Source organism: Flavilitoribacter nigricans DSM 23189 = NBRC 102662, from assembly GCF_002646595.1.
Lineage (GTDB): Bacteria > Bacteroidota > Bacteroidia > Chitinophagales > Saprospiraceae > Flavilitoribacter > Flavilitoribacter nigricans.
On the sequence record NZ_PDUD01000029.1, the window covers coordinates 173015 to 221734 of the forward strand.

The 48720-nt window shown below is 52.0% G+C and carries 27 protein-coding genes (1 of these 27 running past the window's edge); 13 read left to right on the top strand and 14 right to left on the bottom strand.

All coding sequences use genetic code 11. The annotated features are described in order from the left end of the window. From CRP01_RS25110 to CRP01_RS25120, 3 genes are all read right to left on the bottom strand, one after another. Nucleotides 1-406, bottom strand: the beginning of a protein-coding gene (locus tag CRP01_RS25110; RefSeq protein WP_099152865.1) for a transglutaminase family protein. It extends 515 nt beyond the left edge of the window; the window shows 406 of its 921 coding nt (coding positions 1-406); it begins with the start codon at nt 404-406; the stop codon falls past the left edge of the window. Next, a complete protein-coding gene (locus CRP01_RS25115) occupies nt 403-2946 on the bottom strand; it encodes a circularly permuted type 2 ATP-grasp protein (protein WP_099152866.1) in 2544 nt (847 codons plus the stop codon). Before CRP01_RS25115 ends, CRP01_RS25110 begins: the two co-directional genes overlap by 4 nt. A 111-nt stretch (nt 2947-3057) precedes the next feature. Next, nucleotides 3058-6402, bottom strand: a complete 3345-nt coding sequence (locus tag CRP01_RS25120; RefSeq protein ID WP_099152867.1) for a transglutaminase family protein — start codon at nt 6400-6402, stop codon at nt 3058-3060. A gap of 737 nt (nt 6403-7139) precedes the next feature. On the opposite strand from CRP01_RS25120, the gene CRP01_RS25125 reads away from it, so the two are divergent. The 3 genes from CRP01_RS25125 (at nt 7140) to CRP01_RS25135 (ending at nt 10416) form a co-directional block, all read left to right on the top strand. Beyond that, nucleotides 7140-8573, top strand: a complete 1434-nt coding sequence (locus CRP01_RS25125) for a circularly permuted type 2 ATP-grasp protein (protein ID WP_099152868.1) — start codon at nt 7140-7142, stop codon at nt 8571-8573. Between the two features lie 101 nt (nt 8574-8674). Continuing rightward, nucleotides 8675-9652 carry an alpha-E domain-containing protein gene (locus tag CRP01_RS25130; protein WP_099152869.1) on the top strand — a complete coding sequence of 326 codons (978 nt, stop codon included), beginning with the start codon at nt 8675-8677 and terminating at the stop codon, nt 9650-9652. A 107-nt stretch (nt 9653-9759) separates the two neighbouring features. Beyond that, nucleotides 9760-10416 (top strand): hypothetical protein, encoded by a 657-nt coding sequence (locus CRP01_RS25135; protein WP_099152870.1) that lies wholly within the window; start codon nt 9760-9762, stop codon nt 10414-10416. 80 nt (nt 10417-10496) lie between these two features. Here the strand turns inward: CRP01_RS25135 and CRP01_RS25140 are convergent, their stop codons facing one another. The 9 genes from CRP01_RS25140 to CRP01_RS25180 all read right to left on the bottom strand — a co-directional run bounded on the left by CRP01_RS25140 (nt 10497) and on the right by CRP01_RS25180 (nt 33435). Further along, nucleotides 10497-13793 carry a VCBS repeat-containing protein gene (locus tag CRP01_RS25140; RefSeq protein WP_170110533.1) on the bottom strand — a complete coding sequence of 1099 codons (3297 nt, stop codon included), beginning with the start codon at nt 13791-13793 and terminating at the stop codon, nt 10497-10499. A 32-nt stretch (nt 13794-13825) separates the two neighbouring features. Next, entirely contained in the window at nt 13826-14890 is a 1065-nt protein-coding gene (locus CRP01_RS25145; protein WP_099152872.1) for a DUF4249 domain-containing protein, read from the bottom strand. 4 nt (nt 14891-14894) lie between these two features. Further along, a complete protein-coding gene (locus tag CRP01_RS25150; RefSeq protein ID WP_099152873.1) occupies nt 14895-17351 on the bottom strand; it encodes a TonB-dependent receptor in 2457 nt (818 codons plus the stop codon). Between the two features lie 193 nt (nt 17352-17544). Continuing rightward, nucleotides 17545-20952: a VCBS repeat-containing protein gene (locus tag CRP01_RS25155; protein WP_170110534.1), complete on the bottom strand. Its 3408-nt coding sequence runs from the start codon at nt 20950-20952 to the stop codon at nt 17545-17547. A 61-nt stretch (nt 20953-21013) separates the two neighbouring features. Continuing rightward, nucleotides 21014-24364, bottom strand: a complete 3351-nt coding sequence (locus CRP01_RS25160; RefSeq protein WP_233752752.1) for a VCBS repeat-containing protein — start codon at nt 24362-24364, stop codon at nt 21014-21016. A gap of 1 nt (nt 24365) precedes the next feature. Beyond that, nucleotides 24366-24944 carry a hypothetical protein gene (locus CRP01_RS25165; protein ID WP_099152875.1) on the bottom strand — a complete coding sequence of 193 codons (579 nt, stop codon included), beginning with the start codon at nt 24942-24944 and terminating at the stop codon, nt 24366-24368. Continuing rightward, nucleotides 24937-28320 (bottom strand): VCBS repeat-containing protein, encoded by a 3384-nt coding sequence (locus CRP01_RS25170; protein WP_233752753.1) that lies wholly within the window; start codon nt 28318-28320, stop codon nt 24937-24939. The genes CRP01_RS25165 and CRP01_RS25170 overlap by 8 nt, the downstream gene beginning before the upstream one ends. Before the next feature lie 565 nt (nt 28321-28885). Then, on the bottom strand, nt 28886-30454 hold the full coding sequence (locus tag CRP01_RS25175) for a RagB/SusD family nutrient uptake outer membrane protein (RefSeq protein WP_222845808.1): 1569 nt from the start codon (nt 30452-30454) through the stop codon (nt 28886-28888). Between the two features lie 23 nt (nt 30455-30477). Beyond that, a complete protein-coding gene (locus tag CRP01_RS25180; protein WP_099152876.1) occupies nt 30478-33435 on the bottom strand; it encodes a SusC/RagA family TonB-linked outer membrane protein in 2958 nt (985 codons plus the stop codon). 540 nt (nt 33436-33975) lie between these two features. Here CRP01_RS25180 and CRP01_RS25185 point away from each other — a divergent pair. After that, nucleotides 33976-35205, top strand: a complete 1230-nt coding sequence (locus tag CRP01_RS25185) for an aspartyl protease family protein (RefSeq protein ID WP_099152877.1) — start codon at nt 33976-33978, stop codon at nt 35203-35205. A 180-nt stretch (nt 35206-35385) separates the two neighbouring features. Here CRP01_RS25185 and hemN read toward each other — a convergent pair whose 3' ends face one another. Continuing rightward, nucleotides 35386-36738 (bottom strand): oxygen-independent coproporphyrinogen III oxidase, encoded by a 1353-nt coding sequence (gene hemN, locus CRP01_RS25190; protein WP_099152878.1) that lies wholly within the window; start codon nt 36736-36738, stop codon nt 35386-35388. A gap of 154 nt (nt 36739-36892) precedes the next feature. Here hemN and CRP01_RS25195 point away from each other — a divergent pair, with 154 nt between their 5' ends. The 9 genes from CRP01_RS25195 to CRP01_RS25230 all read left to right on the top strand — a co-directional run bounded on the left by CRP01_RS25195 (nt 36893) and on the right by CRP01_RS25230 (nt 47647). Next, nucleotides 36893-39316 carry a heavy metal translocating P-type ATPase gene (locus CRP01_RS25195; protein WP_222845809.1) on the top strand — a complete coding sequence of 808 codons (2424 nt, stop codon included), beginning with the start codon at nt 36893-36895 and terminating at the stop codon, nt 39314-39316. A gap of 140 nt (nt 39317-39456) precedes the next feature. Next, complete coding sequence (gene ccoS / locus CRP01_RS25200; protein ID WP_099152880.1) at nt 39457-39621, top strand: cbb3-type cytochrome oxidase assembly protein CcoS; 165 nt, start codon at nt 39457-39459, stop codon at nt 39619-39621. Nucleotides 39622-39716: 95 nt separating this feature from the next. Continuing rightward, nucleotides 39717-41849, top strand: a complete 2133-nt coding sequence (gene ccoN, locus CRP01_RS25205) for a cytochrome-c oxidase, cbb3-type subunit I (RefSeq protein ID WP_099152881.1) — start codon at nt 39717-39719, stop codon at nt 41847-41849. 95 nt (nt 41850-41944) lie between these two features. After that, nucleotides 41945-42103, top strand: coding sequence for a hypothetical protein (locus tag CRP01_RS42450; protein ID WP_170110535.1), 159 nt, complete (start codon nt 41945-41947; stop codon nt 42101-42103). Between the two features lie 109 nt (nt 42104-42212). Then, on the top strand, nt 42213-43127 hold the full coding sequence (locus tag CRP01_RS25210; RefSeq protein ID WP_099152882.1) for a cbb3-type cytochrome c oxidase N-terminal domain-containing protein: 915 nt from the start codon (nt 42213-42215) through the stop codon (nt 43125-43127). 162 nt (nt 43128-43289) lie between these two features. Beyond that, a complete protein-coding gene (gene ccoG / locus CRP01_RS25215) occupies nt 43290-44735 on the top strand; it encodes a cytochrome c oxidase accessory protein CcoG (protein ID WP_099152883.1) in 1446 nt (481 codons plus the stop codon). Nucleotides 44736-44802: 67 nt separating this feature from the next. Next, complete coding sequence (locus CRP01_RS25220; RefSeq protein ID WP_143473525.1) at nt 44803-45243, top strand: FixH family protein; 441 nt, start codon at nt 44803-44805, stop codon at nt 45241-45243. A 56-nt stretch (nt 45244-45299) separates the two neighbouring features. Beyond that, the gene (locus CRP01_RS25225) at nt 45300-45998 is read left to right on the top strand and encodes a sulfite exporter TauE/SafE family protein (protein ID WP_099152885.1); all 699 of its coding nucleotides are present in this window, start codon (nt 45300-45302) and stop codon (nt 45996-45998) included. Nucleotides 45999-46141: 143 nt separating this feature from the next. Then, complete coding sequence (locus CRP01_RS25230) at nt 46142-47647, top strand: GH3 auxin-responsive promoter family protein (protein ID WP_099152886.1); 1506 nt, start codon at nt 46142-46144, stop codon at nt 47645-47647. A 722-nt stretch (nt 47648-48369) separates the two neighbouring features. Here CRP01_RS25230 and CRP01_RS25235 read toward each other — a convergent pair. Next, a partial coding sequence (locus CRP01_RS25235) for a T9SS type A sorting domain-containing protein (protein ID WP_143473526.1) occupies nt 48370-48720 on the bottom strand: 351 nt, incomplete at its 5' end.

A 48720-nucleotide genomic window follows, 5' to 3' on the forward strand; every position in this document is an offset into this window, starting at 1 on the left:
GGGCATATTCTTTCACTCCCGGTACAAAGCGGACGATCTCCGATTCCAGGTAGAACTGCCGCGTATCATTCTTAGCGTCCGTGCTCCGCAGCCAGTCGGCAACCTGCTCCCAGGGCGGCGTGGACATCGGATCTACCGCCAGCCAGCTTGGCTTCTGCAGATCGACAATACTGGTCATCCGAACGCTCAGTTCCTGATGCGGGCGCTGAATGGAGAAATAGATCCAGTGGTTTTCAAAGAAATCCTCCCGGGTGGCCTGGTAATGCGGTTCGGGAGAAATGCGACAGTCAAAGGAGATGTTTTCCTGAAATTCATTCTTCCCGGGCCCCTGACAGATCAGGTTATGGCAGAGGGATGCCGGGGACTGGTATTCATAGAGGGTTTGATGGATGACTCGGTACTTCATATTTCCGGTAAACTCGGACTTTTTACAAAGCCATACTGGTTTTGGGTTAAACTAAAGAACTGATCGATCACTAAATTGGAGGCTTCGGTTAGCAACCCCGTTACCTGATTCAAAAACTGAAATAACTTTTCACGCGCCTGGCTTTCCTCATTGACTTCCGTCAGTTCCTCCAGATCGCAAAGACGGACCATTGTGAGCGCTTCCAGTAGCTTTTTCTCGGCCGGGCTCAGATTCTGATTAACCTTATTGAGCGGCAGTTCGCGGAGATTCCGGGCGATCTGGTCGATCTGGAATACTACCGAACGCGGATTATCTTCTTCGGTGAGCAATAACTCCAGCACACCGTCGATCTTCAGGGTGGAACGGTACCGGTAGCGGTAGGTCAGCAGACTTTCGTTGCACATCAGCAACATTTCCAGCAAATTCTTCTCCTCTTCTTCTTCGTTCTTTTCAACGAGGATCGACTGCAGGATCGAACAGGTGCGAATGGCCGATTCGATAAACCGACCGATATTCAGCAGATGCCAGCTGGACTCCCGCGTCATGTTGTCAATATTCAGACCATTAAAGGCCATCAGGCGGACGATCAGACTATCGAGATGATCGAATATCTGCTGAATACTGGGATTTCCCCGACTCAGCGCGCCCCAGGCTTCCGATATGCTTTCCATGATCCGCCAGGTATCCAGGCTCAGACGGTCCCGCACGGCGTAACCGTTATCCAGGAAAGACTGCAGAGAATGTGCAATGGTACCTACCCGCCGGGGATCCGTTGCCAGCGAAATGAGTTCCTGTTCCGGATACTGCAATTTACTGGTGCCCTCTTCGGTAAAGCCCGGATCGGTGCCCGTCACGACGGTGATGGATTTGAGCAGCGTGACCAGGGTTCGGTCCTTATGGAACTGTAGTTCTTCTTCCGTTTCGTTCAGGCGCCGGAGTACGATCCGCATCAGGCGCACGTTGATCACTACCCGCTCCAGGTATCTTCCCAGCCAAAACAGGCGTTCGCCGGTCCGACTGGGCAGTACGTTGGTCAGCCGGTTGAAATTTGCCGTTTTTCTCGCCCGGTTTTCCGGACCGGGCCCCTTCTGTTTCCCAACTACCCAGGTATCCTTGCTGATCCCTCCTTTTCGGTTGGAAAGCAGAAAAACGCCCTTAGTCGTTATACTTCGGGAAAGTCCCCCCGGCATCACCTGGTAAGATTCGGTGTCCATATTGGATACCACAAAGCTCCGGAATACCGTGTTCCTGGCTTCCAGTGCACCGTTCACCAGTGCCGGCGAAGTGGAAAAATCAACTACCTCCTGGCCAACGTACAAATGGGGATGGGCCTTGATGCGAGCCCGCCATTCAGCGATCTGGCCTGCGGTCAGGTTTCCACCGTATACCGCCTGGTGCTCCTGTGAGCGGTAGATGTGTTTAACGATCAGATTCGGCAGGTTCTCCAGCACGTATTCCAACTCGGGAGACTGCCCGCACCACCAGGTTGCCACGGAGGGCAGCTTCAGTTCCTGATCGAGCAACTCCCGGGAAAGAGCCGGTAAGAAGGCCATCAATCCCGGGTTTTCCAGGATCCGGCATCCGATCGGGTTCACCACGATCACTTTTTTCTGCCGAACGGCTTCCATCAGACCGACTACCCCAAAGGTAGAATCGCCCCGAAAGGTGAGCGGGTCACTATCGATATCTACCACTTTTCGCAGAATGACGTCTACCTTCTCCAGGCCGTTGAGGGTTTTCATCCATACGTAGCCGTCACTAACCGTCAGGTCTTCGCCGAAGGCCATGGTGAATCCTAAAACGGAAGACAGGTAGGCGTGCTCAAAATAAGAGTTGCTGCTGGCTCCCGGAGACAGCAGGACGATCCGCGGATTATCCTTATTGTGCAATGGCAAATTAGCCAGTGTATTCTTTAAGGTCTGGTAGTAGGAAAACAGCTTTCGCACGTGGTTTTCCCGTAGGAGATGGGGAAAGACCCGGGTCATGGCCGCCCGGTTTTCCAGGACGTAGCCCGCACCGGAGGGCGCATCCGTCAGGTCGCGCAATACCCACATCTTCCCGTTGGGACCCCGCGCGAGATCCGCAGAATACTGGATAAGCTGATGTTTGCCCGGCATCCGGATCTTATCCGCCTGCCGCAAAAAACCTTTATGGTTATAGATAAGTTCGAAGGGAATACTACCGCTCCGGATCAGTTTACGGGGACCGTAGAGGTCCTCCAGGATCAGATTCAGCAGCTCGGCCCGCTGGCTCAATCCGGCTTCGATATTCTCCCAATCCCTTTTGGAGAACACCATCGGCACGGCATCCAGCGACCAGGGGCGGTTGCCCTCCGGATCGGCGTAGATATTATAGGTTACTCCATTCTCCCGCAATTGACGCTCTACTTCCCGTTGTTTCTGGATGATCTCTTCCAGACTCATCTTTTCGTAAGCCCGTACAAGTTTGCGCCAATGAGATCCAACCTGGCCGTCTGAAGTGATCAGTTCGTCAAAGTAGGTAGCGTGCTTTTGGTAATATTCGGATAAGGTCGTTATCATATATTTGTTGGCATAAATCCGCCTTATAAACCAGCAAGATACTGCTATTCCTGGTTTTTCATAACACCGAATCTGAGATTCTGGGTTCGCACACGGCCCGTTTTTTTACACTTAACTTTTTCTATATCTACGTAAATCCATGGTAAACGGGTACTCGGGATTCACCAGCTCTCCCGTAGCCTCATAAACCGGCAGGATGGTCATTTGGGTGACAAACCTACCGATCTGGTTGGTGCCCACCACCGTTGGCGTGATCTCATTCACCGAATGGCCGAAGTCAAAGAATCGGGATATCCGGCGCGATTCCGCCTCGTAACTGTTGACGGGGAAGGTATCGTAATTCCGTCCTCCCGGATGCGCAACGTGGTACTTACAGGCCGCAACCGACTTGCCGGTCCAGGTATCAAAAACATCAAATACCAGCGGGGTATCGATGCCGATGGTCGGGTGCAGCGCCGAAGGAGGCTGCCAGGCCCGGTAGCGGATACCGGCAACGTATTCACCGTGGGTTCCGGTATTCTTCAGTGGAATGCGAAAGCCGTTGCACAGCAGATGGTAACGGGAATCCGTAAGGCCGCTGATCTTGACCTGTACCCGCTCCAGGGACGAATCCACAAAACGGGCCGTACCCGAACTGGACATCTCCTCTCCCAGTACATGCCAGGGCTCGATCGCCGTGTGTAGTTCCAGGTGAATATTCCCTTCCCGCAGTTCCCCGAGGAAAGGGAAACGGAAACTGAAGAATGGATCAAACCAGCTGATATCGAATTCGTAACCGCCTTCGCGCAGATCGCGAACGACTTCCTTAAGATCCTGGTAGCAATAGTGAGGCAGTAGGAAGCGATCGTGCAGGGCGGTCCCCCAGCGCACCAGCTTGTGCTTATACGGTTTCTTCCAGAACAGCATGACCAGAGAGCGGATCAGCAGAAACTGCACCATACTCATCCGGTAATGCGGCGGCATGTCGAAACCGCGGAATTCCAGAATACCCAGGCGTCCGCTGCTGGAATCCGGAGAATAGAGCTTATCAATACAAAATTCCGCGCGGTGGGTATTACCGGTAATATCCACCAGCAGATTGCGGAAGATACGATCCACCAGCCAGTAGGGCACTTTATCTTCTTCCAGGTCTTCCGGTATCTGCTGGAAAGCCAGTTCCAGTTCGTACAACATCTCATCCCGGCCTTCGTCTACCCTCGGGGCCTGACTGGTCGGTCCGATGAACTGCGTTGAGAACAGATAAGACAGTACCGGATGGTGCTGCCAGTAAGTGATCAGGCTGCGCAGCAGATCGGGCCGGCGCAGCATGGGGCTGTCCGCCGGGGTCCGTCCTCCGAGCGTGATGTGGTTACCGCCACCGGTGCCGGTATGCCGACCATCCAGGTTGAATTTTTCGGACGACAGGCGCGATTCCCGGGCCTTATCGAATAGGATCTCGAAATTCCGGGTAAGGTCCGCCCAGTTCTCCGCCGGATGGATATTAACTTCGATCACTCCGGGGTCCGGTGTGACCATCATTTTTTCAATGCGTGAATCGGAAGGAGGATCGTAGCCCTCGATCAATACCGGAATGTCCAGTACTTTCGCCGTATTTTCTACGGCTTCCGTGAGCGCCAGATAGTGTTCGATGCGGCTCAGCGGCGGAAAGAATACGAACATTTTGCCTTCCCGGACTTCCACCACGATAGCCGTTTTGAAGGTCAGTTCGGTATCGGGTACGGATACGTCAGCCCGCGCCGTTTCCACCAGTTGACCCGTATTAGGCAGGGCCTCCACTTCCGCGAACAGGCTCCTTTCGGGCAGATTATCCAGCACTTCCGGATCCGATTCTTTGATCGCATCCAGTGGGAGTCGCAGTCCGACCGGGGAATTTCCCGGTACCAGAAACATCTGCTTCCGGCGGAAACCCCAATTGCAGGATTGCCAGCTCTCGGTCCCGGCCTCCCAGCGCAGGGGCAGCACCTGCCCTACGGGCTGATCCAGTCCCTGGGACAGGAGTTCGGCCAGTTTCTGGCGCTCCAGCGGGGATTTCAGATCCAGTTCGTGCGGATCCACCTGTACCGGCACTTTGCTTTCTTCCCAGATAAAGTAAAAGGGATCTTCGAAAGCCGGCCGGATAAAGCGATGGGGCAGGCCCAGTTCGTTAGACAACTGCTGAATAAACCGTCCGGCATCCTCATTGGTCAGGCCGTAATCCTTGGAGAGGTCCGCCAGCAAATGGTCTTCCCGCCAGATGGGTTGCCCGTCCTTACGCCAGTAGCAGGCCAGTTTCCAGCGGGGCAGCGGTTCTCCCGGATACCATTTCCCCTGACCGTACTGCATCAGGGAACCGGTACCAAATTCTTCTTTTAATTTATGGAACAGCACATTGGCCAGTGCTCTTTTGTGCTGACCGTCGGCGGCCGAATTCCATTCCGGAGCTTCGGTATTATCGACCGCAACGAAGGTGGGTTCGCCCCCCATCGTAAGTCGGAGATCCGACTCCTGCATTTCGCGGTCCACCTGCTCCCCAACGGCCATGATCTGCTGCCATTGGTCCTCGGTATAGGGTTTGGTCACCCGCGGCCGCTCTTCGATGCGGGTCACCTTATTTTCAAACTTGAACTCCGTTTTACAGGATTCGGCAAATCCGCTGATCGGCGCTGCACTCTGCGGATCCGGCGTACAGGCCAGCGGGATGTGCCCTTCACCGGCGAAGAGGCCGGAGGTGGGATCCAGTCCGACCCAGCCCGCACCGGGCAGATATACTTCCGTCCAGGCGTGCAGGTCCGTAAAGTCCTCTTCCGGACCGGAAGGACCATCGAGGGATTTCTGGTCTGCAGTCAGCTGCACCAGATAACCGGAAGCAAAACGGGAGGCCAGTCCCAGATGGCGGAATATCTGCGCCAGCAACCAGGCCGAATCCCGGCAGGAGCCCGAAGACAGATTCAGGGTCTCTTCGCAGGATTGCACGCCCGGCTCCATCCGGATCCGGTAGTTGATGTCCTGGTTAAGCATCTGGTTCATGGCGACCATCAGGTCCACGGTGGTCATGTCCGGTTTGATGCGTTCCCGGGCCCTGGTGAGCCAATCCTGCAGGAGCGGGCCCGCTTCCTTGATCTCGAGATAAGGCGCGAGCTGCTTCAGCACGAGATCTTCGTATTTAAAGGGAAAGTGTTCCGCGTAGTCTTCAATGAAAAAATCGAACGGATTGATCACTACCATATCGGCGATCACTTCCACGTCAACCACAAAGCGGTCTACCTTTTCCGGAAAGACCACCCGGGCCAGATAATTCCCGAAGGGATCCTGTTGCCAGTTGAGAAAGTGGTTCTTGGGTTCGATATTCAGGGAATAAGCTTTGATCGGTGTTCGCGAGTGCGGGGCCGGTCGCAGGCGGATAACCTGCGGTGACAGTTCGATCGGACGCTCGTAATGATAACTTGTAAAATGGCGAATGGCTACCTTTATGGACATAAATTCTTTTAGTTGCTAAATGGTTAAAAGCGATGGTCTCTGCACCGGTCAACACGGTAGGATATGGTACTATTATGTTCCGGAATTTTCTGAAACTTCACCAAAGCGCAAATGCGGCGTGCCGACCTACAGCCGGTTATGCACCGCAAAGCGAAATAGATCGCTACGCAGCTCTGTCTATTTTCTTTCCTTCGGTCCGAAAATAGAACGGTGCGCGGTGCCTGACTACCGGTGCTTATACCGTAAGTTGTTAAAAGTAAGAAAAAACCCTTATTAGACCTATACTTCCCGCTATTGGAAAAAAGACAGCCGATCCGGAGAAAAAAGTGCGGGCTGGGTACTTGGTCGTTTTTTTAACAAATCAGGTTTTAATCAAAATAAAATTCCTGTATTAAAAGATCACCCCATTTTTTATAAGGTATCCCAAACTGATAAAAAAATGACCAAAATATTATTGCGCACAAAATTTGAAAAAGCTTGTTATAATAATTATATTCAAAACTTGTCTTTTTAAAAACACACGCTGCGCTGTCGGGCAGAGCGGATTCAAGGTGAAGTGACTAAGACCCTTAGTGATAAACCAGGTCGTTTTTGTCAGCGAAGATCACCGGTAATGCGCCCTTTTTCCATAATTTGCCCTTTTCATGGCGATTTGCGTGAGGGATACGCGTTTTCCGAAAACCCGTTAAACTATAGCTGTGCAGTACTAGAGCAAAATAATAAACATTCTGCACTATATGGATCTAAATTCTTTTAGCAACTATGAAGTAGGAGCTTTTTACGACGAAATGTTCAGCTCTGACCGCAGGGTCCGTGACTGGTATAAAGACTTTTGCCAGGAGATCGAGAACATGTCCCGCGATGAACTCCAGTCCAAACAACACGCCGCCGAACGCTCCCTGCACTCCATGGGCATTACCTTTAACGTCTATTCCGAAGGAGAGGGCGTAGAGCGGATCATGCCGATCGACATCATTCCCCGCATCATCATGCGCCAGGAATGGGATGAAGTGGCCCGCGGCCTGGTTCAGCGCGTGGAGGCCCTCAATCTATTTATTGACGATATTTACCACGATCAAAAAATACTGAAGGACGGTATCATTCCCGAATCCGTCATCACTTCCAGCAAAGGTTTCCTCAAACAATGTATGGGCGTCAATCCGCCGAAGGGCATCTGGTGTCATATCACCGGTACGGACCTGATCCGGGATGACAACGGTGATTTTCTGGTACTGGAGGACAACCTGCGTTGCCCTTCCGGCGTATCCTACGTGTTGGAAAACCGGGAGATCCTGAAAAAGGCCTTCCCCAACATCTTCGAAAAGATCGGCGTGCAACACGTGTCCGATTATCCGACCCGTCTGCTGGAAATGCTCCAGTTTATCTGTGACAAACCCGATCCGCAGGTGGTCGTTCTGACCCCCGGGATCTACAACTCGGCTTACTTCGAGCACTCCTATCTGGCCCAGCAAATGGGGGTCAGCCTGGTGGAAAGCTCCGATCTGGTAGTTCGCGACGGGACCGTTCAGATGCGAACGACCAAAGGCTACGAACTGGTGGATGTGATCTACCGCCGGATTGACGATACCTTCATGGATCCCAAAGCTTTCAATCCCGAGTCACTGATCGGTGTGCCCGGCATTTTTGATGTATTCAAAAATAATAAGGTCGCCATTGCCAATGCTCCCGGTACCGGAGTAGCCGACGACAAAGTGGTGTACGCTTACGTGCCGCGGATCATCAAATACTATCTGGATCAGGATCCGGCCATTCCCAATGTGCGCACCTATCTCTGCGGGGAAGATGCCGATCGCAAGTATGTGCTGGAAAACATCGAAGAGCTGGTTGTAAAGGAAGCCAACGAAGCCGGTGGATACGGCATGCTGATCGGTCCGAAATCCACGAAAGAGGAGTGCGAAGAATTCCGTAAACGCATCAAGAACAACCCGCGCAACTACATCGCCCAACCGACCATTTCCCTTTCCCGGGTACCGACCCTGGTGGGAGAAGGTTTTGAAGGCCGGCACGTGGATCTGCGCCCCTACATCCTGTACGGAGACGGCGTCAAGGTGATCCCTGGTGGTCTCACCCGCGTTGCCCTCCGGAAAGGCTCCCTTGTGGTCAATTCGTCCCAGGGAGGCGGTAGTAAAGATACGTGGGTACTTTATTGATGCCGGGAAAAAGGGGTACCGTATAGAGCTACCGCTTATCCCAATTTCACTGCACTGTAAGATCGCAAGGTCACAACATTCTAACAACACAACATCACAACATGCTAAGTAGAGTCGCCAATTCCATCTACTGGATGAACAGATATATCGAACGTGCCGAAAATCACGCCCGTTTCATCGGAGTAACCTTTAACCTGATCCTGGATATGCCCAAGCACGAAAAGGCCCAGTGGGAGCCGATGCTTTACGCTTCCGGTGATTACGACACTTTCAAAAGTTTTTATCCCCAATCCAACCGCAGCAATATCCTGCGGTTCATGAGTTTCGACGAACGCAATCCCAACGCAATTCTTTCCTGTGTGCACAAAGCCCGGGAGAACGCCCGGAGTATCCGGGAGATCATTTCCAAAGAGATGTGGGAACACATCAATCAGTTTTACCACAGCTGTAAAGAGGCTTCGCGCCGGGAAAAATGGAAGATCGACGACTGGCAGGATTTTTTCAATCAGGTGAAAATGGACAGTCAGTTGTACTACGGGATCGTCGATTCCACCTTTACGCGTAACGAAGGATACCAGTTCAGCCGCCTGGGAAGATACCTGGAGCGGGCGGATAAAACCTCCCGTTTTGTAGACGTCAAATACTTCATCCTGCTTCCGGACGTACACGAAGTAGGGAGTAACCTGGACGTACTGCAGTGGTCGGCCGTACTCAAATCGGTCAGTGCATTCAATATGTACCGCCAGGCCTATCTGACCATCAACCCGGCCCAGATCGTTGAGTACCTCATGTTGGATCGCTATTTCCCCCGCTCGCTATTCTATTGCCTCAAGGAAGTGGAAGAAGCCATCATCCAGATCACCGGCCACCAGAACAAACAACATCCGGCCGTGCGCATCATCGGCAAGCTCCGTTCGGAAATGGAATACAACGATATCAATGATATCTTCAAGATCGGATTGCACGAATCACTCGACATTTTCCAGCAAAAGCTCAATAAGGTCGGCAACGTGATCCACGAGAGCTATTTTGCGCTCAAACCGGAACCAGAAACGGAGGAGCAGGAAATGGAACAATGAATTATTCCCGGTAAACGGTGATAATGAGGGGGTTACTAGGATGATTGAAGGAAAAAACTTATATTTAAAGGGTCTTTCAAGCTACGTCATTCTCAAAACCCATAGATATGAAGCATTTTCTTTACATCAGTCTTTTTCTACTGGCTTTTGGATTTACAGCCTGTGAAAAAGAAACCTACGACTACGCATCCGCTCCGTCGCTCACTCCCGAGGAACGATTTGACCGGATGGAAAAACCGCTGATCCTCTATCAGTTTGCGCAACGCCAGCTCGAAAGCGGCCAGGAAAGCGGCTGGTTGATCGATCGGGAAGGTTGGGTAAGAACTTACCATAAAGCCTATACTCCCGGCAGCGTACCCTCCTCCGATCAGGCTGTTCTCGCTCAGTTGGAACTGGAATACCTCTACGGCGAGGCATCGGAAGGCATTTTTCAGATCGAAAAGGCGGAACTGGCAGAGTATCTCCTACAATCCGTAGGACTCAACCAAAATCAGCTTAGCGACCGGACTACCCAGGAAGGCGCTCCTTTATCTCAGGCATTTTTTGCCTACGCTCAGAAAACCACCCACGTTTCCGCCGGACAAAGCGGCGGCGGTGGTTGCAACAACGGAGGCAATGATTATATACAGGTCACTCAGATCTACCGCTCGGTAGTCGACCTGCAAGGACCGGAAAGTCGTTATAATACTTCGGCCAAAGGTCAGGCCATTCATACATGGCTATTAGCTATCCAGGAAGAATTAAACAGCAAATTGGATCAGTAATTAATGATCCTCACTTCACATGCCAGAAAGCCGCTGCGTATCCCTACCGGCGGCTTTCTGTTTTTTGCCCGTCTTTTCCCTTATTGAATTTCCCTGACCAGTAAAGATTGGTTGTTGCGGGCGATCACCAATAATCTTCGATCGCCTAGCTGCAGACTCCGGATATCCCGTACTTCCCCATCAATACGCCATCCGTCGTTCACAAAACCGTCGTTGCGGAAGCTACCCTGGCGGTTGCCGGTAAGCAACATGCCGGAGGCCGCATCGTAAAGCCCGAGGTCCGTTCTGGAACCATAAAAATTCCCGGCCAGGAATAGATCCGGTATGCCGTCTTGGTCAAAGTCGTCCACCCGGATCGCAAATACCGGGCTGAGCTGGGCCATTTTGGGTAAGGGCTCCAGTTTAAAATTGCCCTTCCCGTCTCCCAGAGCTACCGAGCTGGCCAGCTGTTCTATCTGCTTTACGGTGGCCCCTTTTAAAGTGCCTGCATCAAAGATCTCCGAAAAGCTCAATCGGGCAAACTCCGCATAAGTGCCCATAGACTGCCGCAGATCCGGCATTTGCTTCATGAGCTCGTCGATGGAAGCCAGGGTATACTCTTTCCTCTGCCGGTAATGCGTGATCAGGGGATCGGTTTTGAAATTGCCGTCAAAATCCTTGATGTACAGGCGAACCGGTTCTTCCGGACTGGCTTCGAAAAAATTATTCAGTCCCCAGTTGCCCAGCACCATATCCAGATTCCCGTCGCCGTTGGCATCCGCAAGTTGGATACAGTTCCACCAACCGCCTGATTCCGGTAATGCTTCCGCTTTCCAGGCGCCCCGACGGATGTGCAGTAACTGTACCGGCATCCACTCTCCCACCACCACCAGGGTGCGTTCGCCGTTTGCTTCCAGGTAGGCTGCATCGGTGACCATGCCGAGTTTTCCTCCCGCGGGCAGGTGATCTTTGGCCACATTGCGGAACCGGCCTTTTCCATCGTTCAGTAAAAGGTAGCTTTCCGGATCATGTCCGTAATTACCCGGAATGGAACGGCTGCCGACGAAAAGGTCTATGGCACCATCCTCGTTAAAATCCAGGGGTACCACACAGGCACCATTGCCCGATACCGGCTCGAGGGCATCTGGCTTCGGGGTAAAATTCCCCATTCCGTCGTTGATGTAAAGGCGGTCCAAAAACACCTGCGCGGAAACATCCACCTCTCCCCCACCGTTGACGAGATAAAGATCGGCATCACCGTCCTGATCCGCATCGAAGAACGCGGCGTCCACTTCTTCTCCTTCCCGGTTATCGGCAAAAAAGTTGGGCGCGGGCCGGAAACCCACTCCGGCAATCTGGTAGAAAAGCTCCCCGCTTTGTCCTTTAGCTCCGCATACATACAGATCCTCCAGGCCGTCACCGTTCACATCCCCTACCGCCAGCCGCGGTCCCTGGGTAGATAAAAGGTGCGGAATGAGGGGTTCTTCATTGAAATCTATAAAAGTATTTTCTACGTGCTGGAAATCCAGACCGTACGAGTCTCCCGGTACGAAGGATGGTGATTGAGCGTTTCCAGCCGATATATCGCCGGGGCGGGCTTCTTCCTGCCTGACGATAAGTGTCTGATCCGCCGGGATATCGACCAGCGTACTGGTACTGCCACCCGGCCAGCGGACTTCCACCCGGTCAACCGATCCGGCCTTACCCAGGCCAAATAAAAGCTGGGGTTCGACGGAGGAAAGATACCCCTTGCTGGTGTAGAGTTCCTGACATTGTTCCAGATCGCCTGTGCGGACCGTCACCTTGGCCCCGATCCCAAATTTATTGAGGCCGGTACCCCCGAGTTGTATTTTCAGATAGTGATTGCCTGCCAGATCATTACGGTAGACCGATGCCCGTTCATTCAGATTGTTCACCACCAGATCGAAATCGCCGTCATTGTCCAGATCGGCGAATGTAGCTCCGTTGGAAACCCCGAAGTGATCCAGTCCCCAGTCGCCGGAGACATTTTTGAAGGTGAGATCTGCCTGGTTCCGGAAGGCGTAATTATTCGTTTTACCGGATGGCATTTTTTCGATCAGCACCCGGTCCGGCGCTACCGCCTGGATCTGCTTGTTGGAAATATACCGCAGGTAATCCAGATCGTTGGGGCGACGCCAGATACCGTTGGTAATGAAGATATCCTTCCAGCCATCATTGTCCAGATCGGAAACCAGAGGCGTCCAACTCCAGTCCGTAGCTTCGATCCCGGTGATCTGGGCTACTTCCGAGAATACGGGGATATTGCCTTCCTTGTTCCCCCGGTTGAGTTGCAGCATATTCCGGGAAAACTGAGCATAGTATCCGAAGCTGCGCTTCAACAGGTAAATATTGTAAGAATCCGAACCGACGGTATTTTTCACCAGTTCCTCTACCTCGGGTTTCATATCCAGACTGATGATGTCCGGCAGATTATCATTGTTCCAGTCGGCGATCGTATTCCCCATCGAAAAATGACTCGTATAGCTCATCGCCTCTTCGATATCTTCGGAAAAGGTGCCGTCGCCATTGTTGAGGTACAGGTAATCGTTCTCGTGAAAGTCATTCGAGACAAAGACATCCGGCCAGCCGTCCCGGTTGAGATCACCGATGGCCAGCCCCAGTCCGTAGCCGATGCGGCTGCTGAAAATACCGGCCCGGTCCGTTACGTCCACAAACTTGCCCACCGGCTGCCCCGGCGGAGGGATCTGGTCGTTGCGCAGGAGTCGATCTCCGGCCAGACTGTCCCGCTGCGGCCGCAGGCTGGCGGCCTTGCCGTAATTGCCGATCGAATGCACGGAATGGTTCAGCAGGTATACATCCAGATCACCGTCGAGATCATAATCAAAAAAAGCGGCCTGGGTAGCGAATCCACTGAAATCCAGCCCGTACGCGGCAGCCTGTTCTTCAAAAACAACACCGTTGGAAGTTTCGCCCTGGTTGATGTATAAGCGGTTGATCCCTTTTTTCCCCTTGTAGTCTCCCAACTGGCAGACATAGATATCCAGCCAGCCGTCACCGTTGATATCGACCATGGTCACCCCGGTGGACCAGGAAGTGGTGGTGCCCACTCCGGCCGATTCGGTGATATCCTCAAACTGGAGATCGCCCCGGTTGAGGTAGAGGCGATTAGAACTTTCATTAGCGGTAAAGAAAAGATCGGGCAGGCCATCGTTGTTGACATCTCCGGCCGCCACTCCGCCACCATTGTAGTAGTACAGATACTGGATGATATTGAAGGAGTCCGACTCCAGCAGATCGTTGCTGAACGCAATCCCGGTATCCACCTGTAAACTAAAAGGCTTCTCCTTCTCCTGCCGGCATCCCACCAGGCTCAGACCCACAATCACAACTCCTATGGCGATACAGATACGCTTCACAACAAAAATTACCACTTGCTTAACAAATAAGGTCAAAAATAATCCGGCTTTTGGTAACTCGATCCCGGTACCGAGAGACAATTGAGGCAACGCGGCGGATAATCCCGTTTCGCCGGACTATACTCACATTGGTAGTAAGGTAAAAAAGGAGTATTCTCCGGCAATAAGAATGCCCTGATTGTATCGCTGGACATGGCACTGAAATACCCCAACACCTCTTCTCCGGGGTCATTCACATTGTAGATGTTTCCCCGAACGGGTGCCGGTGGCGTATCGAATATGGTGCCAACTGCCGACAGCGTTTGACCAACCTGACTCCAAAAGGTATAAGCACCTTCGGTCAGACTCCGCAAATAAACATTAAAATAATGTCTTTCGTCGAAACGATTATCCAATCGGGCGGAAGCGACCTGCAGACGGGAGACCGTTCTGGGCTGATTGGCATCAACATTCAGGAGGGTGAACGAACTCAGATCCGGACGGGTATAAACGAAACAGGGAGGCGGAATAACGCCAAAGGGATCCGGAAAATCCGTGGGTGAAAGCCGATACACCTCATCTACGTCAAAGCGATAAAAAACGTCTGGAGTAGTCTGTTCCAGGCTCAGATCTACATAAGCGTTTACCGTTGGTACAATGATACTGTTGCCGTATTCATTAACTTCCCGTATCTCGCCAAAATCGAAATTCAGACTATCGAGACGGGCGTAAATACCGGGAGTAACTTCCCGTTCCGATTCGTATTCTTCGCCGTTATCCAACTCGATATGCAGGTAATAAGTGCGGCCGATCTCCACGCTGAACGTCTGCTCCGGGATCCGGTATTGGCCTTCGCTCATATCCACGTAGGTAGCAGAATTTCCTTCGTTGTCAAAAATGCGGACGGTCGCCCCTTCCAGCGGTATCGTTTTCCGCTGGGAATTTGCGGTCCGGCCCAGATAAAGCTGAAAAGGTCCCGGGCCGTTCACGACACTTCCGTCCACGACCAACTGGCCACCCGATCTTTCCGTGTCGAAATCGATCACCTCGATACAGCCGGTCAGCATAACCGCCAAATACAGGAACATCATTATCGGTAAGTGCAGGCGCTGCTTCATGTTCTTAATAACTAAAGGTGTAGGAAATAGCCGGGATCAGGGTGCCCAGCACGGATAATTTAGTTGGACTGGGAAAGAATTTGTTCCCGAATTGCTGGTAATAAACGGAGAAGGCATTTTTCCGGGCCAGCAAATTGTAGACGGAGATCGTAAAGCTTTCGCGGTAACGACGGCTGACCAACCTTTTCCCGTTGATGGTTAGCGACATATCCAGTCGGTAATAATCCGGGATCCGGTAGGCATTGCGTTCCGAATAATGGGGGATAATGACGTTGTTTTGTTCGTAACTCGAAATGATCGCGGTAATGGGGCGGCCGGTACTGTAAGTAAAGTTGACACCCCAGAAAAAATCGTAGGACAGTTCGTACTTGGCAGAAAGCGTAAAGTCGTGGGGTTTGTCAAAGCTGGAGGGATACCACGCTCCGTTGTTGATGGTCGATTCCTTGGTTGGTCCTTTAGCCTGTAACAGAGAGCGCGAATGGGTATAGGATACCCAGCCGGTGAGCCGCCCCTCATTGCGTTTCGCCAGGACCTCAAAACCGTAGGCCTTGCCGGTACCCGAGATCAGATCAGTTTCCAGGTGTTCGTTCAGGAGTAAACGGGCAAAATCCTTGTAGTCGACCAGGTTTTGGATGTCCCGGTAAAAAACTTCCATAGAAGTCTCAATGGTGTTGTCTTTGAAATTACGGAAAAACCCAAGTGAATAATTATCGGAGATCTGAGGGGGAATATAGTCCGTACTCAACTGCCAGACATCCACCGGGGTGCTGGCGGTAGTATTGGAAATGAGGTGAATATACTGTCGCATCCGGTTGTAGCTCAATTTGAGGGAGGAATTTTCTCCCAGGCGGTAACGGAGCGAAAAGCGGGGTTCCCAACCGGAATAGCGGCGGATCACCTCTCCCCGTTGGTAGGAAACAGTATCCACGATGTTCAGCTCGGTAAGAGGGGCTCCCTCCCGGTAGCGGAAAACCCGATCGGGACCGAGCGACTGGAACATGGAAAATCGCAATCCGGCCGAAAGCGCCAGTTTGGGAGAGATCTCGAAATCATCATTGATGTAGAATGCCAGTTCCTGACCGATCTCCCGGCTAATGGTTTCGCTGAGTACGTTCGAACGCTCCCCCCTCGGATCGAGTCGATCGGGCAGGTTTTTGTAACGAACCCCTTCCGCCCCAAAGTTGAACAAGTGCTTTTCCCCGGCATTCCAGATGAAGTTCTGTTTGAGTTGCAGGTATTGCTGGCCGTTCTGGTACTCGAAAGCCGTTACGCCGAAGGGTTCAAAGAGCAGACTTTTATAATCGCCCAGCGTTGCCGTCGAACGGGAAGAAAAATGCTCATTCAAGATGGCGCTCCATTCCAGGGTAGTAGCCATTGTCCGCCACTGGTAGCCAAATTGCCGGGAGTACTGAAAGAAATCGTAACTGCTGTAATAGGAAAAGCTCAGCGTATTATTCGGACTGAAGCGATGACTGATCTTTCCGGTGAGATCGTAAAAGTTAGCTTTACTATTCCGGATGTCCGGTTGTTTGAGGGATTTCAGGATCCAGCCGGCGTAAGAAGCCCGGCCGCCGATGAGGTAGGAGGTTTTTCCTTTCGCGATCGGTCCTTCCACCAATGCACGGCTGGTAACGGCACCAATGCCCATCTTGATCTTAAATTGGTCAAAATCACCGCGTTTGATATCCACATCGAGCACGGAGGACGTCCGGCCGCCGTACTGCGCGGGTACACTGCCTTTGTACAGGGTAAAGTTCTCGATAACATCGGGATTGAAGACCGAGAACAGGCCCAGCGCATGCGAAGTATTGAAAAGCTGGGCGTTGCCAAACAGCACCAGGTTCTGATCGACCTTTCCGCCCCGCACGTTGATACCTCCGGCGCCTTCCCCGATCGTGCTGACACCGGGTAAACTTACGAGGTTTTTCAGTACATCCAGTTCGCCCAACAGGGTCGGTAGTTCGCGGACATCTTCGGCGGTGAGCGACACGACGCCCGATCTTACGTCCACTACATTCTGATTGCTGGGTTGGGCTTTGATTACGATCTCTTCCAGACTGAAAGAGCGGTCTTCCAGGCCAATATCCAGAACTCCGTCCGTATACAGGTAGATGACTTTGACCTTTTCCTCCATCCCGACACTCCGGAAAACCACTTCGTGCAGCCCCACCGGCAGGATCAGCGCATAACGTCCGCTGTCGTTGGTGACGGTGCCCAGTTCCAGGGTACGGGAATAAACGGTGGCGCCCAACAGCTTTTCGCCGCTGCCCGGATTGGTTATCCGGCCTCGCAACACTGCGGTTTTGCTACCGTTCGCCATTTCTTCCGTTCCGATGGTCAGCGTGTCCGGCACTACTTGTCCGGCGAGGGGGAGTAGACCGCAAAACCAGAGGAGCAGACCTAGGAGTAAGCGCCGGCCGGATTGGTCGCATCGGGAAATTACCGCAGTATTTGGTAGCATTTCAGCTGCTTTTAAGGGTGATCTTTGTATAACGCGAACCGATCACGCCAATCAGAGATGGAAACAAAATAACAATTTTCGGTCTGCCGACTGTCGATTTCTCCGGCTAGCAGGCCGGTAGTGCCGCTTTGGTAAAAATCCCGACAATCGATCGCCGTTAAAATCAGTCTGCCGTAGCAACGACCCTGAACCGCTACTCCGTCAGTTTATAGCACTGGATAGCTCCGTCATTCGGAGCGAAGGTAAAGACCGTATTGCCCCCGACCTCCAGCTTCGCCGCTTTGCGGATCATACCCTTCAGGTCCAGTCCGGCCCGGGCGGGATGGACCGCCTCAAAGCTCCGATCCGCTTTCTGTAGTAATACCATTCCGATAGAGGCATCCTTTTTACCGAGCCGGGTATTGAGATGCAGTTCGTTACCGGCCAGGATCAGGTCTTTCCGACCATCCCCATTGACGTCTTCCACCAGAATGGTATTGGTACTGGAGATCTGAGCGGAACGGGGAAGCGACTGCCGGACAAAAGTTCCACTGCCATTGTTAAAGTAAACTGCGGTTTCAAAGGTGGTCACTTTCCGGGTCTCAAAGCGGGTATCGCCGAAGATATCATCCGCGTTCAGTTGCGCGTAATCCTCGTAAGTAGAAAAATCCTTTTTAAATTCCGGGATCTGTTTCACCAACTCGTTCGCGCTCGGTACCGCATTACCGTTACCGTAGGTCATATAGACCTTTCGGTATTGCTCGCCGACCCGTAGTTGCAGGGGTGCCTGGGCAGTGGGATGGATATCTGTATTGGTCCCGAAATTACCGGCAATGAGATCGAGATGCCCGTCCCGGTCGAGATCGGAGAGTTTTACCGTGCGCCACCAGCCCTCGCTGTCGGGCAGTTCTTCCCGGGCGAAGCCATCGCCGTTGTTGATGAGCAGGGTCACCGGCATCCAGTCTCCCACGACGACCAGATCGTCGTCACCGTCACCGTCTATATCACCCCAGGCGGCATCGGTCACCATACCCAGTGGGGTCGATCGCTGGCTGAAGTTGCCATTACCGTTATTTTCCAGAATATAGGACGGCGGAATGGCCGCATAGCTGATCTTATCGACCCGGCTCCCTACAAACAGGTCCGGATCGCCGTCCTGATCGTAATCCGAAACCCGCACACAGGAAGTGTTCTCAAAACGAATATTCAGTCCACTGACGGCTTTTTTCGTAAAATGGCCGGAACCGTCGTTCAGATAAATGCGGTCGATCAGGGCCGCGTGTTCGCTGGCGTGTTCATTACCGCCGCTGCCGACATAAAGGTCCTGATCGCCATCCTGATCCACATCAAAAAATACGGCATCGGTGTCTTCGTAGGCACTTTCCTGTTCCCAGAATCCGGGCTGCATTTCCCGGAAAGTTCCGTTCTCCTGCCGATACAGCCGCGGCGATTGTCCCCTTGCTCCACCGATATACAGATCGGGCTGTCCGTCGGAATCGATATCGCCCACGGCCAGCGCCGGGCCTTCGCGTGAATAAAGTTGCGGCTGGAGTTTCTCCCGCTCAATATCGTTGAAGGTGTTTTCCTTATGCACCGCATCCACGATAGCGTTAAGGGGAGAAAAAATAGGTTTTGTTGCCGCCTGTCCTCCGGCCTGGCCAGCTTCCGCTTCCGCTTCCCGGATCTCCAGGGTTTGTCCTGCCGGCACCTGGCGCAGGGTTTGCGTTTTTCCAGAAGGCCAGCGTACGGTCAGGGACTCGATCACCGATTCCCCGCCGAGCCCTGTCTGCAGCAGTGGTTCTACGCTGGACATAAATCCTCTCTGGGGAAAATTTTCCAGGCTGATCGTCCGGTCAGCAGTCCGGATCAATACGCTGGCGCCAATACCAAAAGGGTTGCCCCCCTCTCCTACCAGTTTCAGCCGGATATAGTGATTATTGGGCTGCCGGTTCGCCTGGTTCTCGTATACGAACACTTGTTCGTTTATATTACTGACGACGATATCCAGATCTCCGTCCAGGTCCAGATCAGCGTAGGTGGCGCCGCTGGAAATACTGGGTGGGCTCAAGCCTTCCACTTTGGAGAACTGCAGCTCTGAATCATTGAGGAAAAAATAGTTGGGTACCTTCCCGGAAGGCATCCTGGCGGCCAGGTCCAGATCCGACGCTCCTTCCTGTACCAGGGGGTTGGCGATGTAGTTCAAATAATCCAGATCATTCGGGCGACGAACGATGCCGTTGCTTACAAACAGGTCTTTGTCGCCGTCATTATCGTAATCCTGCCAGAGACAGGACCAGCTCCAGTCGGTGGACTCAATTCCGGCAAAAGCCGCCAGTTCGGAAAACGTCGGCCGGCCCTGTGCATTATTGATCTGCAAGTGATTGTGCGGGAACTGATCGTGATAACCGTAGCTCTTCTTGAACAGGAAAATGTTGTAAGGATCGTAACCCACCGATCGTTTCCGGATATTTTCCTCTTCGGGCATCATGTCCAGCGTGAAGATATCCGTGTAGCCATCATTATTGACGTCGGCAATATCCACGCCCATGGAGAACTGACTGGTCTGACTAACGGCATCGGTGATCCCTTCCGTAAACCGCCCACCTTCGTTCCAGTACAGGTAATCATTTTCGTGAAAATCATTCCCGATGTAGATATCGGGATAACCATTATTATCCAGGTCGGAAACGGCAATGCCCAGCCCGTAACCGATGCGACTGGCGTAGATCCCGGCGGCACGGGTAACATTGGTAAAACCGGTCTTAAGCGTTTCTCCACTGCGATCAAGGTCATTCCGGTACAGGCGGTCGCCGTTGATGGAATCCACCTCCAGGCGCAGGTTAGAGCGGCCGTAGTTACTGGTCCGGTGACTCGAATGGTTCAGCAGATACATATCCAGGTCTCCGTCCAGATCGTAGTCAAAAAAGGAGGCCTGGGTAGACAGACCGCTGAACGCCAGACCGTAAGCTTCCGTCTCCTCCCGAAATACCGGTCGGCCGTTTTCCACCCCCTGGTGAACCAGCAGGCGATTGTGCCCCCGGAAGTTCTTATAGTTGCCGACCTGGGTGAGGTAGATGTCCAGCAATCCGTCGCCATTGACGTCCGCCAACGCCACACCGGTACCCCAGCCCTGGATCGTATCGAGTCCGAGTTCGGTAGAAATATCTTCAAAGTGGAGGGAGGTTTCGGAAGTGTTCAGGTAGATGCGCGGATGCGACTGGTTGGCGTTAAATACCAGATCGGGCAACCCATCCTGGTTGAGATCACCGGCGCCCACCCCGGCACCGTTGTAGAAATACAGATAACGGATGATGTTAAAGCTGTCCGTCTCTACCAACTCATTGACGAAATCGAGCCCGGTAGCCGAAGCATCGGGCATGGTAAAGAGCGGTTCGGAGCTTGTCGGACGGCAGGATGCGCAGGTGAGGATGAGTAGGGAAATGACCGGCAAATGGTTCAATAATTGCCCTACTGTGAAGCGTCCTATATTGAATGACTGGCCGCAGCGTTGAAAAGCGGACACGGTCCGGGTACCTGGGCTTTTTGGCAAGGGAGCGGGAGCAGATCGAGCCCCCTTAACCGAGCAGTTCGTATAAATATTATCGTTTTTAAAAGTGCTCAAAGATCTTGGATTATTCGACGTTTGGAGCGGTACCCTCCGGCGTACCGATCTTTCGGTCGGTTCAGTAGGTATACACCAGCACCGAAGCATTATTTCGGGCAATGACCAGATCCTTCCGGTCGCCATTCGGTATGATCGCAAACTGCCGGACCTGCTCCTTGATCTTCAGATTGATGTCCTGATTGCGAACGTAGCGGAAATCTCCTTTCCCATCCCCCAGCAAAAGGGTGCCGAAACTGGCGTCGTAGATCCCCACCTCCGGTTTGGAATAAAAGAAGTTACCGCCCAGCAGAATGTCTACATGGCCATCCTCATTGAAATCCTGTACCGCAATGGCGTACATCGGCGACAATTGCGCCTGTACGGGTAAGGACTTTATCGCAAAACCCTCACTTCCGTTATTGATCAACACGGAGCTTTCGAGTCGATAGACTTCCGATACCATTGATTGCTCCAGCAATTCGGGAGCGAAAATATCCTCCATGGTAGCTTCCTTGTAGGATTCGTATTTGACGTACAGCTTTTTCAGAGCCGGTAGTTGTTCGATCAGGTCGTGCCGCAGGGCCAGCGGATACGATTTATCACCCAGATAAACACAGATGATCGGATCCACCGCACCGTTGCGGTCGAAATCGTTCAGGTACATGGTCACCGGTTTTTCCCGGGATGCACTGAAGCGGGAATTGTGTCCGTGGTTGGTCACGACGAAATCCATATCTCCGTCTTCATCCAGGTCGGCCGCTTCGATACTGTTCCACCAACCATTGGTGCTATCCAACTGCATGGCCGAGGAGGCATCTGTCAGATTACCGCCATCGTTCCGAAAGACCTTGATGCCCATCCATTCGCCGATCACGAGCAGATCCTGGTCATCGTCGCCGTCGATATCCGACCAGACCGCATCGGTGATCATACCGAGTTTTTTCAGGGCGGGAGCTCTGCTTTTTGCCACATCCTTGAAGTTACCGGTCCCGTCATTTTCCAGGAGATAACCGTCCACCGGGACGCCCACCAGATTGGGTTTGGCCCGCGTACCTACGAACAGATCCTGATCGCCGTCGCCATCGAAATCGGCGGGAACGACACAGGAGGAATTCTCGAAATTAAAGGAAGGCAGCACCTGATTGGATTTTATGAAAGTACCGTTCCCCTGGTTGAGGTAGAGGCGGTCGATCAGTTCCGAGGAGTTATTGGGAAATTCCGAACTGCCGCTGGCAATGTAAATATCCAGGTCCTGATCACCGTCGGCATCGAAGCAGCTGCATTCAATGTCCTCTTTTTGTTTGTCCTCCTCGAAGGCAGCCGGAGTGATCGCCCGGTAACGACCGTCAGTTCCCTGCAGGTAGATCCGTCCCGTCTGACCGCTTGCACCGCCGATAAAGAAATCGGCCCTGCCGTCACCGTTCAAATCACCGGAACACATGGCCGGCCCTTCGGCGGACAACATGTGGTATAACAGGCGATCCCGGTCGAAATCGATGTACCGACTTTCCCGGTGCAGATAATCTACGCCGGAGGATACGCTGATGTCTCTGAACTGGATTGGCGCCGATGCGCCGGCAATCCGCTGCTGGGCCACAGTAGCGCTTTCCGAGCTGACCGTCAGGATCTGATCAGCGGCTACATTGGTCAGTTTTGTGATCCGTTCCTGAGCATCATCGCCCGTAGCGAAAGGCCAGTGGATCAGGATACTGTCGACAATGGTTGCATCACCCAGACCGAAATTTGGCCGGGGATCAACGGACGACTGGAACCCACGTACCGGAACGTGCTCGTAGTAGAGTTTTTCGCCACCGGCAAATAATTCGATCCGGGTGCCGACCGCCTGTTGGTTCTGGCCGCTGCCCGTTAAAACGAGTTTTAAATAGTGATTATCCTGCTGTTTTTGATCGTTCTGATTGATGTAGATCCAGGACTGCTCGTTGACGTTGTTGATCACCAGGTCCATATCGCCGTCGTTATCCAGATCCGCATAAGCGGAACCGTTGGAATGCGAAGGCGTATCCAGTCCCCAATCGGTAGTGACATTATCGAATTCCAGTCCCCCTTTGTTCTTATACATGTAGTTGGGGATCTTATTGGACGGAATGATCTCCGTGAGGGATTTGTAATCTACCCCACCCTCGGTAATGATCGATTTCAACACTTCTTCGTTGGAAATGTAGTTGATGTAATCCTGATCGGTCAGGTCACCGTAGATACCGTTCGCGATAAACAGGTCCCGCAAGCCGTCGTTATCAAAATCACAGATCAGGGCACCCCAGCTCCAGTCCGTGGCTTCCACGCCGGCCAGGCGGCCGATCTCACTGAAACTACTGTCGCCATTATTGAGTTGGAGCATATTCCGGGTAAACTGGTGGTAGTAGCCATTCTCCAGATTGTATTGGTATTTATTCCAGTCTTCGAAGGTCGTTTTGGTTTTGAGCCGGTTGTTGGGTTCCGGCAACATCTCCGTCACGAAGATATCCGGGTAGCCGTCATTGTTGATATCGGCCATATCGGCCCCCATGGAAGCGGCACTGATGGATTTCATCTGGTTCTCCAGATCCTCCCGGAAAGTACCGTCCCCGTTGTTCATATAGATGTAATCTCGCTCAAAAAAGTCATTGGAGATATACAGGTCCGGCCAGCCATCCAGGTTGATGTCGCCGACGGTAACCCCTAAACCAAAGCCGATAACGCTGCCGTAGATACCGGCGGCTTCGCTGATGTCGGTAAACTGGCCGTTGTCATTGCGGTAGAGCTTATCACCGCCCTCCTTGTGCCGGTTGGGCCGTTCGTTCTTGCGCAGGTTGAAAGTACCGATCGGCTGAAAGGAGTTGTTCAGCAAATAGACATCCAGATCGCCGTCCTTATCAAAATCAAAGAAGGCCGCATGGGTAGAATATCCCCGATCGGCCAGGCCGTATTTTTCCGCTTCTTCCCGAAAGGAGCCATCCTTTTGGTTGATGAAGAGCTCATTCTGTTTATTATCTCCGCCGACGTCACCGGAATTGCAAACGTAAATATCCAGCCAGCCGTCGCCGTTGATGTCTACCATGCTTACCCCGGTGGACCAGCTGCGGCTTCCCGCCACCCCGGCCTGCTCCGTTACATCCTCGAAAGTGAGGTCCCCCTTGTTGAGGTAGAGGTGATTGGGTTCCATGTTGGCGGTCATATACACATCGACAAAACCGTCATTATTGACATCGCCGATGCCGACCCCGCCGCCGTTGTAAAAATTGCGGTAGGTATAGACGTTGAAATCGTTGCGGAAGGTCAGGCGGTTCTCGAAAGTAAAACCACTCTCTTCCGGTGACAGTCTTGTAAACTGGCTGACCGGAGTATCTTCCGATTGCCCACAGCTCCCTATCAGCATACTTATTCCAACGATCATAAAGGCAAGCATCTGCCTCATATTGCCATCACTCATTTCAATCTGCTTTTAAAGTCAGCACATTATCCAGGTCGGTCAGATCGGAGATCAGGACCTCCACTTTGCTGTCTTCTGTATAGTACAAAACGATCCTCCGGTTGCCATCCACTTTCACGTAGGCCTTTCCCCGGCCCGGAGATCTGATTGGAAAAAACTCATTGCCAGGATAGGAGGATTCAAAAAGCCGGCGGGTATCTTCGATGAGTTTATCGGCCCACATTTCCTTGTTCCAGGGAGCCCAGCCGGTATACATCGTAAACCCGGTAAACGACTGGATCTTACCATTTTTAAAAATGGGGAAAAAGTCCAGAAACCCGTGGTGTTGCAGTCCCGGAAGCTCGTAGTAAATCGTCCGGTTGGAATATCCTTCCTTGATGACTCCCTGTTGATTGAGTTTCCAGCAGGTATTGTAAAAATCCCGCTCGGGCATTCCGAAATACAATCCGAGCAATACGGTATCGTGTCGAACGCCGCTATCCAGTTCATCTTCTACGGCCCGGGCGTACTCGGACTGCTGCGAGCAACTTATTAAAAAAGGCAACAAAGCCAGTAACATCAGGTATTTAACCTTATTCATTAGTCGTTAGATTTGGCATCAAAATTTCCGGTTGATCGTGATTTTTCGCAAAGAGGATCTGCCGCTTCCCTCCGGATCGCAAACCTACTATTTTTCTGATCTCCCCATCCATATAAAGGCCGGATTCCTGGTGGGTCAAGGCGCGAAAATCACGCTTGCCATCCCCCAGCATAACGAGACCGACACTTCCCGCATTAATCCCGATCTCCGGTTTCATGCGATGTTGGTTGCCCCCGGCCAGTACATCCAGGTTGCCGTCACCGTTCAGGTCGGTCACATAATAGGCGTAGATCGGTGATAATTGCGCTTCCAGCGGTAAGGCGGCAAAATCAAACCGGCCACCACCTTCGTTCCAGAGTATTCCGGACCGCATTTCCACCGCTTTATAGGTCAGGCCGCCGGAAAGCTGTTCCGGGCTGAAAATATCCTGGATCCGTTGCCGTGCGTAGCTTTCAAAATTGGGATACTGCTTGCCGAGATAAGGCAACTGTTTCAGAAGATCATTGCGCAGCGCGAAAGGGTATTCACCAGATTCCCGGGTGTAGGCGATCACCTGCTCCGGCTTCCCGTTCTGATCAAAGTCATTGACGTACATCAGCAAGGGATGTTCGGGATCTCCGGTCAGCCGGGAATTCCGGCCGTGGTTGCCCAGCAGCAGGTCCGTGCGTCCGTCCTGATCCAGATCGGCCGCCGTTACGGTATTCCACAAACCGCTCAGCGCCGTCAGTTCATTGCTTTCGTGGGGCGTGAAGGTGCCGTTCTGGTTGACAAACAGACGAACGCCCATCCACTCCCCTACGGCCACGATATCGGTGTCACCATCCCCGTCGAAATCAAGTACTTCCACATCACTGATCATGCCCAAACGGGCAAAATCCGGGGCTTTGCTTTTGCTGACATTTTTGAACTGCCCGGAGCCGTCATTTTCCAGCAGGTACATATCGGAGGGTACGCCGTAGACAAACGGCTGAATGAAAATGCTGACCACCAGATCCTGATCACCATCCTGGTCAAAATCCAGAGCTTTGACCGCCGAGGAATTCTCGAACCGGAAACTGGGCAGGATCTGATTGGAGAATTCCAGTTCGCCGTTACCGGCGTTGAAGTACAGCCGGTCGGCCAGATTGGCGTTATTGGGTCCGAATTCGCTGCTGCCGCTGGCTACATAAAGATCATCGGCGCCGTCTCCGTTGGCATCGAAAAACAGGCAATCCGTATCTTCCGAACTGAGGTGGTTCATAAAGGCGGGCACATCCACCGTGCGAAAGGTGCCGTCCGGATTCTGCACAAAGAGCTGACCGGCCTGATCTTTGGCACCTCCGACGTAAAAATCGGATAATCCGTCGCGATTGATGTCTCCGACACAACAGGCCGGACCCTCACCGCTGTGCATCTGCACCAATAGAGCCTCTCGATCAAAATCGGAGTAATCCTGTTCCCGGTGTCTAAATTCCGGATTAAAACTCACGTCCGGCACCAATAAGGGTCCGGCGACTGAGGGCAAGCCGTAAGCAAGCGCAACCGCTTCGGCGGTAGTACTGCCTTTAGCCAGCTGGATCAGCGTATCGGCAGGCAGGGCGAAAAGCTTATCCACGGTTCGGTCCGGCCAGGTCACCTGGACAGAATCTACCTGCCGGGCGGTTCCCAGACCGAAATGGGCTTTCAGGTCCACGGAAGACATAAATCCACGGGCCGGGAATACTTCCAGATATTGCACCTGATCACCGGTAAAGACCTGGATCTTGGCACCGATGCCATGCCGGTTAGCGGAACTGTCATCCGATAGGGCCAGTTGCAGAAAATGGCCTTCGGAATTGTTCCGGTAAACTACCGGCGGCATATTGATATTGTTGACTACCAAGTCGAGATCGCCGTCATTATCCAGGTCACCGTAAGCGGATCCGTTGCTGAAGGATTTCTGTCCCAATCCCCACTCTTCCGCCTTATTGGTGAAAGACATATTGCCATCATTGTGAAATGCGAAATTGGACAGCGGTTCGGACGGGATCTGATCTACCAGTTTGACGATCCCGCCTTCCGGATCGTTGAGCACCCGGCGCACCTCGGCAGGATCGGAAAAGAAATTGATAAAATCCTGATCCAGCAGGTCCTTAAAGATGCCGTTCGCCACAAAAATATCCTTCCAGCCATCGTTGTCCATATCGAAGATCAGTGCGCCCCAACTCCAGTCGGTCGCTTCCACGCCGGCGTAGCGACCCACTTCCAGGAATTTCCCGCCCCCCGCATTCATTTGCAGCACATTACGGGCAAACTGCTGGTGGTACCCGTTCTTGATATTGGCGCGATATTTATTCCAGTTCTCGAACTGAGCTTTGGATTTGAGCCGGCCTTCTTCCCGGGGCAACATTTCCGTAACGAAGATCTCCGGCATTCCGTCGTTGTTGACATCGGCCAGGTCCGCGCCCATGGAACCCATGCTGATCTCGCTCAGCATCTGGTCTACGCTTTCCCGGAAAGTTCCATCCTGTTGGTTTAGATAGAGGTAATCCTTTTCAAAGAAGTCATTGCTTACGTAAATGTCCGGCCAGCCATCCTGGTTTACGTCTCCGATCGTTACTCCCAGTCCGAAACCGATAGCGCTGCCGTAAATTCCAGCTTCTTCGCTGACGTCCGTGAAGCGGCCGCCGATCACCTCGCCGGCATCATTTTTCTCCAGGTCATTCCGGAGCAGTTTATTCCCTCCGCTCTCATCCCGGACCTTGCGCTGGTCCGGGATCAGATCGTAATTTCCAATACTGCGAAAAGAATTATTCAACAGATAGCAATCCAGGTCACCGTCCAGATCATAGTCAAAGAAAGCGGCGTGGGTAGACAGGCCGAGATCATCCAGTCCGTAGGCTTTCGATACCTCTTCGAAACGTACGGTTTTCATTCCGTCCTGTTCGCCGGAGATCCCCCGATTCAGGAAGAGTTCGTTGTGACGGTTCTCGCCTTTGATATCGCCACTTTTGCAGATGTAAATGTCCAGCCAGCCGTCTCCGTTGATATCGGCAATGCTGACGCCGGTGGTCCAGACATTCTGGGAAGCAACTCCGGCCTGCTCCGTGATGTCCAGAAAGGAAAATTCCCCCTGGTTCAGGTACAATTTATTATCCACCTGATTACCACTGAAAAAGAGGTCCGCCAGTCCATCGCGATTAAAATCGCCGATACCCACACCGGCACCATTGTAAAAATTGCGGAAGGTATATACATTGACCTCGTTGGTGTATTCCAGGTCATTTTGAAAATGGATATGGGTTACTTCCGGTGGCATGGGCTGAAAACGCGTATCGTCCGGAAGCGGAGGTGCTTCGTCCCGGCAGGCGATCAGCAACAATAAAAGGAGCAGTGGTCGGTACGTTCTAAAATTCAAAACTATTCGTTTTTGCCAGGCAAAACCTACAAAAAACCAAGCTGTAAGCCAAAAGCCCGGCCTTCGCAAGAGGGCCAAGATAGTTCAAATGGCAACATTCCCCGTGCAGGCAGTCGATCATCGAACTATTGATTTCTTATTTTGAAACCGTCATAAAAACAACGCTCATCCGGCAAGACTGCATTTTGCGACTGATCCGGCGTGAAAAAGGTAAGATATCCCAGCTAAATAACCTTTCCCATAAAGAGAAACAGACGTAAAATGCACACTTGGCAGGTCAGCGTTTTTAACAGTTTCAAGATACAGCTACCAGACTACATGAAATATGGCTGAGGGTTTAAAGTGAAGGTAGAGAGATCATTTTATTTGACCATATATTTACCAGTATATCTCTCTTTCAGGATGCTTTAGTACAACTATCCAGGACGCGAAGTGATTGGGTACTGACGCGCTGGTCACCGTCAGGATTCCCAAAGCGCTTCGGGCAGTATAGATCTATTGGGAAAACTAGATAAAACCCGCACCCTATCTGGGGGTGCGGGTCTGCTTATAACTTAGCTAAATTTTAATAGCAATCGTTTTGTACTAATCTTGGGTTACTCTGGATCTGAACCGCAGGAATCGGGAACAATTCGTAGCATTCATCCTTGGCTTCCTTGGCCCACCAGGCATCTCCCCATACACCGAAACGGATCTGGTCCGTACGACGGTGCAATTCGAAGAACATTTCACGGCCACGCTCTGCCAGCAGATTCTCTGCCGTCAGTTCATTGAAAGGATCAATACCGGCACGATCCCGTACCTGATTGACCAGCGCCAAAGCTTCGGCACTACCGTTATCCTGTCTCCACTGCGCTTCTGCTTTCATCAGCAGAACGTCCGCATAGCGGAAAACCGGAAAGTCATTATTCATATCCGGACGGGTTCCCAGCGGGAACTCATATTTGGCTACCCGTGCACCGGCTTCGCGCCAGGCATTGGGTTTCAATTCATTGATCTCGGTACGCAGTGTGATCGGAGGACCATCCGGGTCTATTCCACTCAGAGCCGTGTTGTCATCCATTTGACGTACCGTACCGGAAGCATCCCATTGGGCACCCCACAGGAAATTACCCCGTACGCGGGAAGGACCGTCTTCGGTTCCCGGCTGTCCTTTACGCAGGTCATCCGCATCGTAGGAATTTACAAATTCCTCCACAGCGCACCAGCCATTCCAGGGCTGAGCGGTAAGCTGGTAAGTAGCCTGACCACTTACGATGTGGTTGGTCTGCATGGCCAGGTTGAAACCGGTAGCGAATACTTCGTCGTAAGGAATGGCGAAGATATTTTCCTGAGAACCTTCATTATCCGCAGCGAAGTTGGTGAAGTAGTCCGGTTCCAGAGAGAAGTTGCCGGAGTTGATGATGATATCACACTGTTCGGCTGCTTTGGCCCACTGGGGAGATCCACTGTATACTTCTGCATTCAGATACAGTTTGGCCAGTGCCGTACGCAGGGTCATTTCGTTCACCCGACCGTAAGCGGCACCACCTACGTCCTTAGTTACCAAAGGAATAGCTTCCAGCAATTCCTGCTCTACGAAAGCGTATACTTCGGCACGAGAACTGGGAGCCGGCGGTTCGGTAGCGGTAAAATCAGTAGCGATGGGGATATTACCGAAAGTATCCAGTCCCCAAAGGTAGTACAGCGCACGAAGCCCCTGCAGCTCTCCAATGAAAGGATCGGTCAGCGGGTTGCCCAGTTCCGTAAACTGAAAGATCAGACGGTTACAGGTATTCACGCCGTTGAAGACGAAGTTCCAGGAACCGATCACTTTATCGTTTTCCGGATCCCAGGTATGTTCGTGGAGCTGGGTCCATACACCACCGTCACCCCAGTCGGGCCCGCGGGTAGGGACTACCATCTCATCGGAGGCTACTTCCTGAATACAGACGAAGCCACCGTTACTCATAATACCGTAAAGTGAAGTGTAAGCTGCACCCAGAGCGGAGATCAGTTCTTCCTCCGTTCTAAAGAAGTTATCCTCCGTCACTGCGTCAAATAACTCCTCCTCCAGGTCAGAGCAAGCCGGCGCGAATACGATCATAGCGAACGCAAAGGCAAGCGACTTGGTATAAAAATTGAATCTTTTCATGATTTAATCCTTTTTAAATCAAATTAGAAGTTTAGGTTAACGCCAAAAGAGAATGTTCTGGAAGAGAAATAAGTATTCCGGCGATCGATACCAGGAGCCAGCGGACCAAAGGCGCTATCGTCAACGAAGCGTGGTTCCGGGTTAACTCCCTGATAACCGGTCAGGGTGAACAGGTTCTGTGCATTGGCGTAAATTCTGATCTGGCTGAAACCGTCGGGCAAAGCGCCGAGCGTATAACCGATCGTCATGTTATCCAGGCGGAGGAAATCCGCTTTTTCCACGTGGCGGCTGGAGAACTGAGGTTGGTCGGTCAGCGTTGGAATGTCAGCCGAAGATCTCAGAACATTGTAACCGGAAATAGCACCGGGTGCTTCGTAGAAGGCCCGGAAGGTATTTAGCAGATCATGTCCGAATACCCCGCGGAAGAAGATATTGAAATCCCAGTTGTTCAGGTTGAAAGAAGTATTCAGACCCAACTGATATTTGGGGAAACCGTTACCGATCACCGCCCGGTCGGCGATGTCGTCCTGAGTTCCGTCTCCGTCTACATCCACGAAGTTCCACTCACCGTTCTCTTTTACCGGATTGTTCGGATCAACGACCAGTCCCCAGAACTGTCCGAGCGGTCCGCCTTCTTCCAGACGCACCAGCGGCGTGTTGTTCTGACCCGGTGATCCCAGGTTGGCACCCGTACGGAAACCACCGATACCTACACCGGTTTCGGGATCAGACAGGGTCACCAGTGTCGGCGTAAACCAGCGGCTACCCGTCAGCGTAATATTGTAAGATTTGCCGGCACCCAGGGAGCCGTTATAGGCCAGGGTCAGTTCCAGACCACTGTTCTCGATCTCACCCACGTTCAGCTTCGTTTCCGGGAACAGGTTCGGAGGAACCGGTACCGGGAACAGGAAGATACCGTCCGAAGTATTGGTGCGGTAGTATTCCAGAGAACCCGTCCATTTGTAATCACCGAATGCGAAATCCAGACCAACGTTCACGTCCGTTTTGGTTTCCCATTTCAGGTTCGGGTTTGCGTTGGATACAGGACCGTAACTCGGTACGTAAGACCCGTTGAAGTAGAACTTGGAACCAGGTCCGAAACGCTGCAGAGAAAGCAGTGACTCATCTACGTTCTGGCCCGTCACACCGTAACCGGCTCTCAGTTTCAACTGATCGAAAGAAGACATGTTACCGATTCTCGCCAGGTCAGCCCCTAAGCTCACTGCGGGGAAAAGCCCCCACTTTTCGTCGGCACCGAAACGGGAAGAACCGTCCCGACGCAAACTGGCCGTAGCGAAGAAACGATCGTCAAAGTTCAGGTTGATCCGACCGAAGTAAGAGATCAGGCGGTTGGTATTCTTGTAAGAGCTAACGTTACCCAGACCATTGTCGAAATCCAGAGATGCACCCAGGTTGTTGTAGGTGAAAGCATCCGTCAGGAAGTCACCACCCTGAGCCCGGAAGCCCTGGAAGGCAAAGTCCTGGAATTCGTAACCAAGCTGCATTTTGAAATCCAGGTTGTTGGCAAACGACTTGTTATATCTGGCTTCCAGACGGAACAGCTGATCCTGGTTCTCATTGTTTTCCCGGATCGCATTACCGTTAGAACCCAGGCCACCACCCCAGAAGCTGTACTTGCTGATGTACTGACCGAAATCGCGGTTACTTCTTTGATAAGAGTAGAACATACCTACTACCAGATCATTGGTGATGTTGTAATCACCGCGGATATTGGAAGAGATATTCTTTACCTTTTGTTCCCGGGTATTCTGCTCGATGATCGCTACCGGGTTGAAGTAATCGAATGCGTCTACCTGGAAGTAACCACCCCACTGATCGTAAGAAGAATTGTTTACGTCCCGGATCACCGGAGCCGTAGGCGTGAAGATCGTGGCGTAGCGGAAAGCTTCGTCGAATCCGAGATTCTGATCGGATGAGGTAGAAGCGAGGTTCATGCTGATGGTCAGCCGGTTGTTCAGCGCCTTTTGCGTCAGGTTACCACGAACGTTGATCCGGTTGAAACCGGTATTCACGGCTACCCCTTCTACATCGCGATAGTTAGCGGAAACGCGGTAGCTGGTGGTGGGAGTACCACCGCTCAGCGACAGGTTGTGCGTTTGGGTCGTACCCGTCTGCAGCAGCTCGTCAAACCAGTTGACATTACCACCGAGGTCGGTACCACCGGCATCGATATACTCCTGTCCCTGATAAACGTCGGGCAAGCGGTCGGCACTTTCCAGACTCAACTGGCCGGAGTAGTTCACTTTGGAGCTACCCGCTTCACCGCGCTTGGTGGTGATCAGGATTACCCCGGAAGCACCCCGTGTTCCGTAGATAGCCGCCGCAGAACCGTCCTTCAGAACGTCAATGGAAGCAATATCGTTCGGGTCTACACTATTCAGGTCACCACCGAGTACACCGTCAATTACCACCAGCGGCTGCTGGCTGGCACCTACCGTGGAAAGACCCCGCAACCGAATATTGAATCCGCCGTTGGGGTTGGCACCGGGTCGGGCAATGGCCAAACCGGCCACTTTACCCTGCAATAACTGAGTAGGATCGTTGACATTACCCTTGTTGAAATCTTCTTCTTTAACGGATACAATGGAACCCGTTACCTCCCTCGATTTGGAAGTACCGTAACCGGTAACGACCACCTCGTCCAGTAGCTCACCTGCAGAAAGGGCAATATCGATAGTCGACTGACTACCGATTTCTATAGTTTGAGAAGAATAACCAGTATAGGAAACGTCAAGTGTAGTAGCACCGTCAGGCACACTTAAATTGTAAGTACCATCAAAATCAGTGATGGTACCCGAGGACGTGCCGGCAACCAGAATGTTTGCACCAATGAGAGGCTCGCCGGTCTCGGCATCCGTCACTGTCCCCGTAATGGTACGCTGCGCGATGGCGAAGTTGCAGAAAGTTATCGCCAAAACTAACAGCAACCATTTCGAAAAATAGTCGACTTTAAGTTTCATACATTTCTTGAGTTTGGTTAAAAAAACAGTTGTTAATCCAGATATTTCCTTTTGTAAGCTTGAGATCGGTGGAGTGGAATAGGGTTATACGTTGGTCTGATTCTCCAGAGACCTCACTTTTAATCTTGATTGGCGTACTTAGTTGGCGAATATTATTTGGTCGGAAAAATCTAAACGTTAAAACTGTGTTAACACAAACGCGTGGTCAAATGTCCTAAATATGTTTGATAATTCCAAAAACAGCTATAAAGATTTTTTTTCGCAACCGTTTGCAGAATAATATTGGGGAAACTGGCCTGGCAAAATTTTCTCAAACATTCTATATTTACAATAATTGAATCACCTAAGAAGAACGGATCTGGCCCGATAACCAAATTTATTTTTACTTGTTGCAACAGGTAGAGAGATGATTTTCTGCATCCATGTGTAGGCTGTGCGGAATATTTTCGTAATTTTTAATCCTGAAATTGATCGACAGCTAAACCATACGGCGACCAGAAATCGATTCCGCAGACACTACCAATAAGACCGCACCCGACCATGAGGAAATTTTTTTTCATTTTATTATGTTTTCTGCTTTCCGGACCGGCCGTTAACGCCCAGGTCCAGGATCTGATATTGCGTAAAAACGCCCAGAGAGCGGAAGTACCCTTCGAGTACGAGAACGGCTTCATCATTGTCCGGGTCGTATTCAATAATATCTTTCCGCTCAAGTTCATCATCGATACCGGTGCCGAACATACCATTCTTACCAAAAGGGAAATAACAGACCTTTTGCAGATCGATTACCAGCGTCGCTTTGTGATCATGGGTGCGGACCTCAAAACCGAGCTGGGAGCTTACCTCGTACGCGGGATCGTGCTCACCATGGGCAATATGTACATGAACAACCGCAGTATACTGGTACTGGAAGACGACTATTTTAATTTTGACGAATTTGCCGGGCTGGATATCCACGGCATCATCGGAGCGGATCTGCTGCGGCGATTTGTGATGGAGATCGATTATCGCAAAAAGAATATTACTTTTTACGACCCTTCCAAGTTTAAACTACCCAAAGGCAAGTTCGACGAGCTGGATGTGGAATTTCACCGGAACAAGCCCTACATCTTCACCGAAACGGAACTGCCCCGGGATACCAGCGCCCGCCTGAAATACCTGATGGATACCGGCGCCAGTGTCGCTCTGATGATGTATACCATTACGGATAGCCTGCTCCATTTGCCCGATCAGTTCATCCGCAGCAATATCGGCATGGGATTGGGCGGATTTATCGAGGGATTCGTCGGGCGAACTCCCGCCATAGATATAGGAGATACCCGCCTGCAGGAGGTTATAACCAACTACCAGGACTTTCTACCCACTATGGATTCGAGTTATTTCAATGACCGCAACGGCCTGCTGGGCAATCAGGTACTCAGTCGCTATAAAGTGATCGTCGATTACATCCGGGGAAAGGTATACATGGAGCCGACCTCCAGGGTCAATAAACGTTTTCGGTACGATCGAAGCGGTTTGTCGCTGATCGCATCCGGTGCCCAACTGGAGGATATCACCATCTTTGCCGTCACGCCCAATACACCTGCATCCGAAGCCGGTCTGCAAAAGGGAGATATTATCAAAACCATGAACGGGGTACCATCCGGTTTCCTAACGCTCCAGGGAGCGATCAACCGGTTGAAGCGAAGAGAAGGCAAACGGATCAAGCTCCGCATAGAACGCGAAGGCGAGGTCCATAGGGTGAGGTTCCGACTGCGTGATCTGATTTAGGTGAGTGGGCTCGTCAACCCACCAACCCGTAATTTACTGAGGTTTAATTTCCTAACTGAAATACGTAAGATCTATACTTATAGACCTTTTTTATGGTCACCGCAAAGGCACTGAGCCGCCAGGATTGGCATGGCGCTCCTGGAGGCGGAGCATCCTTGCGTTGATCTATTAATGATTTGCCTACAAGCTTTTACTGAAGACCGCTTCGGTCGGCCGGTTCTGCCAGAATCGGGCATCAAAACACTGCGCAATATTGCGGATGAACGGCAGGCCATTCGGCAATACGCGAATGCTGTTGCCATTCAGGCTCACCAGGTGGTCGTGCTCCATGGCCCGCAACCGGCCCAAAGCGGTAGACAATTGCGGATGGTGATCCCATTCGGTTTTATCCCAACTGGTACCGAAGCGACACATCAGATTGAGGATATGGTGCCGCAGATAAATATCGTCATCGGTCAGCATATGCCCCCGGTAGATGGGAATGATCCCCTGGCTCACGGCATTCTGATAGTCTTCTACTTTCGGTGCATTTTGCACAAAGGTATTCCAACCGTCGCTGATGGCCGAAGCTCCCAGTCCGATCAGAACATTGGTGGAATAAGGCGTATAGCCCATGAAATTCCGGTGCAGGGTGCCCGATTCCGCCGATTTCCAGAGGGAATCGCTCGGCAGTGCGAAGTGATCGATGCCGATCCCGCGGTATCCCAGCTCAGCCAGTCCTTCGCTGGCTACTTCGTATAAAGCTCTTTTATCCACGCCCTGCGGAATATCGGCCTCGGTAAACCGCCGCTGGCAGGCCTGTTTCCAGGGCACATGGGCGTAGCTGTAGTAGGCTACGCGGTCCGGCATCAGTTCTTCGAGCTTCTGCAGATTATAATGGATATGCTGCAGGCGCTGAAAGGGCAGTCCGTAAACAAAGTCATAATTGATCGATTCATAACCTATCTCCCGGGCCCGGCGGGTCAGGTTATAGATATCCGCCTCGTCCTGACGGCGGTTGATGGCCGTCATGATCACCGGAGAAAAATCCTGCACCCCGATACTGATCCGGTTGAATCCGTTTTGCCGCAGTACCCGCAGGTGACCTTCCGTGGTATTATTCGGGTGGGCCTCAAAGCCGAAGGCATGATCTTCCGGAATCTCAACTTCCCGGCAGATCCCCCGCAACAGGCGATCCAGATTTTCGGGACTGAAAAAGGTAGGTGTTCCTCCGCCCAGATGCAGTTCCTTTAATATAGGTCTCTCCGGGAATTGCTCCACGTAGATCTCCCATTCCCGCAGGAGGCTTTCAATGTAGGGGATCTCGACACCGTGATTTACCGTAATTCGTTTGTTGCAACCGCAATAGGTACACAACTGCTCACAGAACGGCAGGTGGATGTATAAACTGATCTCCCGGTTTTGGCTGATCCTCCGGCTTACCTCGCCCAGCCAAGTTTCCTGCGTCGGTGCAATATCCCAGTAAGGGACGGTGGGGTAACTGGTGTAGCGCGGTGTGGGTTTGTCGTACTTCTCTAACAACGAAAGTTTCATAGTTTATCGGTTATGAAGCCACAAATTTAGAACACAGCCTGCCTACGTCGTAGTGACAAAAATCATCATTCCGGCTGATCGTACTCACCCGGCCGGCCGCCGGCCACCCCTAGTTTTGCCTCTATAATAGACAATTCGAATTAAGAGGAACTCGATGGACACCTTAGTTGAGACGAAATTGATGCTTGAAACCGATCTGCAGTGTTATCACTGCGGAGAGCCCTGTACGGATCACGATCATACCGTAGAGGATAAACATTTTTGCTGCCAGGGTTGCCAGATGGTGTACGAACTGCTCAGTGAGAACAATCTGGAAAGCTTTTACGCGCAAAGAGAACGCTCCAGCGCCCGCCAGGAAGGCTGGACCGCGGATCGCTACGCCGCTCTGGAACAAATGGAGATTGCCGAGCAATTGCTGGATTTCCGGGAAGGTTCTCTGTGCAAGATCACCCTCAATTTACCGCAGATACACTGTACGGCCTGTATCTGGCTTCTGGAAAAACTGTACAAGCTGCATCCGGGCATCCACAATTCCCAGGTAAATTTCCTGCGAAAAGAAGCTTATATCACATTCGATATAGAACTGATCAGCCTGCGCAAGCTGGCCGAACTGCTCGCCAGTATCGGCTATGCCCCCGATTTCAACCTGAGTGATCTCGGGCGCAGGGATCAACCCAAAAAGGACTGGACCCTGATCTACCAACTCGGGGTAGCCGGCTTTGCTTTCGGCAACAGCATGCTGCTGAGTTTTCCGGAATACCTGGGGTTGGACCACCTGTCGGAATCCTACTTCCGTTCCTCCTTCGGCTATATCAATCTGGGACTGGCATTGCCCGTTGTGCTTTACAGTGCCCGGGATTATCTCCGGGCGGCCAGAGCCAACCTGCGCTCCGGGACCCTCACCATCGATATCCCCATCACACTCGGTATTCTGACCCTGTTTATCCGCAGCGCCTGGGAGATCTTCCAGCAATCCGGAGCCGGGTACCTCGACAGCCTTACCGGCCTGGTCTTCTTCCTGCTCATCGGGAAATGGTTTCAGCAGAAAACCTACCACCAGCTTTCGTTTGAACGGGATTATCAGGCCTATTTCCCCATTGCCGTTCGCCTGCTGCAGGGCGGCACTAAAGCGGTGAAAGAACTGGAAGTCGGCGATCATATCCTGATCAGCAACGGTGAACTGCTGCCGGCCGACGGCCGCCTGATCCGTGGTTCTGCCAATATGGACTACAGCTTTGTCAGTGGGGAGGCCATTCCGGTGCGCAAACAGATCGGAGACCAGCTTTACGCCGGCGGCCGCCAAACGGGCGAACAGATCGAGATACAGATCAACCGGCCCATCGCCCAGAGTTATCTCACCCGGCTGTGGGACCAGGAAACCTTCCGCAAGGATAAAGAAAAACAACACGTACTGACCACCAATAAAATGGGCCGGTATTTTACTCTGACCATTCTTAGTATAGCCCTGTTGAGCCTCCTCTACTGGCTGCCGCAGGATGCCGGAATGGCGATCAATGTGTTTACGGCCGTGCTGATCATTGCCTGCCCCTGCGCTATTGCCCTCTCGGTACCCTTCACACTGGGCAGTGCGCTGCGTATCCTGGGCAGCAGCGGCCTCTTCCTGAAGAATACAAATGTCATTGAGCGGCTGCAGGAGATCAGTTGCATCGTATTCGATAAGACGGGCACGCTGACCGAAAGCCAGCAAAATCTAGGTGTGGAATACCGGGGAGCACCGCTGGACGCATCCCAAAGAAAACAACTGGCGCTACTTTGCCAACAATCCACGCACCCCCTTTCCCGGGCCATTGCGGCCTGGGCCGGACCGGTACGGGAAACAGCTCCGATCGAAAACTTTGAAGAGATCACCGGAAAGGGAATTTCCGGATGCATAAAACAGCATCAATTTCAATTGGGTTCGGCGGACTTTTTGGCCGTCGAGCCCCTTTTGGCCCGCACCGGCCAGGTCTTTCTGCGCATCGACAAAGCGTATGTGGGTGCCTTTACAATACACAACCTTTACCGGGCGAGTTTTCCCGATCTCATCGACCGGCTGGCTTCCCGCTACGAACTCCATTTGCTTTCCGGTGATAATGACCGGGAAAGTCGCTTTCTCAGCACCTATTTCCCGAAGGATCACCTGCATTTCAAGCAAAGTCCGGAGGACAAACTTGCCTTTATCCAGTCTCTGCAACAACAGGGTAAGAAAGTGATGATGATCGGAGACGGACTGAATGATGCCGGTGCACTCCAGCAAAGTGAGGTTGGCCTTGTCATCGCCGAGAACACCAACAACTTCACACCGGCCAGTGACGCGATCCTCGATGCGGAGCGCTTTGCGGACATTCCGGATTTTCTGGAATACAGCCGCGGCAGCAACCGGCTGGTGATCTACGCCTATGTACTGGCCATCATATATAATATCATCGGTTTGAGTTTTGCGGTGCAGGGACTGCTGTCACCGGTCATCGCGGCCATTCTGATGCCCATGAGTTCGATCACCATTGTCACCTTCGGGGTGGTCTCCAGCCGCCTGCTCGCTCAGCGCCGGGGCCTTAAAATAAAGACACAAACCTGAGCTGCCGACGGGTGCGGCGGCAACTGACAGCCGACCTCCCCTACTGATGATTTATATCATCATTTTGGGTGACAGGCCTCAGTAGAGGGGGGTGATCCCACCCCTAATTTTACACCATCAAATAACAAAAATCAATTGTCGTGAAAATCATTTTTGTCCTGATCGCTTTGAGCTTATTGATCGCCCTGGGTTTCCTGATCAGCTTTCTCTGGGCTGTCCGGACCGGCCAGTACGAAGATGATTATACGCCTTCGGTCCGGATCCTGTTCGAAGACCGGCCGGAGTCAGAAAGTAAGCAGGAATGACCGTAGTGGGCAGGTGCCAGCCATCTGATCTTCTTCGCTCCCTTGCGAATTCCTAAAACACGCGAACCTTTTTCCGTAAAAAAATACTTGAAAAGATGTCGAAAGTAGAGACCTTTTATTACGATAATGAGATCGTAAAAAAGTTTGCTTATGCTACTGCCTTTTGGGGCCTGATAGGCATGACGGTGGGCCTGCTTGCAGCCCTACAGCTAATCTTCCCCTCCCTGAACTTCGCCACTGCTGAGACCACCTTCGGTCGCATTCGTCCCCTGCATACGAATGCGGCTATTTTTGCGTTTGTCGGCAACGGGATCTACATGGGGGTTTATTACTCGCTCCAACGCCTGCTGAAAGCGCGGATGTTCAGTGATGTACTGAGTAACATCCACTTCTGGGGTTGGCAGGCGATCATTTTATCCGCAGCGTTGACCCTTCCGCTGGGAATCACCAGTGCCAGTGAATACGCGGAGCTGGAATGGCCCATTGACCTGGCGATCGCGGCGATCTGGGTAGTATTCGGCATCAATATGATCGGTACGATCCTCAAACGGAGAGAGAGTCACCTGTACGTAGCCATCTGGTTCTATATCGGTACCTGGATCACTGTGGCAGTGCTCCATATCGTAAAAAACCTGGAACTACCGGTGAGTCTCTGGAAAAGTTATCCGATCTACGCCGGCGTTCAGGACGCGCTGGTACAGTGGTGGTACGGTCACAACGCGGTGGCCTTCTTCCTCACTACGCCTTATCTGGGGCTGATGTATTACTTCCTGCCCAAGGCGGCCAACCGTCCGGTATTCTCCTACAAACTGTCCATCATTCACTTCTGGGCCCTGATCTTTATCTACATCTGGGCCGGTCCGCACCACCTGCTTTATACCTCGCTGCCCGACTGGGCGCAGTCATTGGGTATGGTCTTCTCACTGATGCTGATCGCTCCTTCCTGGGGTGGTATGCTGAACGGTCTGCTGACCCTGCGCGGTGCCTGGGATAAGGTAAGACAGGACCCGGTACTGAAAATGATGGTGGTTGCGGTGACGGCTTACGGTATGGCTACTTTCGAAGGCCCCATGCTGTCCATCAAAAGTGTAAACGCCATCAGTCACTATACCGACTGGACCGTAGGCCACGTACACATCGGTACCCTGGGCTGGAACGGTATGCTTACATTCGGTATCCTGTACTGGCTCTTCCCGCGGATCTTCAATACCAAGCTGTATTCCACCAAACTGGCCAACACCCACTTCTGGGTAGCAACGCTGGGTATGTTGTTCTACGCTGTTCCGCTGTATTGGGCCGGCTGGACCCAGAGTCTGATGTGGAAGGAATTCACCCCCGACGGTTTCCTGCGTTATACGAACTTCCTGGAAACCGTTACCCAGATCCTGCCGATGTACGCGCTGCGCGCCGTTGGTGGTACGATCTACGTAGGTGGTGTAGTCCTGATGATCTACAACCTGATCAAAACCGTTAAGCAGGGTACGCTGGTCGCCAACGAAAAGGCGGAAGCTCCGGCCCGTCCGGTAGCAGCAGCCCACGGTAAAGAAAGCCTGCACCGCCGCATCGAGCGGAAGCCGATCACGCTGCTGGTACTGTCTACCATCGCGATCCTGATCGGTGGTCTGGTGGAATTCTTCCCGATGGCCCTGGTAGACGAAAATGTACCGAAGATCGAAGCGGTAAAACCATATACTCCCCTCGAACTGGAAGGACGTGACCTCTACATCCGGGAAGGCTGTCTGAGCTGTCACTCCCAGATGGTACGGCCGTTCCGTTCGGAAACCGTTCGCTACGGTGAATACTCCAAATCCGGAGAGTTCATCTACGACCGGCCTTTCCTCTGGGGTTCGAAACGTACGGGTCCGGACCTGCACCGCGTCGGTGGAAAATATCCTGACAGCTGGCACTACAACCACATGTTGCTGCCGGAAAGTATGTCACCGGGTTCCATCATGCCGACTTATCCCTGGCTGATCACCGACGACCTGGATACCGATATGACGGCGGATAAGATCAAGGCCCTGCGCAAACTCGGCACTCCTTATCCGGAAGGCTTTGAAGCCGAAGCGGTGGCCGACCTGCAACGTCAGGCCGCCCAAGTAGCCGAAAGCCTGAGAGCCGACGGCATTGAACAGGAAAATCTCGAACAAAAAGAGATCATTGCCCTGATCGCATACCTGCAAAGACTCGGTACGGATATTCAACCGCAGCCGCAGGCCGGCCAATAAGCCGGATGGGTATTCGAACTTAAAGCGTTTCACTGGTTTTCGGTTCCCGGTACGGCAAAGCAGCCGGGCACCGAAAACCCCAAACTAAAAAAATCATGTTCAAATATATCATAGAAAAAGCTGGTGACCTGGACTGGTTGGCCCTCGGCCCGTTCCTCTTGTTCTTCGTTTTCTTTATCCTGGTAACGATCTACGCGATCAAGAAACGTCCAACTTACATCGATAAGATGTCCAATTTGCCATTAGAGGATTAATCGTGACCCGCGTCGACCGTCGACCCTAGACCGTCAACCATCAACCGTCGACCGTCAACCATCAACCGTCAAAAAAAATCCTCAACCGTCAACCATAAAATCACGACTCATGATATCCCGTATTTCCTATATCCTAATCCTATTTAGCCTGCCCGCTCTGGCGACGGCCCAAAGCAGCGCCGCCGGGGGCACCGTGCTGGATCTGATCTATCAGAACTTTGGACTCTTTTTTATCTTTTCCATTATCGTGCTGGCCGTTGTGGGTATGTTCTCCATGTTCCGCACGCTGGCCAGTGCACAATTGAGCCGCATCTACCAGGAGAAAGGCCTGGAAGAATTCAAAGCTGCCGCCAAACGGCCGACGCAGAGCTTCTGGACCAGAATGTACAAGAAGTGGACTGCGTACGTACCGGTTGAAAAAGAAAAAGACATTCAACTGGATCACGATTACGACGGCATTAAAGAGCTCGACAATCAGCTGCCGCCCTGGTGGGTAGCCATGTTCTACATCACCATCGCTTTCGGGGTGATCTACATGACCTACTACCACGTCATGGACCAGGGTAAATTACAGATCGCACAGTACGAAGCCGAAATGGAAGAAGCCGAAGAAGCCGTTGCGGCCTTCGTATCCCGGCAGGCCGATCAGGTTAACGAAAATAACGTCACCCTGCTGGCGGAAGAAGCTCCGCTGGCGGCCGGTAAAGACGTCTTTATCGGTAAATGTGCTGCCTGTCACGGACAGGCCGGGGAAGGTGGGGTCGGTCCCAACCTGACGGACCAGTACTGGCTGCACGGAGGTAGCATTAACGACGTATTCAAAACGATCAAGTACGGTGTGATCGAAAAGGGGATGATCCCCTGGAAAGATCAATTGCGGGCCCGCGAGATCCAGGAAGTAGCCAGCTATATCCTGACCCTGCAGGGCACCAATCCACCAAATGGCAAAGAACCACAGGGTGAACTGTACGACGGTCCGGTAGAATCCGGCGCCGCCCGTGATACCATCATAGGCATGAAATAAAGATCGAACAAGGTGTTGGGGTGCCAAAACTGATCTCTGCACCCCAACACCACAACACCCCAACACATTCAAACTTTCACACATTCACACGTTAGCACGTTAGCACATTTCCACCCAAGAAAACCCGGAACCTGAACATCCACACCAAATTTCAGTAGAAAAATGAATCAATCAGAGGTAGATAAGTATTTGGCGGACATAGAGGCAGACAGCTTCCGGGATCACATTGCGACTGTAGACCAATCCGGTAAACGGATCTGGATGTACCCCAAAAAGCCCAAGGGCCCATATACCAACGCCCGGACCTATCTGAGCTGGTTTTTCCTGGCCTTTCTGTTCGGCATGCCGTGGATAAAGGTCGGCGGAGAACCGTTGCTGCTCTTCAATGTTCTGGAAAGACGTTTCATCCTGTTTGGCCTGCACTTTGCACCACAGGATTTTTACCTTTTTGTACTGGCGATGTTGATCATGATCATCTTTATCGCCTTGTTCACGGTCGTTTTCGGCCGCTTGTTTTGCGGCTGGATCTGTCCGCAAACTGTCTTCATGGAAATGGTTTTCCGCAAGATCGAATACTGGATCGAGGGCGACGCCAATGCACAACGCCGATTGGACAAAGCCCCCTGGACGCGGGAGAAGATCATCAAAAAAGTCGGAAAGCAGATCATCTTCTTTGCCATCGCCGTACTGGTAGCCAATACTTTCCTGGCTTACATTATCGGGATCGATGAAGTGATCAAGATCGCCACTGAGCCGGTGGAAGAGCACCTGGGAGGCTTCATTGCCATGTTGCTCTTTTCGGGTGCCTTTTATGGGGTATTCTCGGTCCTGCGGGAACAGGTATGTGTAACGATCTGCCCCTACGGCCGGCTGCAGGGGGTACTGCTCGATCAGGATTCCCTCGTGGTTGCCTACGATTTTCAGCGTGGCGAACCCCGGGGGAAATACCGCCGTCCGAAAGCCGGACAGGAACCGGATCCCACCCAACTGGCCCTGGGTGATTGCATTGATTGCAAACTTTGCGTTCAGGTCTGCCCCACCGGTATCGATATCCGGAACGGCACTCAGCTGGAATGTGTCAACTGTACCGCCTGCATGGATGCCTGCGATGAAGTGATGGAGAAGATCGATCGCCCGAAGGAGCTGATCCGATACGATTCCTACAACGGTATCGTTAGCGGCGAACGCAAGATATTTACGCCCCGGGCTATTGCCTACTCGGTGGTTTTATTCTTGCTCGTCGGTCTGGAAGTATTCCTGTTTACCAATCGTTCAGATGTAGATACGCTGCTGCTGCGCACACCGGGAATGCTGTTCCAGGAAGTGGACGAAAAGACCATCAGCAACCTGTATAATTACCATTTGACCAATAAAACCGGCGAAGCGCTCCCGGTAAACTTTTCGCTGGTCGGAGAGTACGGAGGGATCCGGCTGGTCGGTAATGAATCTCCCGAGGTGCCGCCCAACGGCGAAGTGGAAGGAGCACTATTCATCGACATGCCAAAAAGTGAACTGGACGGCAACAAAACGACCATTCGGGTACAGGTGATCTCGGGGGAGACCGTGGTCGATGAGGTGAAAACGAACTTTTTTGGACCGGTTAAATAATGACTGGGTATCAGATGCCTTCTTCCGGCTACCGCAGGAAAAGGCTGATACCGCAAAAACCACAATTATGAAATTCAACTGGGGACATGGCCTTGCACTTTTCTACGGTCTCTTTGCCTGTTCATTGGTGGCCGTAGTAGTGCAGAGTACCAAATACGATCACAGCCTGGTTACGGAAAAATATTACGAAAAAGATCTCCAGTACCAGGAGCATTACGAGAAACTGGCCAATAGTCAGCAACTGGCTCAGCCGCTAAAGGTATGGAAAGACCGGGAGGCTAAAGCCCTCTCGATCCTGTTTCCCGAAGGATTTGAGCAGATCGAAGGGGAAGTTACCTTCTACCGTCCGGTAAATCAGGACGAGGACTTTACCGTACCCTTTCAGCTCTCCGGAAAAAATCTGCTGGAATACGATACCAAAGACCTCCATCCGGGACTTTGGACCATCAAGATCGATTGGCAATCCGGGAGCACCCCTTACTATCAGGAAGTGAATATTAGTATTTAGGTAATGGGTATCGGGTACCGGAATTTCGGTATCCGATCCCTTTAATCCGCTGCGATATGTTTTACTGGGCCGCTTTCAGCATGGGTTTATTGGGAAGTCTGCACTGCGCGGGCATGTGTGCCCCTATTGCCCTGTCCCTGCCCTACCCGGAAGATACGCGTTGGGGGCGGCTTAAGAGTATCCTGCTTTACAACCTCGGCCGGCTGATCACCTATAGCCTGATCGGCCTCATTTTCGGTCTGCTGGGCAAAGGCCTCTTCCTGGCCGGCTGGCAGCGGGTCGTATCGATCGGAATGGGCATTTTCTTATTGCTGGTCAGCTTCTCCCTTATCAATCCGGAGCGTACCCTTTTATCCAACAGTTTTCTGTCCGGTGCCTATTTGCGACTACGGCAGCAACTGGGTAAACGGCTGCAGCAACACGGCAACCGGTCCATCTTCTGGGTCGGTCTGCTCAACGGTATCCTGCCCTGCGGCCTCGTCTATCTCGCCATCATCGGAGCCCTCACCGCCGAGCACGTCTGGCAGGGCATGTTCTATATGGCCTCATTCGGGCTGGGCACCTTCCCGTTAATGATCGCGGTGGTGTGGTCGGGTCTCTGGCTGAAACCCGGCATTCGCTCCGTTTTCACCCGTTTTTATCCTATCGTGCTGTTTGCACTGGCCATTCTGCTCATCTGGCGCGGACTATTACTGCAAATCCCGCGCAGCCTGGAATTGTGGGAAGCACTGGGGCAGCCGGTATTTTGTCATTAATTCCGAAAGGGTTCTCCGCCCCACATCCCCGCAATGTATTGCTGCATCTTAACGGGGAGTTTACTTAGTACCAAATCGCATTATTCCATTAATAGTTTTTTCCCTAACTTTGGCGACCAATTTTATTTTATCGTTGCAGCTATATGGGATTCAAATCTTTGCTAATTAAGCCAATTGCCAAAAAAGTGGCCAGGGACATCAAGCGCTCTTCCAAAAAAGCAGTAGAAGCGCAACAGGCCATTTTTAAGGAATTAATCCAAACTGGAAAAAAGACGGCTTTTGGTAAAGAACACGAATTTGAATACATCGATAGTTACGATGATTTCAAGCAGCACGTGCCCATCCGGGATTACGAAGGCCTGAAACCGTATATCGAACGGATCAAGAACGGAGAAGCCGACGTCCTCTGGAAGGGATTTCCGGCCTATTTCGCCAAAACTTCCGGCACCACCTCGGGAGTTAAATACATTCCGCTGACTAACGATAGCTTACCCAATCACTTCGGGAGCGCCCGCAATGCGCTGTTCAATTATTTTGCGCGAACCGGCCACGGAGACTGGCTCGACGGAAAGATGATATTTCTCTCGGGTAGCCCCGAAATGGAAAAGGTTGCCGGTATCCCCACCGGTCGTTTATCCGGGATCGTCAATCACCAGGTACCGTCCTGGTTGCGCACCAATCAGTTGCCCAGCTACGCGACCAACTGCATTGAAGCCTGGGAAGAAAAGCTGGAAAAGATCGTTACCGAAACGGTCAATCAGGATATGCGCCTGATCAGCGGGATCCCGCCCTGGGTTCAGATGTACTACGAGCGATTGCTGGAACATACCGGAAAATCGACCATTAAAGAGATCTTTCCGAATTACTCCATGTTCGTTTACGGGGGCGTCAACTTCGAACCTTACCGGGATAAGTTGGAAGAACTGGTAGGCGAACGCATCCCGAGTCTGGAGACTTATCCGGCTTCCGAAGGATTCATCGCCTTTCAGGATGATCCGGAAATACCGGACCTGCTGCTGAACGCCGATTCCGGAATATTTTTTGAATTTATCCCCGCCGAAGAGATCTTCAACGAGAACCCCACCCGCCTGAAGCTCGACGAAGTAAAGACCGATGTAAACTACGCCATCATTATCAATAACAATGCCGGTCTCTGGGGTTACAACATCGGCGACACGGTGGCTTTCACCAGTACCCAACCCTACCGGCTCCGGGTAACCGGACGGATCAAACACTACATTTCCGCTTTCGGGGAGCACGTGATCGGTAAGGAAGTGGAAGAAGCGCTCCTCGCCGTAACCCGCCGCCATAATATCAAAGTAGTCGAATTCACCGTAGCGCCGCAGGTCAATCCCGCGGACGGTTCCCTACCCTACCACGAATGGTTTATCGAATTTGATCAGACGCCCAATAAGCTGGATGATTTCTCCCGGGAGCTGGATCAGGAAATGGTAAAGCAAAACATCTACTACGAGGATCTGATCGCAGGTAATATCCTGCGTCCGCTGGTGATCCGTCCACTCCAAAGGGACGCTTTCCGAGAATACATGAAAACTCAGGGAAAGCTGGGTGGCCAGAATAAGGTGCCCCGCCTGAGTAATGACCGGAAGATTGCGGATGCGTTAGCGAAATTTGTGATGAAACCTTAGGGGATAGGATGGCGATTTTCTTTCCTTTTTAATAAGTTGAGTTCAGGTGCATTTCTTTGGAAAATGACCATAATGACCGGTATTGGCCCAAGATTGGTTGGTATATTTCTATGCCCGGTCATCAGTGGCCTGACCAATAATGACGGGCATTGAGCAGGCCGGCTCGCCGATTTGAGGACTTGAGTGATCTTTACGGGTAATATTCAGGAAAAAATCGTTCAGGAGATCTGTTGATCCAGGATCAATAGACAAGACGTCACACCATTATCTCCACTTTAGCATTTCATGTTGCGTCCGGTAAATAGAATAGGAAAACGGACATTTCAGATCAATACATGGCCAGGATTACGCCCTTCAATACAAAACCCGTTGCTGATCTACATATAATTCGCAGCTACGCCACTGAGGTGGATAAGGGCATATCCCCGAAATATTTGTAGCCGCATGATGGAGATCAGATCGGGGAAGGGCATAGCTCTGGAGATATACATGACGCGAAATCCACTTTAAAATCAGGTTACTGCTTTGCAAGGGCACTAAATCCTATCCTTGAAAATGCTTAAGTCGAGATTATAACCCGTTTCTTTATCGCCATTCACTTTCAATGGATTCCAGCCAAACCCGTATAAAAGCAGAAAGGGCCGCTCGGCGCAATGCCGGCGGCCCTTTCTGCACACGATCAACAGGCAATGTTGAATTGCCTGTTGATCCGTGCAGATGGCTTACTCTACAATCATTGATTTGGTTGCAGTGAAGTCATCAGTAGTCAGCGTGTAGAACAACACACCTGCAGGCAGGTCCTTACGCTCAAGCGTCAGAACGTTTTTGCCTTGTACGCCAGAAGTACGCAGTACTTGCAGCAGTTTACCAGCAGCGTCAGTGATCGTGAAGGTCACGTCAGCAGATTCTGGCAGGTTGTAGTTGATCGTCGTCTGAGAACGGAATGGGTTAGGAGCGTTCTGACCCAGCTCGAAGCCGGCAGATACTACCTCACCGTTACCGAAGTTGATCGCCAGATCCATCAGCTCGTCGTTGCTTCCGTATGCCTCAGCAACCGTTACGCGGCTGTTGAT

Coding starts and splice junctions, on each gene's coding strand:
- CRP01_RS25115 (WP_099152866.1), bottom strand. CDS start 2,946: ATGATAACGACCTTATCCGAATATTACCAAAAGCACGCTACCTACTTT.
- CRP01_RS25120 (WP_099152867.1), bottom strand. CDS start 6,402: ATGTCCATAAAGGTAGCCATTCGCCATTTTACAAGTTATCATTACGAG.
- CRP01_RS25125 (WP_099152868.1), top strand. CDS start 7,140: ATGGATCTAAATTCTTTTAGCAACTATGAAGTAGGAGCTTTTTACGAC.
- CRP01_RS25130 (WP_099152869.1), top strand. CDS start 8,675: ATGCTAAGTAGAGTCGCCAATTCCATCTACTGGATGAACAGATATATC.
- CRP01_RS25135 (WP_099152870.1), top strand. CDS start 9,760: ATGAAGCATTTTCTTTACATCAGTCTTTTTCTACTGGCTTTTGGATTT.
- CRP01_RS25145 (WP_099152872.1), bottom strand. CDS start 14,890: ATGAAGCAGCGCCTGCACTTACCGATAATGATGTTCCTGTATTTGGCG.
- CRP01_RS25150 (WP_099152873.1), bottom strand. CDS start 17,351: ATGCTACCAAATACTGCGGTAATTTCCCGATGCGACCAATCCGGCCGG.
- CRP01_RS25160 (WP_233752752.1), bottom strand. CDS start 24,364: ATGAGTGATGGCAATATGAGGCAGATGCTTGCCTTTATGATCGTTGGA.
- CRP01_RS25165 (WP_099152875.1), bottom strand. CDS start 24,944: ATGAATAAGGTTAAATACCTGATGTTACTGGCTTTGTTGCCTTTTTTA.
- CRP01_RS25175 (WP_222845808.1), bottom strand. CDS start 30,454: ATGAAAAGATTCAATTTTTATACCAAGTCGCTTGCCTTTGCGTTCGCT.
- CRP01_RS25180 (WP_099152876.1), bottom strand. CDS start 33,435: ATGAAACTTAAAGTCGACTATTTTTCGAAATGGTTGCTGTTAGTTTTG.
- CRP01_RS25185 (WP_099152877.1), top strand. CDS start 33,976: ATGAGGAAATTTTTTTTCATTTTATTATGTTTTCTGCTTTCCGGACCG.
- hemN (WP_099152878.1), bottom strand. CDS start 36,738: ATGAAACTTTCGTTGTTAGAGAAGTACGACAAACCCACACCGCGCTAC.
- CRP01_RS25195 (WP_222845809.1), top strand. CDS start 36,893: ATGGACACCTTAGTTGAGACGAAATTGATGCTTGAAACCGATCTGCAG.
- ccoN (WP_099152881.1), top strand. CDS start 39,717: ATGTCGAAAGTAGAGACCTTTTATTACGATAATGAGATCGTAAAAAAG.
- CRP01_RS42450 (WP_170110535.1), top strand. CDS start 41,945: ATGTTCAAATATATCATAGAAAAAGCTGGTGACCTGGACTGGTTGGCC.
- CRP01_RS25210 (WP_099152882.1), top strand. CDS start 42,213: ATGATATCCCGTATTTCCTATATCCTAATCCTATTTAGCCTGCCCGCT.
- ccoG (WP_099152883.1), top strand. CDS start 43,290: ATGAATCAATCAGAGGTAGATAAGTATTTGGCGGACATAGAGGCAGAC.
- CRP01_RS25220 (WP_143473525.1), top strand. CDS start 44,803: ATGAAATTCAACTGGGGACATGGCCTTGCACTTTTCTACGGTCTCTTT.
- CRP01_RS25225 (WP_099152885.1), top strand. CDS start 45,300: ATGTTTTACTGGGCCGCTTTCAGCATGGGTTTATTGGGAAGTCTGCAC.
- CRP01_RS25230 (WP_099152886.1), top strand. CDS start 46,142: ATGGGATTCAAATCTTTGCTAATTAAGCCAATTGCCAAAAAAGTGGCC.